Source organism: Niameybacter massiliensis, from assembly GCF_001282685.1.
In the GTDB taxonomy this organism is placed as follows: domain Bacteria; phylum Bacillota; class Clostridia; order Lachnospirales; family Cellulosilyticaceae; genus Holtiella; species Holtiella tumoricola.
Genome location: NZ_LN875035.1, coordinates 785,711 through 843,381 on the forward strand (window position 1 = coordinate 785,711; position 57,671 = coordinate 843,381).

Genomic DNA, 57,671 nt, shown 5'->3' on the forward strand with positions numbered 1-57,671 from the left:
TCTTTCATCATCTTTCTATTATCCTTTAAAAAGACATCTATATAAAAAACGTTACCATTTATGATTTTTATTAAATAACACTATTAGAAATTCAATATTTTTATTTTTAAATATTCTGCAAAATAATTTTTTTTATTTTTAAATTGCATTTTGTTTCTATTTATGTTAATTTATTATGTATCAAATCAACTTTCATTCATCACAATTTTTTTATAAGGAGAGGTTACATATGAAAAAATTATCATTAACTTCTAAAACTTTAATTGCTTTACTTTTAGGTACAGCATTTGGAATTATACTTTCAAATATGCCAACAAATTGGTTTACCGAAACCCTCTTGTTAAATGGCCTATTAAAATTATTTGGAACAGGCTTTTTAAATGCAATTAAGCTTATTGTTGTTCCTTTAGTGTTTGTTTCTATCGTCTATGCAACAGCTTCTTTAGATGACTTAAAAAAGATCGGACGTATTGGTAGTCGAACATTTATTTTTTATACATTAACAACTGCCCTTGCTATTATTTTAGCTTTATTTATAGGGGGAATCTTACAACCAGGGTCAGGTGTAGACCTTGCACTTTTACAGGCTAATGAAGTTACTGTCTCTACAACTTCTACACAAGTTAACTTCATTGATACATTATTAAATATGATTCCAACCAATATTTTCTCAGCCTTCACTGAAGGTAATATATTAGGTGTAATTTTCTTTGCTATTCTTCTTGGCCTTAGTATCACAATGGTTGGCGAAAAAGCAAAACCACTTCTTACACTTTTTGAAGCTGCTAATGAAGTCTTTTTGAAATTAGTACAAATCATTATGAAATTTGCACCTTATGGGGTCTTTGCATTACTTGCAACAACATTTGCAAACTTTGGTCTTTCTGCACTTATGCCACTTATTAAATACGTCTTAACTGTATTGTTAGGGTTAGCATTACAACTTTTCGTGGTTTATATGGGTATGCTATTCTTCATAGGAAAATTACGTCCAAGTGTTTTCCTAAAAAAATTCATGCCAATCTTCAACATCTGTTTATCAACAGCTTCTTCCAGTGCTGCACTTCCTATGTCACTAGAGCACTCAGAAAAGTCTTTTGGTGTTTCAAGAAAGATAAGCGCCTTTACACTTCCATTAGGTGCAACTATTAATATGGATGGTACAGCTATTATGCAAGGGATCTCCGTTATGTTTATTGCTCAAATCTATGGGATTCAACTAGGTTTTAGCGACTATATTATGGTTATCTTATCAGCTGTTCTTGCATCTATTGGTACTGCTGGTGTACCAGGTGTTGGTATGATTATGCTCACTATGGTTCTTGCATCTGTCAACCTACCAATCGAAGGCATTGCACTCATTATGGGTGTTGACCGTATTATCGATATGTTCCGTACAGCTATTAATGTAGCTGGTGACAATGTTTGTACACTTCTTATTGCTAAAGGCGAAAAAGAACTGGACGAAAATATTTACAACAACTAATAGCTTAAAGCTATATATGCTCTAAAATATCAAATCCCCTCTACAACTCATTACTTGATATGAGTTGTAGAGGGGATTTTGAATTTCTTCTTCATCTATGCCTATCCCGTTATCTTTAATACATAGTCTTATTTTTTGCTAATATCTATAAGCTTTAATATCTATTTTAACTACTTCTTTGTCATTATAATTAAAATTTTTTCATTTTCTTATTTTCTACTTTTAAGCTATTTCTTTATAAAGGTAATAGCACTCATCACCTGTCACTTGAATATAGTAAATAATACCAACTTATGAAAGGAGTTCACCAATGAGCTACTTTAAACAAAATTCATATCAAAATCCATATAGAACACGTCAGTATCCTTCTAATCCAACACAACAAATTCAAGATTATGGTCCTTATCCTTTTACAGTTAACATTGAACAACTTACAAAAGGTAATAATACATTCCGTACAGCACTCTGGACGGGCAATCATTTACAACTTACTTTAATGAGCCTTCTTCCTGGAGAAGATATTGGTTTAGAAATGCATCCTGATACCGACCAATTTATACGTATTGAAGATGGCAAAGGACTTGTCATGATGGGAGATACCAAAGATACACCTAGTTTCCAACAAACGGTATCTGCTGACTACGCCTTTGTTATCCCTGCCGGCAAATGGCATAATCTTATTAATATTGGTTCAAAACCGCTTAAACTCTACTCTATTTATGCTCCTATACAGCATCCTTTTGGTACTGTTCATGAGACAAAAGCGGATGCTGAAGCAGCTGAACAACAAAATAAATAAATAAATAAATAAATAAATAAATAAATAAAAGAACGATAGACTCTCAATTTCTAAGAGTTCTATCGCTCTTTTTGTATCCTCACACGACCTATTTATTTATGCAAATTATTTAATATCTATCTTCATATTTTTGTAGTAGTATTCTTTATCGTGCTCATTAATTTCTCTAAGTACACGACAGGGATTTCCTACTGCAACTACATTGGCTGGAATATCTTTTGTAACAACACTTCCTGCACCAATTACTGTATTGTCTCCAATAGTTACTCCAGGTAAAACAACAGCCCCTGCACCTATCCAAACATTATTTCCGATTCTAACAGGAATATTAAATTGAGCTACCTTCATTCTTAGCTCAGGATCAACAGGATGTCCTGCAGTTGCAATGGTCACATTAGGCCCGATCATTACATAATCCCCAATATAAATATCTGTATCATCTACTAAAGTTAAATTAAAATTTGCATAAACATTATCGCCTAGATGGGTATATCGTCCCCAGTTGGTATGAAGAGGTGGTTCAATGTAGCAGTTCTCACCTACCTCAGCTAAAAGTTCCTTTAATAAGCCCGTACGCTTCTCCCCTTCTGAAGGACGTGTATGGTTAAAATCATAAAGTTTTTCTAAACATTGTGTTTGTTCTGCTGCTAAGCTTTCATCATCACAAAAATATACTTTTTGACTTTGCATTCTTTCTTTAGTGGTCATAACTTTCTCCTTCTAAATAGTCAGTATAAGTAATTTATTTTTAAATTATATACAAAAATTTTACTCTAATTTTAGAATATCACACTCATTCTCTCTAAACAATAAGCCCACCTCATTGTTTATGAATGAGATAGGCATTTAAATTTAATCTATAGATGCTGTTACTTTATAAATAGCAGTTCCATGTGCTGGGATACTTATTGTCAATGTATCCTCTGCTTCTATATCGCAATGTTCCCAAAGATCTCTTATCTTCATAGAACCTTCTAGTCCTAATTCCCTCCAACGTACTGTCACTTCTCCTTCTGTTTCACCTCGGTTTAATAAAGCAATGGCTTTTTTGTTTGAGTGCTCACCTTCTAAGTCTTTTACCCAAATCTCTACATGACCTTGTACGCCTTCAACTCTTGCTTGTAAACATGCTGGGTCTTGATTAATGGCAATAAGCTCTGTATTTTTTATGATAGAGAGTGTTTCGTCTGATATGGTTGTTAAATCATTTCCAAGCATAAGGGTTGTAGACATCATACACCACATTGCAAAATGCGTCTTATCTTCTTCATAGCTTAACCCTCTACCTACTTGTAGCATATCTAGGTCATTAATATGCCCAGGTCCGTGGTACTTAGCAAGTGGTTTAACATCATCAATTTGTCTTAAGACGCTGGCGAAGTCTAATCCAATATCCCCTGATACTCTCCAAGAATCTGCCACATCAACTACCCATTCTCCTGGGAACTCCCATCTACATACATTATAAATAATGTTTCTTTGCTCTTCTTCTCTAATTTTCTCGATAATATTTCCAATTTCAGTGTAGCGTGTCTTTTCATCAAGCTTCATTCTTTGTCCACCACACCAGTCAACTTTTATAAAGTCATATCCCCAATCAATGAGGTACATTCTAAGATCTTGTTCATCATAACCATATAAGCCAACGCCTACCCCATCACTATTACCATCTGGATTATCCCAAACATGGGCACATGTATTGTCTCCACCATCAGAGTAAATCCCTGCCTTTAATCCTTTAGCATGCGCATAGTCTGCAATCACTTTCATACCATTTGGAAAACGTACAGGATGTGATTTAATCATTCCCTTTTCATCACGTCCTCCAAAGAAGCCATCATCGATATTAAAATAGGTATAACCTACATCTGCAAGTCCTGTCTCAACTAATGCATCAATTTGTCTTTTAAACAAATCTTCACAAATATCTACATGGTAATGATTCCATGAAGACCATCCCATAAGCGGTGTTAAGCGTTTAGTATATTTTTTTTCTTTTTTTAAGTCACACATAATCGTTTCCTTTCGTTGCGTTTTTATTTATAATTAAATTATAAAACTTAAAAATCACAATTTATATACATTATTAGCTACAAAATTTATAATATTAGCCAAAAAAGAGGTTCTTTTATGCATGCCTTTATTAATGATTTTTCCATTACTCAAATTCAATATTTTAATCACTACTTTTTTGATCACACTCATATTTTTCATGGTCATAGACATGACTGTTGGGAAATTAATGTGGTTTTAGAAGGTGAACTTGAAGTGACTTATGATGATACCATCTTCACCCTTCACCAAAATCAGGTCTTTATAGGTGAACCTAATGTATTTCATCGTAACCGTGTGACCAAAGACCCTACCGTAGAACTTATTGTCATTCACTTTAGTAGTGCAGATCTCCCTTTTTGGGGTACCCCGCAAATCTTTTATTTAAGTGATGAAAATTTAACACTTTTCCACTTATTAATTTCAGACTTTAAGCAATTTAAGGCGGTTCATAATATTTCTAGTGATACCGTTGATATAGCACCTTTTTCATTTAAAAAGTTACTTGAAGTTTTTACTTCTCGTATCATTAAAGAGCAGATTACACTACCTCATTCTACTCAAAAAGAAACGCTTATCTATAACAAAGCTGTTACTTATATGAAAAATAATCTACATAAGAACTGCTCCATTACAGAAATAGCTACTGCATGCTGTGTATGTAATACCACCTTAAAAAATATTTTTAAGAAGTATACAGATCAAGGCGTGAATACCTTTTTTATTAATATGAAGCTAGAGTCTAGCAAACAGTATTTACAACAAAATTATTCTATCGCGCAGATTAGTGAGCAACTTGGCTTTTCCTCTCAAGCTTATTTTTCACAGACTTTCAAAAAGTTCTATGGCTATTCACCTCTTCAATATAAGCAGCAACACTAAAGGGGCCCGTTGCCTTCATGCAACAGTCCCCTCCTTTTTAACATCTATTTTTTAATATCTCTTTTTCATACAAATGACATTCCAACTTGTTTTAGAAAGAATTGTTTCAAGCACTCCATTTTCTAATTTTGCATTTCCACTGGCTTGTGGTACGACATTGTTTGGATGTGCCTGGGTATTTTCTGCTTTAAGATCCTCATGGTAGAGTACTTGATGGTCAACTACTCTATAATCTTTAAACTGTCTCAGTTCACATTTAACTTCCATAGGCTCATCTAAAGACTTATTCACTGCAAATAAAGTTAAGGTTTCCTCTTCTTCATTTTCAATTAAAACAGCATCTAAATAAGGCGCATCTCCATGTTTACTTTCGTAAATTGGACTTTTTACTAAAGTATGTAGCACTTTTCCTCTTCCAAATACACTTGTATGCATATAAGGATAAAAAATGGTTTGTTTCCACGCCCCACTATCTGAAGTCATAATAGGTGCGATTACATTGACTAATTGTGCTAAGCAAGCTATTTTTACACGATCACAATGTTTGAGTAAAGTAATCAGCATGCTTCCTACTAATAAAGCATCTTCAAAATTATAAATATCTTCTAACTGGTGAGGTGCTTTTACCCACTTTTCTAATTGTTTATCCTGCTCATTAGAATGATACCATACATTCCATTCATCAAAGGAAAGATTAATTTGTTTACGACTTCTTTTCTTCACCTTAACGTAATCACAGATTGAGACAACTGAACGAATAAACTCATCCATTGCCACAGAAGATGCTAAGAAGTTTTTAGTATCATTGTCATGATTGCCATAATACTGATGAAGAGATATGTAATCCACTTGGTCATAGGCCTCATCTAGTACACTTTCCTCCCACTGTGCAAAAGTATCCATATACAAACTAGAGCTTCCACAAGCTACTAGCTCAATATTTGGATCGACCATTCTCATAATACGTCCTGTTTCTGCTGCAAGTCTACCATATTCCTTAGCAGTTTTGTGTCCCATTTGCCATGGTCCATCCATCTCATTGCCTAAGCACCAAAGCTTAATATTATGTGGGTCTTTATAACCATGTTTAACCCTTAAGTCACTGTAATAAGATCCCTCTTTGATATTGCAGTACTCTATAATATTTTTTGCATCTTCTACACCACGTGTGCCTAAATTAACCGCCATCATGGCTTCTGTACCCACTTCTTTGGTCCAATCCATAAACTCATTCAAACCAAACTGATTAGTCTCAACGATGCTCCATGCTAAATCTAACTTTTGTGGTCTTTCGGCTTTTGGTCCCACACCATCTTCCCAGTGATAGCCTGATACAAAGTTCCCCCCTGGATAACGTACGATCGGCACTCCTATTTCACGAATAAGCTTCGCAACATCTTGACGTAATCCTCTTTCATCTGCTAAAGGGTTTCCTGGTTGGTAAATACCCTCATAAACTGCTCTTCCCAAATGTTCAATAAAAGACCCATAGATTCTTTCATCCACATCACCCACAATAAATTCCCTATCAACATAAAGACTTGCCTTTTTCATTTTATACCTCCTCTATTCATCAACTACTATACCTTCAATCTATCACGCTCTGCCTGACAAACAAATATTTTTTCTTCCACACTATTTGATTTTTCTTCCGATATTTATATAATGAATAATAAGAGCTATTTCATTTTATAAAAGAGGAGATGACTTTTTGTTCGATCTAACTGTTACTGGCTATCATACTAAAAATTTAGATTGTGATACGATTTACCGTCCAAAGGGTAATGGGGAATTTCTATTCCTTCTCATCTTATCCCCTATGCATTTTTACTTTGAGCATCAAAACTGTCTAGCAAGTCCTGGTGCATGTATTCTCTATGCTCCAGATTATACCCAACACTATACTGCAGAAAAAGAATTTTTTAATAGCTTTATCCATTTTAAGTATCATCCTGACTTTTTATCTGAATACGCTATCCCTACTAACCAAATCTTTTATCCTGAAGAAATTGAAGAAATTAACTGGTTCTTGAAGAAAATTCATTATGAATTTTGTATGCAGTCCTTACATAGTCACCGTATGTGTGAATCTTATTGCCACCAACTTTTTATAACCCTTACAAGAAGCCTCTATAAGCAACACCATCCACTTACCCAAAACACAGACCTACTTGCCCTTTTTGATCAACTTAGACTCCACCTTATTTCTTCTTGTGAAGAAGATTGGAGTATACAACGCATGTGTGAATTTGTTAACTTAGAAAAAAGTCAACTTTATACCTATTATCATGCCTTATTTAAAACAACGCCTAAATCAGACCTTATTCATGCAAGAATAGATCGTGCTAAGTATCTTCTTACTAATGAAGCTATGCAAATTAAACAAGTCTCACAAGCTTCTGGCTTTAATAATATTTATCATTTTTCTAGGTACTTTAAACAAATATGTGGTTGTGCCCCCAGTGACTATACTAAAAATAAAAAAGTGCCATAAACCTAAGTCTATGGCACTTTTTATTTATAGATTTTTCTCACTTCATCTTGATCCATTTCTAGAACAATAGGACCTATAAGCATCATACTTTCCTCCTTGCCTAGGGGTGTTACACAAATAAAATTTTTACAGTACACTTGATTGCCTAATTTGAACATATTCATAGGATCATAGCCGCTTATAGCATATCTACCTTCAATGGCCTCTCTTGCTTTTTCCTTAAAGAAAGCCTCTATCTGATGGCTCTTTGCTAAGCGATTTTCTTTGACTGCTTCTTGAATCAGTATTTCATCATAGCCTACGGATACCCTTTCTTCAGACTGTACCTTGTCACCTATTATTTGAAATACAGGTCTTCCTTCATCTTTTAGTACATGCCAAAAAGAAAGATTACATGCCTTGGCAATGGTCAAAATCACTGGCCCGCAAAAGTAACTTATACACCTTATATCCTGTTGTAAGGCATTATACGTTTCAAGCTTTTTGCAATAGTCCTCTAATCGCTCTTCATATTGATCTTTATCCAGTTGCTTTAATGCCAGGAGACCAACATATTCTGCTATGCCTTCAACTGTTTCCAGTCTATATTCATAGGTTATTATATCTCCTAGTATACGCTCACGTTCTTTACGTATACTGTAGAACTGACTGAGGAGTTCTTGCTTTACTTGCTTACTTTCTTCTCGACATGCTCTCGCTAAAATTTGATTTTCTACATATTTTAAGCCATAATTTCGCTCATCATCTGGGTAATTCAGCCCTACTAAATCCATAGGAAATCTTTTTTCTTTGTTCTCCTGTTGAAAGGCATGAAACATTTCATGTACAATCCCCATGACAAGTTGATCCCTATTGGCAACATTCTCTTCTACGCCATCCATTTCTATATTCCATATAGCAAGATAGCTGCCTTCATAGCTTATAGCTGTACATCCCATAAAGCGTGTATCCCATGGAATCACCTTATCCTCTAAATAGACTTCTGTAGAAGTATAAAGTGCAAAGGGATAAGGCTTAAATCCCTCCCATAATATAGAAAAATCAATAGTTTCTAATCGTCTCATAACTTCTTTATATAGCGTTCTCATAGGTTCCCCTTCCTTTCCTACTTTCATTATATAGCCTGTTACTAGCTATACTCAATTTGAAAAGAAGCGAGTTTTTCATACCTATTCTTCCATGATACATTGGTTCATAAGCTTAGAAACGACACGGGCTTCACCTTGAAAGATCACTCTTCCTATTTTGCTCTTTTTATGATAAGCAAAAGAAAATCTTATGTTTCTGCCTTTTAAAACATTTATTTTACAGATAAACTTGTCACATAGCTCTTGTGCCTGACTTTCATTCTCACACCTATAATCATAAATCATACATGCACAGCCAGGATTGTTGCCTTCTACAAAATCATTGATTAAGGCTCTTTTTTTTATCTCTATACTTTCTTTAATATAAGGCTCCTCAAAAAAATGCTCTAGATCCGTTTCTGTAAATGACCATCCCGTTTGTCTTTTAGTTCCTTGCAATAACCCCTTCTTAATATACGTACGAAGGGTTCTTGTTGAAAGCATGGTCATTAAAGCTAAATCATTAAGGGTATACATGAGTCTATGCATTCCCTCCTGAGCATTTGGCTGCATCAATTGCAAGAACGATCATAAGACTCATAAGTGCATGTTCTTGCTTAGCCACCTCGATGGAATAGGTATCGGTAAAATTGAAAAACTGTTTGGATACCCATGCGATGGCACTCCCATTGCCTTCAGTAATTTCATAATCCCATTCTAGGAAATTTCCTGCTACTTTCCACCCATTACATTCTAAAACAAAAGAAGGTTTAAAAAAGGTAAACTCTTTTTTAATGTCCCCAACATGCACACCCCCTAGGTACATACGAAATCTTGGCATCCAAGTGAGTACTTCTTCCTTTAAGGTTGCTATATGTGCCCCACTTGCATCATAAACTTCTAGGCAATGGCCCCATGCCATTTTCCCTTTAACTGTATATAACGTTCTTCCATCTTCTCCATAAATATCATAACTATCTAACCATGAGAAAAAACGTTGTTTAAAAAGCATTTTCATAGTCTATCTCCCCTTTTAATAATATAAATTATAAGTTCTACTCTGAGTCTTTATTACCCTTTAAAGAAAAAGTCCTGTGGGTCTTCTATATTAAAGATTTGTGTGAGTAACATCATTTCTGGGTAAGTCCAATCTGTTGTTCCTTTAAATTTTCTAGTGAGTGTCTGTTTACTTACACCTAGTCTTATTGCTAATTCCTCAAATGTAACATAGTATTCTTTCATCAGTTCATTCATTTTATCGTGCATTCATTTTGCTCCTTATTTCTAGCCTATAAACTATTCATTTTCTATCCCTAGCATATCATTCTTTTTATAAGTCTACAACACCATAGAAAGAGAGCACCTTATTCCTTCTAAGAAAAGTGGTACTCTCTTTCTATTATGTCTTCTATGCTTTTAGTTTTATATTTTGCATACACAAAGGAAGTTCTAGTCCGTGTTGCTCCAGTAGCACCTGATCCATCAATACTTCCCTGGCTGCACCATCCTTTACTATTTTCCCATCTCCTAATAAAATAATACGCTCACACGTTTCTAATAACATATCTAAATCATGAGAAGTAATTAACTTGGTTTGCTCAAACCCATTTAATAATTCAATTAGATGCCTACGATTTCTAGGGTCTAATGCGATGGTTGGTTCATCCATTAAAATGATTTGTGGCTTCATAGCTAATATGGTGGCTATGGCAACCAATTTCTTTTCTCCACCTGAAAGGGTATAAATAGGCTTATCTTTTAAATGCATCATGCCAACTGCATTCAATGCTTCTTCTACCTTAGCTTTTACTTGTTCCTGGCTATATCCATAGTTACGTGGTCCAAAGGCAAGTTCTTCATACACATTGTTCATAAACAATTGGCTTTCTGAATCTTGAAAGATATAGCCAACCTTTTGTCTCATCTTCATTAAGTTGACCTTTTCCACTTTCATCCCTTCAATGATTATTTCTCCCTCTGTAGGTGTTTCAAGACCTACTAATAATCGAAGTAAGGTGGATTTACCAACTCCATTTGCGCCTACAATTCCTATTGACTCCCCTTTACGAGTAGAAAAACTAATACGTTTTAGTATCGGTTCACTTTGTTGATAATTAAAACTTACCTCTTTGAATGCCATTTGAAATGGGTTCATTGCTACGTCATCCTCCATAAGATAAAAAATTCACTTAAGCATACTACTAAATAAAGTACATCTCTTTTTAAATAATGTCTTTCCTCTATAGGATCATATTGGCCTTGATACCCTCTAAGGGTCATACTTTCATACACCTGCTCTGCTCGGTCAATCGTCTGTATTAAAAGTTGACCGCAAAATACACCCCAAACACGAAAATGTATGCCTTTTTGCCTTGGTGCGCGCATGGCATAAGACTCACTCATGCATTTCATCTCTTTAAGCAATACATTGATATAGCGATAGGTCATCAAGAACTGAGTCACTATAATAGAAGGTACTTTTAATCGGTACAACCCATAACCAATCGCCTCTATCGATGTGGTTGCAATTAAAAGATAAGATGCAACTATACAGAGTAAGCCTTTTAACATTAAGGTGAGCATGGATACCATCCCTAAAGTGATAACGATATGCCCTACTTGCCCTATTGGTTGACACTCAAAGAAGGGATTAAAAATCCCCATGATCAAGAGAAAAGGAAAGACCAACTTCATACGTTTTATTGCCTTCCATAAAGATAGCTGACTCAGTGCAAACATGACAACGGGATAGCTCATAAAATAGATGAGCCTTACTAAATCATATTTAGGGGTGGATACAACACTGATCATATAACCGATTGTCACAATAAGTTTAACCACTGGATGAAGCTGATTCATCCAGTGGTTTCTATGTGTTAATCTATCCATTCTATAGAGTTCTTGTAATGCAGACTCTAGTTTACTCATTGATTTTTCCTTTTCGTCTTGTAATGACATGACAGGTTCCACCACAAATAAGTAAGACCATAACCGCACCACTAATGCCTGCAAAAGAGGTCCCTGCTACACTTTCACTATTTTTAAATCCATAGTCTGGCAATATAGAACATTTCTCTTGTATACGACCACTTATTCCATGTAACCCTCCCTCTTGCTCTAAGAGTTCTGTTTCTCCTGTAAGTTGTTCAATGGACCATTCTAGTCCATCTGGATGTGAAGAAGCCGCATATGATAGGATACCACCTATAAAAAGTGCTGCAATACCAAAGATAATCAGGGTTTTCTTAAAAGAAAACAGGTTGCTTTTGCTCTCTAGTGAAGCACCTTTTATAAGTTCTGGTCTTACCTCATAAACGAAAGAAATAATAGCCCCTGTAATGCCCCCCTCAACTAAACCAATAGCAAGATGAATAGGTTGCATAGCTGTAACAAATGCAGTAAAAGGAAGAGACGTAATACCTGAAAGTGTGGTCATTACCGTTACACTAAAAGCCCCTAGCTGTAAGGCAATCACTGAGCCAAGCAAAGAACCTATCCATATTTTCTTACGGGTTACACCTCGTTTCATGATCGGTTTCCATATGCAATAATAGCCTAAGAAACAACCATAAAAAGCCATATTCCAGACATTTGCTCCTAATACTAAGAGGCCTCCATCTGCAAACAAAAGTGCTTGAATGAGCAATACACCTAATAGGGTTAAAAAGCCCGCCTGAGGTCCTAATAAGATGGTCAACATCATTGCTCCTGATAAATGTCCACTGGAACCTGTTCCTGGAATGGAAAAGTTAATCATCTGGGCTGCAAATACAAAAGCCCCCATTACACCCATTATAGGTATTTTTTTAGTGTCCTGTTCTCTATCAATGGTTCTAACAGAGTGTATTGCAACCCCTGCTGTACAAGCATACATCGTTCCTGCTACTGCTGTTGATACCAGTGCATCTGCCATATGCATCTTTTATCCCTCCCCTAGTCTTTCTTTTCTCTTATCTCACCTAACTTTTAGCCTTTAACAAGCGATTATCTCTTTAATCATAAATTCTTTTCCAGATAACAGTTCCCATTGTTGACTACCGCATTCTGGACAGATCCTTGCATGCTCAAGCAAATTAAATACTTTATGACATGTTCTACAAAGACCATTTCCTGGTATAACCTCTATCTTCAAAGTTGTATCCTGAAGTAACGTACCTTCAACTGCCATAGGATAGCATGCCTCAATATATCTAGGAATGGTAGAAGAAAGCTCTCCTATTTGTAATACTAGCGTATCGATTTGTTTTAAATGATTTTGATGTGCAAACTTTTCTACTGTCTTAACGATCTCAATCATAATGCCTATTTCATGCACATGGATTCACCTCTTTTAAGTAGGTTCATAGAACTATTTATCCTGATTATCTTTTTTCACAAAAACAGATTTAACCTTTTTACTTATAATTCTACCTTGGCGTTTAATCGCATGTTTGATCACTGCTGGTTTCATTTCATCTAGTGGTAAGCCCGAACTATCATATTTTCTTACCAATGAAATGGCATCAAACTTACATTTTGTAGTACATATACCGCATCCTACACATTGATAGTAGTCGGCAACAACTGCACCACAACCTAGGCAACGTTCTGTTTCCTTTTTCACTTGTTCTTCAGTGAAAGTTTTACGTAAATCTTTAAAGGTTTCTTTAGACTGGCTACTAGAAACATGACTTGCATGTTCTCTTGGTACACGATCATAGCTCTTAAAGTTTACATTTTCTTTATCAAGTTCATGATATTCACGTTCACGACCAATTGCAATATTATCCCCTTGCAAATAGCGCTGGATAGAAATAGCACCTTGTTTTCCAAGTGCAATGGCATCTATTGCAAATCTTGGTCCCGTTACAGCATCGCCACCTGCAAAGACGTCACCTTCACTTGTTTGGAAGGTACGTGGATCAGCTTTAAGGGTTTTGTTAGGATTTAATACCATCTTAGATCCTTTTAACAGTTCTCCCCATGCCATACTTTGACCTACTGATACAAGTATATGATTCGCTTTAACAACCTTGATTTCTTTTTCATCATACTTTGGATTAAATCTTTCTGTTGCATCAAGGATAGATAAGCATCGTTTCAACTCTATACCTACAACGCACCCCTCTTCTACTAAAATTCGTTTAGGTCCCCAAGCATTATGGATAACAATATCCTCAGCTAAGGCTTCATCTATTTCTTCATCAAGGGCTGGCATCTCTTCACGTTTTTCTAGACAATACATTTCAACTGTACTAGCACCCATACGCTGGGCTGTTCGAGCCACATCGATTGCAACGTTACCGCCACCTATTACTACGACTTCCCCTTCAAGCTTCACATCTTCTTCTAAGCTGACTGCTTTAAGGAAATCTACACCTGTTTGCACACCAGAAGCTTCTTCACCTTCAATACCTAATTTTCTGCCTGCACATGCGCCTGTTGCAATATAAAATGCCTTATAACCAACATTTCTAAGATGAGATAAAGTAATATCCTTACCTATTTCAATACCTGTTTTAAATTCAATACCTAATTCTCTTAGTACATCGATTTCTGCTTCTACAACATCTTTTTCTAATCTAAAGGATGGTATGCCTAGTGTGAGCATGCCACCTAATTTCTTTTCTTTTTCAAATACTGTTACTTGATAGCCCTGTACAGCTAAGAAGTATGCACAAGAAAGGCCAGCTGGACCACCACCAATCACCGCTACTTTTTCTGTTCTTATTTTCATCTTCTCTGGTACAAACCGATGCTCTGCCTTTAAGTCTTGCTCTGCAATAAACTTCTTGATTTCATCAACTGCAAGAGGTTCATCAATATCTCCTCTTGTACATGCTGATTCACATTTTCTTGGGCATATACGTCCACATATAGCTGGAAATGGATTTTCCTTCTTGATTAACTCAAGAGCTTCTTTATATCTGCCTTGTGAGGCCATCTTAATATAACCTTGAACAGCTATATGTGCTGGACAGTTTGACTTACAAGGACTGGTGCCTGCTTCATCTACCATTTGGCGATGGCGATAATCCGGATTCCACTTATCTTCTCCCCACTTAGTATCATAAGGTGTTTCTTTTTCTTTAGGAGGTGTCACTGGCTTCTTGGTACATAAATTTTCGCCTAATGTCAGTGCATTGGCAGGACAGTTCTCTACACATGCCCCACAAGCAACACATTTATCTCTATCTACTTGCACCACATAATTGGATCTAGAAAAATCAGGATTTCTAAAAAGATTGGTATTTCTAAGTCCAAAACATGAACATCCACAGCAGTTACAAATGGCTAGAGCTTCTCCTGGTCCTGATAAGTTAGGAATTTGATGCATTAACCCTTCTTTTTCTGCTTGCTGACAAATAGCAATAGCTTCCTCTCTTGTAATCTCCCTTCCTTTACCTGTGTGTACATAATATTCAGCTGCTGGCCCAAGCTGAATACACATTTCTTCAACGGTATGGCCACATCCTTCTCCTTTAACACGCATAGACGTACGACACGCACAATCTGCTACAGAGAATTTATCATGTTTATGAAGTAAGTAGCTAATCTCTTCGTAAGAAGCACGTCTTGTATCCCCTTCAATGGCACTTTCAATAGGGATAACACGCATAACACCCATACCTACTGGAAGATTACCTGCTACTAATGGCCCTAATTTCCTCGTGTACTCTTCAAAGCATTCTGCAATAACAGGGTACTTCTCAACATTTTTTCTATTTGCAACCATATATTCCATAACACCTGGAACAAAGAGTTCAAGAAAATAAGTATCTACACCCTCTTCTTTTTCAACTTTAATCACGCCATCTTCTGCGAGTTGTAATAAGATCTTCTCAACTTCTGCTGCTGGCCTTTTACATTTAGCTACAATTTCGTCTAATGTTTTAGGTTTACGAATTTCTAGATGAAGCGCTACTTCTGCCATTTCATCTGTTACTACAGGCTCTAAAATTTTATACTCTGGATCTGTTGCCTTAACCTTTATGATCCCTCCTGTAATCCCTGCCCCAATTTTATTGGCAAGTTCTAATACCTTTTTCTTTACCATCGCTACTCCTCCTTAATTAAAACCCTATGATTAACTATTTTTCATTCCATAGCTTCACTTCTGTACGTAGCCAGTTGGCCCACTCCTCAATCCCTTCACCTGTTCTTGCAGATATTGGAATCACCCGAATATTAGGATTTAATTTCTTTACATGTTCCTTTACTGTTTCAAGATCAAAATCAAAATAAGGAAGTACATCTATTTTGTTAATCAATAGTACATCTACAATAGAGAACATCAATGGATATTTCAAAGGTTTGTCATCCCCTTCAGGTACGCTCAAAATCATTGCATTTTTAGAAGCACCTGTGTCAAACTCTGCTGGGCATACTAAATTCCCTACATTTTCTAAGATTGCACAATCTACATCCTCTGTTCCAAGTCCTAAAAGTCCTTGTTTTGTCATATCTGCATCTAAGTGGCACATGCCTCCTGTATGTAATTGAATCACCTTTACGCCTGTTTTAGATATAGAATGTGCATCCACATCTGAATCAATATCTGCTTCTAAAATCCCTAAACGCATTTCATTTTTTAAAATTTCTAAGGTTTTAACAAGTGTTGTTGTCTTGCCTGCTCCCGGTGAAGACATTAAATTAAGTAGAAAAGTTTTTTCTGCTTTTAAACTTTCTCTAAGTTGGTTTGCTTGTTGGTCATTGTCCTCAAAAATACTTTGTTTAATTTCCATGATTTTAAATGGTTCCATCTTTATCTCCTCTTTCTCTTTTGACTTTTAATTTGAAAGTGATTTAACATCTTGATAACCTTTTAAATCTACATAAAGCTCATTACGATATGGGCTTCTCTTTCTCTTAATAGATTTGTTAATCATATAAATCAATACAAGCACATTGGCAACTAATGCAGCCAAACTAAATACAAAGAGTGGTGTTTCATTATAAGATGAGGCAACCGCAAACTTACCTTGATCAATAAATGCTGGGAAAGTCTGTGCAAACATACACCATAAGGCTAACGTATGTGCACGATGTTGAAGCCAAGCCCCTTTACCTACTGTAAATGCACATACTGTTGGTGCTAATAAAAGTGCAAAACCGCAGTACCAAGCATGACCTGGAAGACAGTTATACGTATAAGCAAAGTTCCATAGATCATAAGCGATAATCCAGAACCATAGCATATCTGGCCATAACATATCTTGGCTCTTATCCTTATCAGATGCTTTTCTAATACAAATACCAAACCAACCTGTAATGGTAATAATATTTAAAATGCCTGCAAGTGCATTCATATAGTTCCAAGGTCCACCTAACACATACATGGCTTCATCTGCTAAATAGCCGCCCCCTGCATATTGCATCCCTACTTGAAGGTCACGCACCACAGCCTCCATAATGTTAATTGATAAAATAAGTGGTGGAAAACATAATATCCACTTTTTATCTGCTAGACGACACTCAAGCCCTGATACTTTACTTTTCCATTTCACATGTCTAATACACCAAAACCCGATACACCCAGCTGTAGCAGAATAAACCTTTGCTAAATGAAACCAATCTGTATAGGTTGTATCACTTAATACAGTGAACCAAAGGATTGAAAGGATAATAGGTAGAACGACAAAACTACAAAAACCTATATATTTGTTCCGACGCGTCAGCTCATTTAGGCCAAATAGCATTAAAAAGACAATTAGCCAAACTCCCCAAACACCTAAACTTGTTGCACCCTGTTCATAGTTAAAAACGAACATCACTACACCTCCAATTGTTAAAAAAGCAACATATTTTATACTCTAATTTTACTTTTTATTCACACTAATATACAATAGACAGAAAAAGGAAAGTGTCGACTTTGAACACTTTCCTTTTCTTTTACTCTTCTATTTTTTTATAAATGCATCTACTGATCTTGGAATACTCCCTGTAATCATGATGAGTAGTCTTTCTAGCATCTTTTCTGGTTCTTCTTTCATCCCTTCGCTGACCCAATCAATCATGAGCCCATTAAAGACATGAATATAAAAATTGACAATAAAGCTTCGATCCGCCTCTTGTAATGTTACATTTAACTTTTTCTCACACTCGTCTACAACTTCTTCTAAAAGTGCTCTTGAAAGATTTCTAATATATGTACTTGCTTCTGGCCAATAAGAAGAATGATAAACATGTAAAATCATCTTAGAATTTCTCTTTAAATAATACATGGTTGTTAGAAAACCGGCACTCCAGGTTTCAAAAGTTCTATTTTGAGCAATTTCTACAGAAAGTTCTTCAAAGAAAATGAACTTAAAGATATTCATAATATCTGTAAAATGATTATAAAAGGTTTGCCTGTTCACACCACAGTATTCACAAAGTTCTTTTACCGTCAGCTTATCAATAGATTTTTTGTTTAATAACTCTTTATACGACTTAATGATTACATTCTTAGCACTTTGCTTCATTTTGTTTTCTCCCCTTACAAAAATGAATAGTTATTTTTAGCATAGCATTGTTTCTATCGGCTTACAACCTAGCCATCATTATATTCTGACATTATCTCTTCTAAAACTGCATACTCTCTTTTAAGTTCCTATAAAAAAAGATGCATGAATTACAAGATCGTCTGTAATTCATGCACCTTAGCATTACTTTATTTATTCTTTATTTTCATTTTCTCCGTAAAACTTATCATTTTCAAGTTCTCTATATAATTTCATCTTCTCTTTAAAGAGTTCGCTGTTAGTAGGTGGCGTATATGTAATACAGTTTGCACCTGCGCGAATAGTTTGCAAGATACTTTCTTTATTCGGACCACCTGTCGCAATAATAGGAATATCCGGATATTCTTTACGTATTTTTTCTACGATACGTACAGTAGCCGCACCTCCACTTACATTAATAATATCAGCGCCTGCTTCAAGTTTTTCTCCTATATCCGTAAGTTCACTTACTACGGTTATTATAACAGGAATGTCTATTTGCTCTTTTACATGTTGGATGGTTTCATTAGGGGCTGGTGCATTTAATACCACACCTATTGCACCTTGAAACTCCGCGTGTAGTGCAATATTAGCAGACCTGGTTCCATGTGTTAATCCACCACCTACACCACATATAACAGGTATATCTGAAACAGATAAAATAGCTTGCGTAATCGCTGGATGTGGTGTAAAAGGATACACGGCAATAACTGCATCTGCATTTGTATTTTTTATAATTGCAACATCTGTTGTAAAGATGAAGGACTTAATACGCTTACCAAATATACGAATACCGCTACAATCTGCTATTTCTTCAGGTACTTTTACAAAGTTTTTTCTAAGATTGCTTGTGACTTCAGGTACATATTTACTAGGTATTTTTTTGTTTTCCATGGCGCGTCTCCTTTTCAAGTAAAAATATTGTCATAGATTCTATCGCATCAAATTAAAGGCGGTCACTCCTTAAAATATATCCTATTATAACACATTTTTCCATTGTTTCTCACATATCTCTAATAGTATTTTATCTCTTATTCGTAAAATTAATATAAAAACTGAGTTAATTTTTTGTTTAAACATCTATTAGCAAAATAAAATGCCAACCTTAATTTTATTAGGGTTGGCATTTTCTCAAAAAATTATATCTCTTTACTTAACGACATCCGACATTTCTGTATTTACAGTGGTATTAAGACATGTTTGACAACTCATCTCCTTCTGGTTAGCATCATATCTGTCTGGTAAAAATACTTGAATGCTTGTCCCTTTTCCTAGATCACTGGTTACTTCTATCTTCCCATCATGTAAGGCAACCAATTCCTTTACAATACATAATCCTATGCCACTACCTTCATTAACCCGTGTCAAGGAATTATCCACTTGATAAAAGCGATGAAAAATTGTTTCTAGTCGTTCTTTTGGAATACCCATACCTGTGTCTTCTACCTCTATAACAACATATTTTTTCTCTTTTTTGACAGTTGCGCAAATTGTTCCACCTGAAGGTGTGAATTTGATTGCATTAGATAAAAGATTCAGCACAATACGTTGAATCAGCTCTCGATCCACTGTAATCATGATCTCTTCTTCATGGGTATCAAAAATCATTTTTATATCTTTCTTGCTGGCATAATCAATGGTCTCACTAAATATATCTTCTACAATATCTACAATATTATAATTTTGCATATTGACAGTGAGTTTACCTGACTCTATTTTTGAAATATCGATAATATTATTAGACAACTTTAAGAGACGGTAAGCATTTTGTGTAATGGTATGAAGTTTTTCTTCCAACTGCTTTTTGCTCCATTTTTTATCTATTTCATCTAACTGTAACTTCATTACACTAACAGCTGCTAGTATAATATTGATAGGCGTTCTTAACTCATGGCTAATATTCACCAAAAAGTCTGTTTGCATATTTTCTCTTTCTATACCTAACTGTGCTTCTCTTTTTTGTCTTCTAATTTCTTTAAAAGCATAAATTAAGTAAGCTATTAAAAAGAAAATAAAAAGCAATATAAAGCCTCCTATAACACAAAAAATTGACTTCATATAACGTGGCAAAAGGAATTGATAAGGCTTTTTATCTATAATCGTACATTTTCTAGGTATATTATTAAGATCAATATTATACTCATAGATTGCATTATATTTTAAAAGCCACTTTGGAGAGGGGGCAAATTTACTTTCTATAGCTACAATAGTTTCTCCTTCTATCACCCGTTTCATTGTATTAAATATTTCTTCTCCCTGTAGTTGCCCAATATCCATACATCCTCCTAAAATACCTGCTGTAAGATAAGTAGGATCATTACTATAAATAGGCCAAGGGGAATATTTTTTCATAATTTCCACAGATTCCTTAGGATCTAGAAAAACCCCAGTATCCTTATCTTGAAACTCTCCACCTAAAAGGATTATTTCATTAGCCTTTGTATCTTTTGTAGCCGTCTGCAATGCTTGTAGTTGGAAAACAACATCTTCAATATAATCACTTTGAATCACATTGAGTACAATCTCATTTTCTAAATGTTCCTCAATAATATTTGTTGCTTTTTCAATAAGGTTATCTCCAAATCCTGAACTTTCTGTAATGATATTAATCTGATCAATCGTATCATCTATTTGCAAAATTAAATTAAAGCATTCTAGTGTCACATCTCTTTGGTAAATACCTGTTATGTACTGTTCCTCTTCTTGTGTAAAAGTAATATTGGCATCTACACCACTAAAAAATAAAGGGACATGATACAATTCACTATTACTATTAGTTATTTCTGGTGAAATAACAGAAAAAGCTTCATCATCTATAGTATAAATCGCATCTACACTACCATGAGGATATTTTTTCTCAATTAGTTCTAGGAAGCTCGTAACATATTCTGCATCGTTCCTATTTCTAAAATCAAAATACTCTATTTTTATATTGATATTACTTTCCCCATATTCATTAGCGGCTTGCTTGAAACCTTCCATGACGTATTCTTCCCAATGATGACCAATCTGATAAGAATTAATAATTAAAATATTAAAGGCTGAAGTGTAGTTTATGCCCTTTGCCCAACTAACTGCCTGCGTTCCCATTAAAAGTATTAACATAATAAATAATATGTGTATTCGATTTTTACTTTTTTTCATAGTCCCTAAGCTCCCTTTTAGCCATTATTAATCGATACATTTTTAAACTAAAGTTTATTTTATACATTATACATAATAAATTATTTTTTCTTGAATAGCAAGAAATTAAACTTTATCAAAAACCTCTATCTTGGCATAAGAGAAATGGATTAAAACAACGTACACGTATAGGTCTCAGTCACTTACACCTTCAATTGTATTAGAACTATATAGTAGACTTGTGGATACAAATGCCTTTATTTACTAAGACAAGTACGACGTAAAACTTAGAGGCATAAATGGAAATAAGCAAAAGAGCAGTAGAACCTATGTTTTCAATAGGTCTACTGCTCTTTTATTTACTATTCAATGATAGCGTCTTTAGGTAATGCACCTCTAACAATTTTTTCCCATGGTGTACCTAGTACTTCATCTATAAAGATAATTTGTCCTTTATCTTCCTCTGTTCGGATAAGCCTTCCACAACCTTGTTTAAGTTGAAGCCCCATTTCAGGATAATCCACAGTAACAACAGGGTCTAATCCCTGTTCTTTTGCTGCTTTTCGTTGTGCTTCTATTAATGGGTCTAACTTTGGAAATGGTAGCTGCCAAATAACAACTAATGTTAAGGCATCCCCTGGCACATCAATACCTTCCCAAAAATCTGAACCAACTAATACAGAGGTCTCTTCTTCTTTAAATCTTCTTACTAGATGACCACGATCACCTTCATCTTCATATAAAACTTCAAAAGGTAATGCCTCTCCTTTAAGGTACTGACGTATTTTACCTACCTCACTTAATGAACGTGTGAGTATAAGTGCACGCCCTCCGTTATTTTTAAGTACAGTAATCAGTTGTTCAATACGATTTTCAAGCTCTGGTACAAAAGAAATACGTACTTGCTCTTCCATATTGAAAGGACTTCCAATGGTAGATTTTGATGGTGATTTTAATCCCATCATACGAACAAAGTAATCAAAGTCGCCTTCATTACTTAATGTTGCAGAACTAAAGATAGCTGGTAAAAGTTTTGAATATAATGCCTGATCAAGCATCTTTGTTAAATCTCTTGGCACTACACAAAAACTATCGTCTCTTTGCTCAATCCAAGCGATTGCATCTTGACCTTTATTTTTACCTAATTGAGCCAGTCCACGAATGGCATTTTCCATTTGTCCTTCGTAGCCTTCCAATAAACTTGTAGGTATAGACTCTAAATAAAGCTCTTGCTCAATTTGTAGCTCCATAAGCACCTGATCAAGTCCTGCACGTAAAACACTGGCTGCTCTTAATAATGCATCATTGATTTCAACTGTCAGTCTTCCTTTATTTTCTCCAGTAACAACTGACTCCTGTGCAATTTCAAAGAAATCATCTAATGCTTCCTCAAGGGCCGCTGTTGTTGTATGCAATGCATCTCTAGCACCTTGTATATCTTCTAAAGAAGCAATCATTGCTTCTATTTCTTCTTTAATTAATTGTTGACCTGCTTGCATAGCCGCTGGCAACATGATTTTGTGACCTTCATCAAAAATAACAGCTGAATACTCTGGTAAAATCGGCATATGTCCATTTGCTATTTTTTCTTCTCTTGTCCATAAATCATGGAAAAAGGTTTCATGGTCTACAATAATTAAGTCTTGTGTTGCTCTATAGTACTCTCTTGCACGTACTAACTTACAGTAGCCACGATTTTGGCAACTCTCACAAGACATGCTTTCATTCCAAGAGATTTTCTTCCATACCTTATCTGTAACAGTTGGTATTTCTGAACGTTCCCCTCTTGTTGTTTCTTTTACCCATTCTTCCACTTCTTCTGGTACTTCGCCAAAGTCTTCTATACTTTCATTTGCACGTACATCACATACATACTGTCTTGGGTCTTTTGCCATTCTAGCATCTACTTCCAAACCAAGTAGCTTAGATAATTTATGGATATCACCACTCTGGGCAGCAAGCTGCTCTTGCAAAGCAGGTGATGCACAAGAAATCACAACAGGCTTACCTGTAAACCTAGCATAAGGAATAGCTGATAATAAATAAGCAAAGGTCTTACCTGTTCCAAGCCCAGCTTCAGCTAAATGTACTTTTTGCTCACAAAAAGCATCTCCTATTTGAAATGCTGTAAAGATTTGTTCATCCCTTACTTCATACCCATGCTCAGGTAATATATCGTATAAAACATCGCCAATCCATTCGATTAACTTCTCATGAAACTCATTTTTATTTGAATACTCAAAAGGTACTTTTAATTTTGCATGCATCTATTTTTCTCCTATTTGATGGCGTAAATTTCTAATATCTCTCACTAACACCAACCGACATTATAACAAGAGCCATAACTTTCTTCAAGCATTAAACTTATTGAGATAAAAAGAGATAGTCCAAAATGAATACTTTTGGACTATCTCTTTTGCATACTTTTACTATTTATCCAAATAGCACATTGGGCAATAGATTTCTCCTGCTTCTGCATTGCTGGCTAAAACTTTTAATTCTTTACCACATTTTACGCATTTTGAAATACTAAATGCTTCTTCTTCACAATCTTCTATATAATGCTCGCAAGTTAATTCACAATGATCCTCATCACACTCTGAACAACTTTCTGATGGAAAACCAAACTCACAACCTTCTGTGATATCGTTGTTATCGTCATCTATTTCATCGATTATACTTTTTAAATTTTTACAAGTGCTACAAATGCATGTACCCATGACGTCGCCTCCTCAAATTTTTTCTATCGTTATAGATTATAACAAATTCCAAGCTACATTGTAATATCCTTTTCTATAAAAGGCTTTCATTCATCACTTCCAAAGACTTGCCTTGTAGATTTTCAATGGCTTTAAGCCATTCCCTCTCATCATTACTACAGAAGGAAATAGCCGTGCCACTTTGCCCCGCTCTTCCCGTCCTACCGATACGGTGAATATAAGTTTCAGGTACATTGGGGATATCCATATTGATTACGTGGGATAATTTATCAATATCAATCCCCCTTGCAGCTATATCCGTAGCAACTAATATTTTGATTTCCTTTTGTTTAAATAATTCCAGTACCTTCTGACGTTCTGACTGATTTTTGTCCCCATGAATCGCCTTATTCCGGATATTCGCTACATTGATTGCCTTACTCACTTTATCTGCTTTCTTCTTTGTTCTTGTAAAGATCAATACAGACTCAAAAGCTTCTGTCTTCAAAAGTTGTAACAAACGTGCTACTTTGTCTGGTTCCTCTACGAAATACACCTGTTGCTTGACCTGGATTTCACCATCGTGGGATTTCTTCGCCTCTACCTGCACAGGATTTTTGAGTATGGTGTGGGCCAGTTTGGTCACTTCCTTTGGCATAGTTGCTGAAAATAATATGTTCTGGCGCTTTTTGGGTAATTGATCGATGATGGTTTTCACTTGCTTAATCATCCCCACATCAAGCATTTGGTCTGCCTCATCAAGTACAAAGATTCCAACGCTCTCCAACTTCACAAAACCTTGTTGTACCAAGTCAACTAATCTCCCTGGTGTTGCAACCAAAATCTCTGGCTCTCTTTTCAAAACCTTAATATGTCGTTTGGGTGTAACACCACCAAAGATGACACCAACTTTCATGTCTAGATGAGCCCCATAATGCTCAAACTGCTCACCAATTTGAATGGCTAATTCCCTTGTAGGTGCCAATACCAGTGCACGAACCTGCTTCCTGTCCTCTTGGTCACCTTCTCTATCTCCTTTTAAGAGATTCTGCAATATAGGAATGGCAAATGCAGCTGTTTTCCCCGTTCCTGTTTGAGCACATCCCACTAAATCTCTTCCTTTTAGTAACACGGGAATAGCTTGTTTTTGTATAGGGGTTGGCTCTTGATAATCTTGCGCCTCAACCCCTTTAATAATTGCTTGATCTAACCCAAAATCCTCAAATACCATTTATATCTCCTCATCTGTTTGATGTTTCATTAAAATACTATACCTCTTATCCTAACTGAATCACTCTAAACATTCAACCCACTTCTCCTTGTTCCCACCCTACTCCCCTCACTCAAAAATAAAAAGCTTAAAGGTTTTACACTTTTAAGCTTTGATGACACACCATTCTCACTGGTGCAGGTAAATCAGTATTGTTATGCTCTTTTTCAACGATTTCAAAACCACTTTTTAGATAGGCATTGATCGCTTGAGCATTGTCTTTTACAACATCAAGTCCAATGGGTTTGTCTTTATGGGTTTCCTTAAAATAGTTAAGAAGCATTTTCCCAATTCCTAAGTTCTGATACGCTTCATCAACTGCTACATTGGATATATAGTATGCGTTTGTAAAATCTTCTCTAATTACTTTTTGCCAATAAACATCAAAAACCCCATCAAAGTATTTTGGCACTTCTATTGCTAGTTTTGAAAAAGCTTGCTTGTAAGCCTCCCTATCATTCATATAATCCTCTTCAATAAAGCAAAGCATACCTACAACAGCTTTTTCATACTCTGCCACAATTAAGTTTTTAATGCTAATATTGATTGTTTCTGTTGATATAAGTTCCTGTAGAATCCGAGCTGCACAATTTACATCACCAAACATGGCCCCATAAATATTCAGGTCTGACGAATAGATAAGCTTTGCAATTTGTTTTACATCATCCGTTCTTACTGCTTTTCTAATTATAATTTTATTTTTATCAATCATCATATTCTCCTTCTATATAATAAGTTTCATAGGTATATTCTACTAAATTCTTCAATTATTGATTGGATACAGCCTTTGTTATTGCTCTAAAAAAGGCAACCGTTTTCTTTTCCTTATCATCCTCTTCAAACTTTGAATCTGCACCTGTTTTTACAATGATTACCTCTTTGTCAGGATTGATATATATCCATTGACCAAAAACACCAATTGCCATAAACTCATTTTCATCCCCTTCAGGTATCCACCATTGATAGCCATACCCCAACTCACTATATGGTTTACCATCCTTTGGCGCTTTTAATTGAGGAGCATTTGTTTCTACAGAATCCTTAATCCAGTTTTTAGGTATAATTTGCTTACCTTCAAAAACTCCATCATTCATATATAACCTACCAAATCTAGCATAATCCCTTAACGAAATGTGAAGCCCACCATTTGCCAGCTCTTTATTATTACTAAGTGTCCAGTATGCGTCATTCTCAACACCTATCTGGGACCATATTTTCTCCTCCATATACTTACTTAAGCTCTTACCTGTTGCATTTGAAACAATCTCTCCTAAAATATCTGTATTGATACTTGAATACGTTCTATTTGTACCAGGCTCATGTGCAAGTCCAAATTTAACAATAGACTTCATTTTAGAGACTCCAAACATACTTGTCATAGAAATCTTACTCATATCAGACACTTCATCAAAATCAATCCCTGATGACATTTGCAGGCAGTCTTTAATCGTTATCTTCTCCATTTCAGTATCTTTAAATGCTTCTATATACTTGCCTATAGAATCCTCCACACTGTCTATATAGCCTTCTTCTATTGCAATACCAACTAAAGCCGAAGTGAAGGATTTACATACAGAGTTTGAGGAAAAACGCGTATTCTCACCTGCACCTAAATAGTAATTTTCATATGCAATTTTATTATTGGCAACTACAAGTAACCCAGACGTTTTGGTTTCTTCTAGAAATTTATCCGTTACTAACTTTTCCCCACGAAATTCAAAGGTATCTATCATAGGAACTAGATCATACTCAAATTTTGATACACTTTCACTCTTTGATATTTTGGTTGAAGGTTGTATTTCATACATTGTTTGAAAGCTATGTGCCAGATTCTTCTCTTCAAAAGCATTGATGGAACGATACACTAAAAGCAGAGTATCTCCATAAATCACACCTACTGTTATAACGGCTACAACAACCATTAAAAGTCCAATCATAAAAATTTTTTTCATTATTTTCTCCTTTATCTCTTCAGATTTATTATGTTATGTCTTCATTTGCTTCCACCATAGTAATCTGTGTTGTAACCACACGGTCAAGCATAACTTTTATAAATGCATAAGGAGAATCTTATATTCTATTTTTCCTAATTTCCAATCTATGACTATAGGTTATTTTTGTTCATAAGCGCATCTCTTTTTTAGAATAATTGAAAGGACTACTACAGCACAATCTGCAATAGGTGTTGCAATAAATAACCCTATTATTGGTAATAGACCAAAATTAGAAAAAATGGTTGGAAGCAAAAAGAGTAATGGAATCACCAAAAACACCTGTCGCGTTAAAGCAAGTAATACAGAGGCAATCTCTTTACCAGTCACTTGCAGTAGTGTGATATTAATATAAAATATTCCTACTAAAGGGAAACCACTAAAAATGATTAACAAAATAGTTTGTGATAGAGCTAGTATTTCGCTGTTACCACCAAAAACATAAAGTAACTGTTCCCCCCATAGAACTACTATTACTAATGCTATGACACCGTAGATGGCACAATATTTTTGAGTCATTGAAGATATACGCTTTACTTTTTCTTTTTCCCCTTCTCCACTAAAATATGCAATGATTGTTTGTACACCCTGGCTTAACCCTACAATTGGCATAAGTAAAATCATATAAATACGTTGAGCAATGCTCCATGCTGCCACAGATAGGGTAGTGCCAGTATGAAGCAATTGACCATTTACAAAAAAGCCAGTACATCCCCCTAGCATTTGAATTACAGTTTGTGCAAATCCGATTTTAAACATTTCTTTTCCAAGAGCACATACCCTAACTAAATTTATCTTCTGAGTTATTTGAAGCATGCTTTTTTTCTGTAGAAACAAAATAGATAATATCACACAAATCAATTCACTTATAAATGTCCCCCATGCCAACCCCTGTATTCCCATGTGAAAACCGAAGCTTAGTAAAGCATTGAAAAAGATATTTACCACAACTGCAACAGTAATAATCACCATTTCTGCCTTTGGGAATCCAAGTGCACGTATAGTACAAGTCATCGTATATCCTACACTACTAATGATATTACTCACTAACTGAATCTTCATGTAGACAGTTGCAAGCTGTAGTATCTCTCCTTCTGCACCTATGATTTGTAGGATAGAAGTTAACCCAATGCCACAAAGCAAAGAAGCAATGCTAGATACAAGAATAGACATTAAAAGTCCTACAATCATAGAACTCTTTCTATTTTCTTCATCATTAAAATATTTTGCTATCAATACACCACTTGACATTGCAAAAAGAGTCTGTAGTGCTGTAAAGACACTAAGTAATGGGCTAATCAAAGCCATAGCTGAAAGAGCACTTTCTCCTATTCTAGGAAGATTTCCTGCAAAGGCAGTATCAGTAATCCCTGTTAGCATCTCTATAACAAGTGCCAAAATAGATGGAATGCCAAATAGTAAAATTAATTGATTGAGTGTTTTGTTTTCATATACATTATCTTTCATATCGTTATATCCCTCCTCAAATTAGAATAGCAGATAAACACGACACCTTATGTCGTGTTTATCTGCTATTTTTTCTAAACTGACTATAACTAAGAAAGGAACGATCAAATTCTACTTCTGTCGGCTCAATGGTAGTAATTTCAGTAACCTTCAATAATATATAATCCTGTGCATGAGCAAATAAGTATAACCCGTCACGCTTTAAGACATATTCCAAGCATGCTACATTTGAAATCCCATCCACCTGGGCAAGCACCTGTTCATCCAAACAGTAATTTATAACTTTACATATTTCTGTATCTGTATCTATTGGAGCATCCACTAAGTCAATGGAAAGATAATCTTGCATATCTCTTTCCACTAAGGTAGTAAGACTTGAGTCTAACAAACATAGCTTTTGTATAATGGCATCTTTCCGCTGTGTAACTGTAAAGCTGTCTGCAACGCTAAGTGCTAAAATGATATGATGAATCTCTTCTGGAGTAAAAAACGAACTTGCAAACTGATATTTTTCATCCAGATATACACCGCCACCAATCCCTTGTGTACAATATATAGGAATGCCTATTCCTGATAAACGGTCAATATCCCTCTCAATAGTCTTTTTACTTACTGCTAATAGCTCTGCCAGTTCTCCATAGGTTGATTTTCTGTATTTCAGCAAATAAATTAATAGTTCAAATTGTCTACTTTTCAGTACCTTCTCTCCTCCCAAAACTTATTAACCTAAATATATTATCACAATAACGAATATGGCTCAATTAACAAACTGCCAATCCATAAAAAAGCAACTTTCTGGCTTTTATACCACTCAAGAACTTTTCTCTATCCACTTCTAAGATTCTTACTTGTTCACTCATTAGATTTTTCATTAAATACCCCCCTAGACGCAAAACAAAAGGCTTACAGGTTTTTTAACACCTATAAGCCTTGATTTTATTTTCATTATTTAACTAATTTTACAACTGTTTCAACGTGAGTCGTATGTGGGAACATATCAACTGGTTGTACTTTTTCAACTTTATAGCCTTGTTGATCAAGATATCCTAAATCTCTTCCTAGTGTAGCTGGATCACAAGATACATAAACGATTTTCTTAGGATTCATTTTCACAAGGGTTTCAAGTAATGCTTGGTCGCACCCTTTTCTTGGTGGGTCTACAACGATTGTATCTGCTGTCAGACCATTTGCATATTGTTCTGGGATCACTTCTTCAGCTTTTCCTACGAAGAACTCTACGTTATGAATGTCATTAAGTGCTGCATTTTCACATGCATTTTCAATGGCTGGTGCTACAATCTCTACACCATACACTTTCTTTGCTTTTTGTGCTAAGAAGAGAGAAATAGTCCCAATACCGCAGTAAGCATCCCATACTGTCTCATTGCCTTCAAGCTCAGCGTATTCTAATGCTTTGTCGTAAAGCACTTTGGTTTGCTCTGGATTGACTTGGAAGAAGGAAAGAGCAGAGATTTTGAATTTTAAATCTCCAATAGTATCAATGATATAGTCTCTTCCTTCAAGGACTTTAATCTCATGTCCTAAAATCACATTAGTTTTTGCTTTATTGATATTGAGTAACACACTTGTTAAGCCTTCTACTGCATGTAAAGCTTCTAGTAATTTGTCGCTGTGTGGAAGCTCATTGCCATTAACCACTAAGCATACCATCACTTCTCCAGTATAGAAACCTGTCTTAATCATGAGGTGTCTAACTAAGCCTTTATGTGTTTCTTCATCATAGATAGATATATTGTTTACTTCTAAGAAGTTTCTTACGATTTCAATGATTTGCTCGCAACGTTTGTCTTGAATCCCACAAGTTGACCAATCTACAACTTTGTGTGTACGGCTCATATAGAAACCAATTTGTACTTTCCCATTTTCCTTGCGAATAGGGTATTGGGCTTTGTTACGATAATGTGCTGGTGCTTCCATCCCTAGGGTTGGAAGCACTTCTATATCTTTAAGTCCACCAATACGTGTAAGGGCATTATATACCTTGCTTTGTTTCCACTCAAGTTGTGCTTCATAGCTCATATGTTGAAGTTGACAACCACCGCATTTAGTTGCTACTTCACAAGTCACTTCACTTCTTCTTGGTGACGGACTAAAAATCTTTTCAATCTTTCCATAGGCTAAGTTCTTTTTCACTTTAAGTATTTTAACTTCTAACTGATCACCTGTTATCGCTTCAGGCACAAAAACAACGAAGTCATTGATTTTCCCAACGCCTTCTCCATTTGTACCTATATCTGTAATCGTCATCTCATAAAATTTATTTTTCTCTACTGACATCTTTCTTCTCCTGGTCTTTAATGAAAACTTGGTGTTTCGCCTTCTTCATCTTTAAGTAGTGTACGAATAGCCTTGGCTATTGCTTTTTCTTCTACTTCTTGCATCTTTGTTGTAAGATTACGTTGGATGAAATGATCAAGTAAATTTGAACGTTGTGGTTGTACTTTTTTATTAGTGTTATCTTTTTCTCCCATTTCTAATCCTCTTCCTCGCATTCACATACCGTATACTGGCAAATACAATTTCTGCATTTAATATAGCTTTTTTTCTCATTTGTCTTATACTTTCCCTCTAGCATGAGGTGCATATCACGTAATGTATTTTTCACCATAAGGCGATGCTTATAGGTATTACGTATTTTAAAAGTTTTGTTACTATAAACTAACTTACCATAAGGTGGTTTCTTGCCATACACAGCTTCTACAAGTAAAAAATACGCCAAAAGCTGCATCATATCCCCCTCATGTGGTAAGTCTTCTTTGGCAACACCACTTTTGATTTCAAAAGGTATATAACGTCCTGTTAAAAATGTCTTAAATATATAATCCGGCTTGCCTTGTAAGTCATATTCCTCTGATACCAGCATCTTGCCACCATTCTCATCTGTATAAATCATCCGTGCAAAAGGTAAACCGACTTGCATTTTCTGCTTACAAGATATACTTGGTCTAAATAAATAGTAGCAAAGGAAAAGACCACAAGCTCCTAATAATAGTGCTTCTCCTATTTCCATATGCCTACTCCTTTAAATATAAGGATTAATAGGCCGATAAGGATAATAATCCTTATAACTTTCATAATTCGATATCTGAAGTGATAAGACGTATGGTGCTTCATCCCTTTTGTAAAGTATTCCGTATGCTCACTATGCTCTATGTCTAGTGCCTCATACATCTGGGTTAAACTTTTTGCACCATATACTCTTTTGTAATACCATTGGTTAGGGCAATACATAAAACGATTCAGCTCGTTGGCTGAAATACGGGTACTACTTTTTTTCATAGCATTGAACGTCTCATATTTCTTGTTAAAATTTTGTTGTATCCTAGACTTGGCTCATTTGGATCTGAGTTTCTAAGCATTTCTTCAAACATTTTCAGCTTAGAATCACTATAGTCTGCAAGGTGTACAATCATGGCTTCAATACATTTAGGACGTTTTGGTGAACCATATTCATATTCACCATGGTGAGAAAGAATAATATGTTTAAGAAGGAGTAACGCTTCTTGTGATAATTCTTCTATATTTGCTTTGGCTTCATTTACTTTTTCAACCCCAAGCATAATATGGCCTAGTAATTGGCCTTCGTCTGTATAATCATTCTTTGGAAAAGCTGAAAGTTCATAGATTTTACCTATGTCATGTAATAAGCACCCTGCTACTACTAAATCTACATTCACAGGTTCATAACGGCCGGCTAAAAATACACCGATTTCAGCAACGCTTACTGTATGTTCTAATAAACCACCTAAGTAAGCATGGTGTACGGATTTGGCTGCTGCTCCAGACATAAAGTATTTATAAATGATGTCATCATAAAAGATTGCTTCTAATAGCTTTTTGATACCTGGGTCTTTGACCTCATCAATTCTACTAAATAATTTTTCTTCTAGGACTTTGATATCTTTAGGTGTATGAGGAAGTAAATTTTTAAGTTCATAACTGCCTTCTTCTGCACGTTTAATCTTTCCAATATTGGCTTGTAGATTGTCTTGATATAATACAACCTCTGCTTCTACTGAAACCACATCATCTACATTAAATTCTTCAATCCCTGGATGAATTGCCCAGATCTTGCCTTCTATTATCCCTGTTGCATCTTGAAGCTTAACAGTAAGATAGTCTTTTCCATTTTTATTTTTAAGCATTTGCTTATATTTACATAGATAGCATCCTTGCATCTTCTCTTCTGATTTTAAGTCAACTATAAGGCTCATTTCATCCACTCCTTTATGCCCCATTGTAACATAAATGGAAAAATTATAAAAGACGATGAATGTCATTCATCGCCTTTTATGGTTTTATTGATTTTGACTTTGAAGCTGCGCTTGACTCTTGCCTCGAAGTTTAACATCTAAATTCACTTTTTCTGAACCACGTACTATCTTAAGAGAAACTTGATCACCTACTTGTTTCTCTAAAAGAAGTGCTTTAAGCTCTTCCATTGTAGCGATTCTTGTGCCATCAAATTCAATAATAATATCGCCTTGTTGCATACCTGCTATAGCTGCACTACTTCCTGGTTGTACTTGAACAACCATAATCCCTACTGGAATATCGTAGTAATTACCTAATTCCTCAGTTAAGTTTTCACCGACAATACCAAGTACTGGACGGTCAATACTACCATTTTGCATCAGTTCATCTACAATAGGTTTAACATCATTGATTGGAATAGCAAAGCCCATTCCTTCAATTTGGCTATCTACTAATTTGATGGTATTAATCCCAATAACTTCTCCTGTTGGTCCCACAAGGGCCCCACCACTATTACCTGGGTTAATCGCAGCATCTGTTTGAATCAGATTAAGTTTTTGATCTGTTAAGTTAATCTCACGGTCAAGGGCACTAATAACCCCTACAGTTACTGTATTTTCATAGGCTTCATCAATAGGTGTACCAATAGCCACTGCTAAGTCCCCTACACGTAGTGTATCATTATCACCCAGTGCAGCTGGTTGAATTTGATCTACAATATCTGTTGGTACGTCTGCTTTATTAACGGATACAACAGCAATATCTGTAACTGTATCGTAACCTACAATCTCTGCTGGTACCTTTGTATTGCCAAGGAAGGTCACTGTTAATGAGCTTGCCCCTTCTACAACGTGTGCATTAGAAATAATGAAGATTTTATCACCATCTGTTTTAAAGATAACCCCTGAACCAAGTCCTTCTTGATTGAATTCACCAGCCCATGTTGTCACAACCTTATTATTTTTAATAGATACAACAGATGGTCCTACATTGGCTGCAATATCTGCTATAGAATTATTCACATAGACAGGTGCTACATAACCTGTAGATTGGGCGAAAGAACTATTGTTATTGCCTCCATTTGTTGAAGAATCACTAAATTCCATACCGTATTTATCTGTATACAGTTGTTTGGCTAAAGGTGCTGTAAATGCATAGCCTGCTCCAAGAGAAGCACCACCTACAAGACTTACAATGGTAAGACCTGCTACAAATTTACCAAATCCTCCTGAAGATTTTTTCTTACGAGGTGCCTTTTTCTCTTTAATGGTCTCATGGTAGTAGGTATTATTCTCATCCATAATAGGAGGAAGAGGATTGGTACTACTTGCCACTTTTGGCTCTTCTGTATAGCTGCCAGCTTGCCCATTTTGTGTATAATCTGTCTGACTTTGATTATTTGCTGAATTGCTAGATGTATAAGATCCTCGTTGTGATGTATGTGCAGGGTTAACTTGTGTATAGTTTGCCTGTTGTGTTACATTCCCTTGCTCCATAGTTGAAGGTACTGTTTGTTTGTCTGTATTGTTGCTATTTACATTTATAGATTCTGCTGGCTGAACTTGATCAGCTGGTATCCCTTGTGCATCTGGTATCGGTGTATAAGGAACATCTATTATTTTGTTATTTTTATTTGATTCATTTCTATTATTATTATCTTGCATCAAGATCGCCTCCATTTACAATTCGTTTTTGATAACTGTAGTATAGGTTCGGATTTTGAATAGTGTATGAATACAATGTAAAAAGAAGGTAGTATTATTTTGAACTAAACTTTAGAAAGTGTGAAGTAAAATGTAACAGGTTCACCTTCATTTGAAATAATACCTAGTTCTTCATTATGCTGACGGATTGTTTCCTTTACAATCACAAGGCCGATGCCCATTCCTGTCTTATCCTTACCCCTTGATAGATCAGACTTGTAGAATCTCTCCCAAATATTCTTTTGATCTTCTTTCGAAATACTTGGACCGCTATTTCTAATATAAACCCAAACTTTATTTTGTTTTGCTACAGTTTCTACTTCAATTGTTCCCTGATTATTAACAAATTTAAACGCATTATCTAACAAATTTTGAACAACTCTTGCAATTTTTTCTGGATCTGCAAATACCATCTGCTCTTTTTTATCAAATAATACGTCTACCTTCACTTCTTTATCCTTTGTAATTTGTTCAAAGTTATCAAGAAGGTCTCGGATCATCTCATGTAGATTAAATTCCATTTTCTTAAGCGGTAAGTTGCCTTCTTCCATACGACTCAGTTCTAAAATGTCATTGGTCATCTTAATCATACGTTGAGATTCGTTTAAAACAATACGTAGATACTTGTCATGCTTCTCTGGTGGAATGGTGCCATCTAATATGGCTGTCACAAAACCTTGAATAGATGTAAGAGGTGAACGCATATCGTGAGAGACATTGGCTATAAAGGCTTTACGATTGGCGTCAATTTTATCTAGCTCTTCCGCCATATAGTTAAGGGATTCACCAAGTTGAGCGATTTCATCTTCTCCCTCAACGTCTATACGCTTAGCAAAATCACCATTTGCAATCTTCTTAGCTACTTGGTTCATTTCTTTAAGGGGTTTACTCATACGCTTTGAAGTATAGTAAATTAAAATAAAGATAATACCTGCTGTTACAAGGACAGCCTTTGCCAAGATACTTCTTACTTCATCAATCAGTGTCAGAATCTGTGGCATTGGTGTATGAATAAATAGGGCAAGCTCTACTTGGCCACCTATTTCAATAGGATAGCCCACAGTGAGTACAGGTGTAGAAAAATACTGTTCAAAGCCTGTTTCGCGAGAAATGATATTCCCTTCAAAGACTTTCTCAATGATTTCAGGATTGGCTAACTTTCGATCTAAAATCATAGAATCTTCTTTGCCTGAGACCATTTGCATTTTATGGTCTTTACCTACTATCCAAGTTGTTGCATCTAAATAACTATCTAATACTTTAATTCTAAGTGTGACGCGGTCTAATACTGAACTAATAGATTGATGCATTTCACCAACCTTTTGATATTCTTCAGCAATCAGCTCTGCTTGCTTAATCATAATGTTTTCTGTGTAGTCCACATAGTAACGTTGAAAAGCATTAGAAAAAATAGTGAAGAAGAAAACAAACGTAACAATTAAAATACCGATATAAAGGGTTAAAAGTTTATTAAATAAAGAAGAGAATAGGACTCTCTTCTTTACTTTTCGAACTTGTACCCTACTCCCCATACTGTTTTTATGCTCCATGGATGATCACCTTCAAATTTGTCTCTTAACCTTTTAATGTGTACGTCAACTGTACGTGTATCGCCTACAAAATCATAGCCCCAGATTTTGTCTAAAAGCTGTTCTCTTGTAAATACTTGCTTTGGATGGCTTGCTAAAAAGTATAGAACTTCTAACTCTTTTGGTGGTAACTCTAAGATATTACCTTGATAGGTTACAGAATAGTTATCTTTATCTACGATTAAGTCTTCAAGGACAATACGATTTTTTGTTTCAGTAGGTTCTGCTTCTTCTTTTACTGTACGACGGAGTACAGCTTTGACACGGGCAATTAATTCTTTTGGATCAAATGGTTTGGCAATATAGTCATCTGCGCCTAACTCAAGCCCTAATACTTTATCAAACACATCACATTTTGCTGTAAGCATAATGATAGGGGTTTTACTTGTACGTCTAATGTATTTACATACGTCATAACCATCCATCTCTGGTAGCATGACATCAAGTAAGATTAAATCTGGTTTATAAGATTCAAATGCATCTACAGCTTGTTTCCCACTGTAAACTTCTTGTGTGTCATAGCCTTCCTTTTGAAGATAGAGCGAAATGAGCTCTGCAATATTGGTATCGTCATCTACAACGAGAATTTTACTTTTGTTCATTAAGACTTCCTCCTTTGTCTCGTTTAATCTATTTCTACAATTATTTAATTTCTACAACAGTTACACCCATCTCACCTTCGCCATATACACCTGGGCGATGAGAAGCAATATGTGGGTGACGACGTAACATCTGTGTGATGGCCTGTCTTAAGGCACCTGTACCTTTACCATGGATAATAGTCGCTTGTTTTAAACCTGCTAAATACGCATCATCTAAATATTTATCTACAATAGGTAAGGCTTCATCTACCATTAGACCACGTACATCTATTTCTGTTTTAATATTCATTGTTTTACTTACTGCATGAGAATTACCTGTTGCTCTTGTTCTATTTTTCTTAACTGGTGCTTTTGGTGCCTCATCTTCATCTACACGCTGTAAATTAGAAATATGCACTTTCATTGGTAAAATACCAATTTGAACTTTTGCATTGCCTGCACTGTCTGGTACTTCAAGAATCACCCCTTGTTGCATTAAGTTGGTGACAAGTACTTTTTCACCCACTTCAATGTTTTTAATTGGTTTCTTGTAAGTATGTTTTGGCCCAATAGCTCTTTGTATTTTATTTTGTCTTTGTTCAACACCTTCTGATACTTTTTTCTTCGCATCATGTAAACCTTTTTCATCAATAACAATACGTGCTTCTCTGGCTGCTTGACGTACTTCTTTTAACATCTCATCTGTTTCTTTTTGAACGTCACGAAGCAGCTGGGCTGCCTTTTCATTAGCACGTTCCATAATACGTTGTTTGGATTTTTCAAGTTTCTTACGTTCTTTTGTAATCTCTTCTTTAAAGTGTTCAGCTTCTTTTCTAAAGGTTTCTGCTTTTTCTTTTTCAATTTCAGCCATACGTTTGCTATATTCTAGCTCAACTAAAATGTCTTCCATTTTCACATTTTCTTTGTGCAAGAACTGCTTTGCATCTTCAATGAGATGTTCTGCTAAACCAAGCTTCATAGAAATAGCAAAGGCATTACTTTTTCCTGGTACACCTATGAGTAATTTGTAAGTTGGTCTTAAAGATTCTACGTCAAATTCACAGCTTGCATTTTCTACACCTTCTGTAGAAAGGGCATAAAGCTTCAGTTCACTATAGTGCGTGGTTGCTACTGTACGAATTTGTTGCTTACGTAAGTGTTCTAGAATAGACATAGCAAGTGCCGCCCCTTCAACAGGGTCAGTTCCTGAACCTACCTCATCTAAAAGAATCAATGAGTTTAATGTCATTTGATCTAAAATACGTACTAAGTTAGTCATATGTGCAGAGAATGTACTTAAACTTTGTTCAATACTTTGTTCATCCCCTAAGTCTGCAAAGACATCATCAAAGACATTGACAATACTACCTTCAGCAGCCGGAATTTGCATCCCTGATTGTGCCATTAAAGTAAATAAACCTAAAGTCTTTAACGTAACTGTTTTACCACCTGTATTCGGACCTGTTATAAGAAGGGTTGTAAATTGGTCACCCACATAAACATCAATGGGTACAACTTCTTTTTGATCTAAGAGTGGATGTCTCGCTTTCTTTAAGTGGATAAAACCTTTGTGATTAAGTCCTGGCTCACGTGCATCCATTTTAAGCGCACATTCTGCTTTCGCAAAAATCACATCGAGGCATGTAATTTGCTCAAAGTTTACAAGGACATAAGGTGCAATATCTGCAACTAAGTTTGTAAGCTCTGTTAAAAGTTTCTCAATTTCTTCTTCTTCCTTCATATGAAGGCTCTTTAAGCTATTATTCAGTTCTACAACTGCCATTGGCTCCATAAATACGGTTGCACCTGTAGAAGATTGATCATGGACAATCCCTTTAAAAGCATTTTTGTATTCTACCTTAATCGGTACACAAGAACGCCCTTGTCGCATGGTTACAACAGTTTCTTGAAGCATGTCTTGATATCTTGAAGAATAAAGGATACCATGAATGGTTTCTTTGATCTTACCTTCTGCAGATTTAATTTGTCTACGGATTTGGTAAAGCTCTGGCGTTGCATCATCTGCATATTCATTTGGTGCTACAATACAACGACTGATTTCACGCTCAACATCATTATAAACACCAATGGCTTCAAAGTATTTTTCAAGATGTGGTGATTTAACTTCTTCACAATCTTCTTTATAATAATTTTTCACTCTTCTACTTGTTTTAAGTAAACTTGCTATATTTAAAAGTTCATCTCCGCTTAAAATCGCTCCAATTTCTACACGTTTAATAGCTGTAAAAATTTCCTTTGCATTACTTAATGGGAGTTTGCCCTTTTTCACGCTCATGCTTAAAGCTTCTGAAGTTTCTTTTTGTAGTTTAGTAACCTCTTCAAATGAAGAGCTTGGTAAAAGTTGTTCAATACGTGCTTTACCTGCTTCGGTTACTGCATGTCCAGCAAGTATCGCTCTAATTTTATGAAATTCTAATTTTATTAACGCTCTCTCGTTCATAACTTCCTCTTTTATTAATTTGACATCATTATTTTGATTATTTTTATCCTTATTATTGCACATTTTTAACTTTTTGAAAACTATAAAGGAGACGTTACACTAAATTTAGTATGGTGTCTTCCATTTTTTTAATACCTATAATAAATAAAAGGAGGCTGTTCAATTGAACAACCTCCTTTTTCTATAATACACGTATTGCTTTGACGAAGTTACGGTCATAGTATGGACTCTTAAGATTACTAATGGTTACACCACGATCACTTTCAGAATGGATAAACTTACCGTTTCCAACATAAATTCCTACATGTGAAATATTTCCTCTATTGATGCCATTGGTATCAAAGAAAAGCAAATCTCCTGTACGAAGCTGATTCACACCTACTTCAGGACCATCTGTAGCCTGCATATAAGATACACGACTAATATCTACATCAAATGCTTTAAATACTTGTTGAGTAAAACCTGAGCAGTCTACCCCTGCCCTTAAGTTGTTGCCACCCCATACATAAGGTGTACCTATAAACTTCATACCATATTCTACAACTTCCTCACCCTTTACTTTTGTATAAGGGATAAGATCTTTACGGGCTACTTCAACATACTGGTTATAAACCCAACCTTCTTTATCATCTATAATTACTTTGTACCATTCGTCATTCTTACCAACAACCTTGATGGCTTGATTACTTACCTTGCCGATTACTTCTGCTTGAATATCTGGATGGTTACGTATATTGACTTCCTTACTGGTTACCTTACCTGTCATTCCTACAGTTTGAGGAAACAAGGCTCCCTGTTTAGTCTCAGCAGCATATACTGTGGTACACATGCAAAGTAACATGCTCATGACAAATATATGCAGTTTTGTTCTTTTCATAATTTCCTCCTGTATCTTTTCAAATCTTGCTATAGTATGCTCGACTATCAAAATCTTTATACATAGAGGAATTATTTTTTTATAAAATACCTTTTACCACTGTAAACGATGGAGTTCGCCTGTCTTTTGTAAAAGTTTATAATCTGTTTGACGAAGTGCTTCATAAAGGACAACAGCAACTGAGTTTGAAAGATTTAAAGAACGTGCACTTTCAATCATTGGAATACGTACACAAGTGTCCTCATAGTTGATAAGAATTTCTTCTGGTATACCTGCTGATTCCTTACCAAACATGATATAAGCATCTTCTTCATATTCTACTTCAACATGTGTATGATGCGCTTTTGTTGTTGCCATAAAGATTTTAGGGTTATTATTTTTCTCTAAAAATTCTTCGAAGTTCTTATATGTTCTAACATCTAATAAATGCCAGTAGTCAAGTCCTGCACGCTTTAAAGCTTTCTCATCAATTGAAAAACCTAATGGTTCAATAAGATGAAGTGTTGCCCCTGTTGCAGCACATGTACGTGCAATGTTTCCTGTATTTTGTGGAATTTCTGGTTCGTGTAATACAATATGCATAGTGTCATGCCTCCTTATTCTCTATGCCCATTATAGTACACTTTATTTTCTTTTATCAAGTTCACTTTGTATATCTCCCCAACAAACCCCTTCTTCTACCATCAATACAGTCAAATGATACATTAAATCTGCGATTTCTCCTGTCAATTCTTCTGTATTTTTATCTTTTGCAGCAATGATGACTTCTGAAGCCTCTTCCCCTACTTTTTTAAGGATTTTATTGACACCTTTTTCAAATAGATAATTGGTATAGGAGCCTTCTTGTGGGACTAACTTACGTTCTAAGATGGTCTCTTGTAATTCGGTTAGCATATTATGCCCACTTGCTTTGCGTGCTAGTGATGCCACTTGTACATTTCCTGTACTGTCTAAGGTTGTGAAGAAGCAGGTTGCATGACCTGTATGACAAGAGATACCCCCTTCTTGCTCAATTTGAATCAGTAATGTATCCCCATCACAGTCTACACTCATACTCTTTAAATATTGAAAATGTCCAGAAGTTTCTCCTTTAAGCCATAAACTCTTTCTTGAGCGGCTATAGTAATATACTTTTCCGGTCTCTAATGTTTTTTCTAGTGCTTCTCTATTCATATAAGCCAACATTCTTACCTTTTTTGCATGTGCATCTTGTGCAATCACAGGTACTAGACCTTTTTCATCAAATCTAATCTGATTTAAAAATTCTTGTTGTGTCATTTCTTTCCCCCTTTTATAAACGTATAGGTAAATTACGCCCTGCTAAATAAGTCTTTAACTCTTTAATGGGTAATTCTTTAAAGTGGAATAAAGAGGCTGCTAGTGCTGCATCCGCTTTCCCTGTAGTAAAGGCGTCATAGAAATGTTCTTTATTCCCCGCGCCTCCAGAAGCAATAACAGGTATACCTACACTTTCACTAATACGTCTTGTAAGTTCTAAGTCATATCCTGCCTTTGTACCATCACAGTCCATACTTGTAAGTAGAATTTCTCCTGCCCCGTAGTCTTCCATCTGTTTTGCCCACACAATGGCATCTAGACCTGTATTGGTTCTTCCACCATGTATATAGACTTCAAAGCCTGTTCCATCTGCTTTACGTTTGGCATCAATAGCTACAACAATACACTGGCTTCCAAAGCGCTCAGCCCCTTTTGATACAAGGATAGGGTCTTTCACTGCCTGTGAATTAATTGAAATCTTGTCTGCACCTGCATTTAAAAGATTACGAATATCTCCTAAATTTCTAATCCCCCCTCCAACTGTAAGAGGAATAAAGACTTCGCTTGCTGTTTTTTCCACCACATCTAGCATAATATTTCTCTCATCTGAAGACGCTGTAATATCCAAAAAGACAATTTCATCTGCGCCTTCTTCGCTATAAGCTTTGGCTACTTGTACGGGATCACCTGCATCAATTAAGTTGACAAAATTAACCCCTTTTACAACACGACCACCTGTTACGTCTAGGCAAGGTATAATACGCTTACTGAGCATTGTACTTTCCTCCTTCTAGCTGTTGCTTTTCAAATAAGCCAACAGCTTCCTTAAGGTCGATTGCCCCAAGATAAAGTGCTTTACCTATAATAGCACCTTCTACACCAGCTTCTTCTACTGCCTGTAAATCTGCCAATGTAGCAACCCCACCAGAAGCTACAATCCTAAGTCCAGTTGCTTCAACCAGTCGTTTGGTCTCCTCTACGTTTGGGCCTTGCATCATACCATCTTTTGCAATATCTGTATAGATAATCGTCTTTACCCCTAACTTTTTAAGCTCTAAGCAAAAATCTACTGCACTAATATCCGTCACTTCAAGCCAACCTTCTATGGCGACACGGCCCTCTTTGGCATCTACACCTACAACAATTTTGTCACTTCCAAAACGGTTAATGGCTTCTTTGACCAAAGCCTTATCCCTTACTGCTACACTTCCTAATATAATACGATTTACACCTAAGGCTAACTTTTCTTCTATTTGAGAAAGGGTACGAATTCCGCCCCCTAGTTCTACTGGAATACCTACTGCTTCAATAATACTTTTGATGGCCGCTTCATTGATACTTCTACCTTCTTTTGCCCCATCTAAATCTACTAAATGTATGTAACTTCCACCTTCTTTTTCCCACCTTTTTGCCATTTCACTAGGTGTATCTCCAAATACTGTCACTGCATTGTAATCACCTTGTACAAGCCTTACACACTTGCCATCCTTTAAATCAATCGCTGGATAGAGTCTCATTTTTTCCCTCCCTTACTTGGTTTCATGCTTGATCATCTCATACTCAAACTATAAGCTTGCAAAATTCTTCAACATCTGTAAGCCTACCGTACTACTCTTTTCTGGGTGAAATTGTGCCCCATAAATATTATCTTTTTGTACAGCCACCCCAAACCGCTTACCATAGGTGGTGTAGGCACTAATCATTCCCTCTGCGCCCTCCATATGATAGGAATGTACAAAATAGGCATAACTGTTATTGGGCACGCCTTCAAATATAGGTTCGTGCTTCACAATCTCCAATGTATTCCACCCCATATGGGGTACTTTTAAAGGGACTTCTAACTTCACAATATCTCCTGGTATGTAGCCTAATCCTTTATAGCTTCCATTTTCATAGCTGTTTTCAAATAAAAGTTGCATACCTAAGCAAATCCCTAAGAAGGGTTTCTCTGAATAGGCACTTTCATCAATCACTTCTCTTAACCCTGAAGCATTAATAGTATGAATAGCATCTTTAAAAGCACCCACACCTGGCAAAATCACCTTCTCACTTTGACCAATGACTTTAGGATCCGCTGTAATGATAGACTCAACCTCTATACTTTGAAGTGCTTTATGGACATTTTTTAAATTTCCCATTCCATAATCAATAATTGCGATCATCTTACACCTCCAACATGCCTTTTGTAGAAAGTACACCTTGAATACGAGGATTATAGCCAACAGCCTGCGCCAATGCTTTTGCAAATGCCTTACACATACCCTCTATGATATGATGGTCATTCTTGCCTCTTAAGATCTGGATGTGCAAATTCATTCCTGCCTGCACAGCTACTGCACGGAAGAATTCTTCCACCATTTGGGTTTCAAAGCTTCCTACACGCTCACTTGTAAACGGTGTATCTATATCTAAATAAGGTCTTCCTGATAAGTCTAGAGCACATAAGATCAAGGCTTCATCCATAGGTACAATACGGTCCCCATAGCGTTCAATCCCAGTCTTGTCACCTAATGCAGCTTTTATGGCTTGCCCCAGTACGATCCCTGTATCTTCAATAGTATGATGCCCATCTATATAAAGGTCACCCTTTACTTTAACTTCTAAGTTCATAAAGCTATGTTTACCTATATGTGTCAGCATGTGGTCAAAGAAACCTATACCTGTTTCAATGTCTACTTTTCCCTCTCCATCTAGATCGAGAGCAATATAAACTTGGGTCTCTGCTGTTTTTCGTTCTATTGTACTTTTGCGCATTTACATCTCCCCTTTAACTTTTGACTTTAAATCTCGCTTCACCTGCTCCATTTGTTGTTTAGTACCTATTGAAATACGGTAATAACGTTTTTCGTTATATTGAAAACGCTTCACATAGATAGAGGCGTCACGTAAATAGTCATCCAGTGGCCATTTAGAATCTATCCATAAGAAATTGGTAGCAGAAGGATAAACTGTACATCCTAAGCTTTCTAAATAACGTTTAAAGTCCTCCCGACTTTCTACAATACTTTTTATTAACGGCATAAAATGTCCATGGTGGTTTGCTACCCAAGTTGCAATCTCTTCAGAAAAGCAATTTAAGTTATAAGGTGGCTTTACCTTACCAATCATCTGAATCACTTCTGGTGCTGCAAGGGCATAACCTACACGGCTCCCTGCTAAGCCATAAGCTTTTGAAAAGGTGCGTAATACAATCACTTGAGGGTAGTCTTTTAACAACTGAATGCCACTCTCTTCTGTAAATTCCATATAGGCTTCATCAATCACAAGGAAGCCTATTTTAAGCTTTGCTAACCTTTTAATAGCCTCTAATGCCATCTTAGAACCTGTTGGATTGTTGGGATTACAAATAAAGGTAAGCTTCGGTTTATGTGCAAGGATTGCTTCTTCCAATGTCTCCACATTATAAGAAAAATCCTCATTTAAGGGCACTTCTATCACTTCTCCATGATTAACGGTTGCACTCAACTTATACATGCTAAAAGAAGGCTTAGGTACTACAATACATTCCCCAACTTCTAAAGTACTACGCATTAAACAATCAATGACTTGGTCTGACCCTACTCCACATAAGACCCAATCGGCTTCTACGTCATAGAGCTTGCCTATTGCTTCACGTAACTTGGTACTATCTGTATCTGGATAATAATTAATAGGCATGGTTTGTGCCCACTCACTCATATGCGCTCTTAACGCTTCTAAAACAGGATAGGTATTTTCATTAGCATCTAGCTTAATGCCTTCTATAATATACGGTGCATGGTAAGGCACCATCTCTCTCACACTTTTTCTAAATAGCTGCTCCATCTCATCTCCCCCTTATTGATTCTCTTTACGTACTTTAACAGATAGGGCATGGGCATATAAGCTTTCACTTTCTGCAAAATCAATGACTTGATCTGCCAAAGCATAAAATGATTCTGGTGTAAAAGATAATACACTGCTTCTTTTTACGTAGTCTTCTACACCTAATGGTGAGAAGAATCTTGCCGTACCACTTGTTGGTAACACATGATTAGGGCCTGCCATATAATCGCCTAAAGGCTCAGGTGTATAGTGTCCTAAAAAGACTGCACCAGCATTTTTAATTTTGCCTAGCCATTCAAAAGGTGTAGCGACTGCTAACTCTAAATGCTCTGGCGCTATTTCATTGGCCGTTTCACAGGCTTTCTCTAAGTTTTCTTCTATTAAAATAGCACTATAATTTTTAAGGGATTTCTTTAAAATCTCTTGGCGTGGTAATTGATTATAAAGGCGCCCTACTTCTTCTTGTACTTTTAACGCTAAAGCACGAGATGGTGTAATCAATACACTAGAAGCTAGTTCATCATGTTCTGCTTGAGATAATAAATCCGCTGCCACATAGGTTGGATTGGCACTTTCATCAGCAATGACTAATATTTCACTCGGCCCTGCTATAGAGTCAATACTTACATACCCATACACTTCTCTTTTTGCAAGTGCTACATAGATATTGCCTGGTCCTACAATCTTATCCACTTTAGGTATGGTCTCTGTTCCAAAGGCTAAGGCTGCCACTGCCTGTGCCCCACCTATTGTATAAAGTTCATCCACACCTGCTAAGTATGCTGCTGCCAGTACATTTTGTGGCACTTTTCCATCTTTACAAACAGCTTTAGAAATAGGTGTTACCATGACTATTTTTTCTACACCAGCTACCTTTGCAGGTACAATATTCATCAGTACAGAAGAAGGATAAGCTGCTTTACCTCCTGGCACATATACTCCAACACTAGAAAGCGGAATGACACGTTGCCCTAAGATTTCTCCATTAGGTTTCACATCCATCCAAGTATTTTGTTTTTGTTTTTCATGGAAGGCATAAATACGTTCATAAGAAAGTACCATGGCTTTTTTTAGATTATCAGGAAGTGCTTCATAGGCCTTTTTCATCTCTTCTTTGCTAGTTTGTACGTTCTCTGCGGTTACATTGGGATTATCCCATTGATGGGTATAATTAAAAAGCGCTGCGTCTCCTCTATGCCTTACATTTTCTACGATTTCTTTAACACCTAAAGCAAACTTACTTGTATCAAGATTGCCTCGTTCTTCTAATATATTAAAAAACATTTTCTTTTCCGCTGGTTGTTCAATAATACGAATCACTTGATTCCCCCCTCTTCCTATCTATTTATCAATCATTTGATTGCTCTAAAACCTTTCTAAGCTGTTTTAAAAGATGGTCCACTTCTGCATGCTTCACTTTCATACTGGCGGTATTGACAATTACCCTCGCAGATAGTGGCATAATCTCTTGTAAGACGACCAGACCATTTTCTTTTAAAGTGGCACCACTTTCTACAATATCAACAATCACATCAGATAAGCCTACAATAGGCCCTAATTCTACTGAGCCATTCAGTTTAATAATCTCTACACTTCTGTTTTGGCTTTCAAAATATTCCTTAGCTATACGCGGATACTTGGTTGCAACACGTATCGTCTGACCAGACTCTAATAAAGCTTTTTTATGTGGTTCGCCAGCAACGGTCATTTTGCAACAACCAAACTGAAGGTCTAATACCTCATAAACATTTCGATTTTCTTCTACAATAGTATCTTTTCCTACAATCCCAATATCTGCAGCACCATAGTCTACATAGGTTGGTACATCTTGTGCCTTAGAAAGGAAAAATTGATACTTGGCATCATCACTGGTAAATAGTAATTTGCGGCTTTTATCTTCCATCTCTTTACAGGTAATGCCTAATTCTTTCAATATCTCCATGGTCGTCTTAGCTAATCGTCCTTTAGCTAATGCAAAAGTAATGGTATGCATACTACTCCCCCTCTTCTTGAAGTGATGTAAGTGCCACTGTTTGCACCGTTCTGTCTGCCAAGTCATATACATCTACTTCTTCCTCATTTTTAAAATGAAGTACGCCTCCTATTTCAGCTGCAATGGCATAGTCTAAGGCCTCTTCTAACCCCTTGACCACACTTTGTTCTACAACTAGCCCCTCTTGCCTAAACTGAGTTGCTATTTGCTTCATAATCTTTCTTGTCTCAGGCTCACAAATCATCAATGTCTTTGCAGGCAATGTAGGTTGCTTATTGCTTTTTACTTGCTGCAAGACTGCATAAATATTAAGTCCAAATCCTACTGCTGGTACATCTACCCCAAAATAAGCCAGGAGTTTATCATAACGCCCGCCTTCTATGACAGCTTCACCAATGCCTTCTGTATAACCTTGAAACATCATTCCTGTGTAGTAACTTGCATAGGACAATATACTAAAGTCAAACAAAATATATTCAGCTTTATTATCTTCTACTAAGGCTTTATAAATGTTTTCAAGTTCTTCTAATGTATGTAAGGTTGCTTGAGAGAACGGCTGAGCTTTCACTTTTTCTAAAAGTTCTATACCACCTACTTGTTGCATCAGCTTACTAATGACATCAATTAAAGCTTCTGTGGCTTGTGTATCTCTTAAAATATTTTGTACTTTTACAGCATCTTTTTTATCAATGGCTTCATAGATATTGGCTTGTTGTGCTTTCGTTGCACCTATATCCTTTAGGAGACATTCTAAAAACTTTGCACTGCCTAAATGAATGGTGAAATCCTCTATGCCTACTGCTTCCATGGCTTCTATGGCAAGATTAATTACTTCTACATCTGCTTCTATACTAGATGCACCAATAAGTTCAATCCCTGCTTGCGTAAATTCATGTACCTTACCTTGATATCGCTCTGGATATCTAAAACTATTGCTTACATATTGATAACGTTGTGGCATAGGTCTATTACTATTTTGAGTGGCTACAACACGGGCAATAGAACGTGTCATATCACTTCTCAGGGCAACAATTTCTCCTTGTTTATTCATCCATTTGTAGAGTTTTGGATTTTGGTAAGACTCATCTCCTAAGGTAAATACATCTAAGTATTCAAAAGTAGGTGTCTCAATCAAGTTATAGCTATAACTTGTAAATAACTTTCTCGTCTTATCTTCTATTTGTTGCTTCAAATAAGACTCTTCCCATAAATAATCTCTCACACCTTCTGGTATATGTAATACATAATTTTTCATTTACGCCCCCTACTTCACTACTCTAAAGTGATAATGTAATAAATAAATTATAATAACTATTTGCTCAAAAATCAATAATTGTTTGTTTTTTTCTAAATAATATCCATTGTAACTTATATTTTCTACTTTACACAATAGCGCTAAATCTATTTTCTACGCATATTCTATAGCTTATCCACATATTATTTGATAAAATAGAACTATCTAGAAGGAGGGACTTATATGGCGATTATTAGACCTGAGAAGAAAGCTGAATATGAAATGGTTCATACCATTCATCAATCTGCTTTTAAAAGAGACATCGAGGCACAACTGGTAGATAGACTCCGTAAAACGAACTATTATCACTCTGAGCTTTCATTAGTTATCGAAGAAGATAATGACCTCTTAGGCCATCTACTCTTTACACGTGTTGTAATTAAAGACGGCAATAAAACATTTCCTGCTTTAGCATTAGCCCCTGTAGGTATTAAAGCAGATTACCAAGGAAAAAAATTAGGTACTCAACTTGTAGAAGAAGGCCTAAAAAAAGCGAAATATTTAGGTCACAAACTTGTTATTGTCTTAGGTGACCCTAAATTCTATACACGTTTTGGATTTGAAAGTGCAGCAAACTTCGAGATTACACCACCTGCTGGTTTTCCAGAAGAGGCTTTTCTTGTTGCTAAACTATGCCCTGAAGAAATTGATATTAAGGGACAAGTTCTATATCCTGTACAATTTAATATGACACTTAAATAATAAAAGGTGCTCACATAGATGAGCACCTTTTATTTTTATATTATTTGCCTGTTCCTGTTCCACCACTAGCTTCGGCACCTGTACTGCCTTCTGCATTTCCACTGTTTTCTGCATTATTTGGGCTACCATCTCCACCATTATCATAGGTAGGCGCATTTTCACCTGTTGTTTCGGTACCATTATTGTCACTTTTTTGATTAGTGTTGGCTTCTCCTGTAGTACCTTGATCATCTGTAGTTGTTGTTGGATCACCATTGCCATAGTTATTAGCACTTACTTCACCATTAAAGTATTGTTTGAAGCCTTGATCTGCCATCGCAATAAATTCTTCTGATGTTTGAGTTGCACCTGTTACAACATCTACAGCCATTGGATTTTGAACCGCGATTAAATTTTGACGAAGAGCTTCCATTGCTTCTTTGCCACTTACCCCAGTTTTTTCTTTCATACCAGAGTTATACTCATCATCATCAGACTTTTTAGCACCACTATCATCTACATAGTCAAAATAGATTTCTGTTAATGTATCACCAGAGAAAGTGAGACGCATATGTGGGAACCAACCATATTGGTCTTGTTGCCCTTCAATCTCTACAACTTGTCCATTTTGAGCTGCCTCTTGTTTTGCCTCATCTTTATTACAACCTGTAAGCATAACAGTTATGCTCATTCCAACTAACATGAGCATAGTCATAAACTTCTTCATTTTTGTAACCTCCTAAAATAATTTGAATAAATAGTTTTTCTATAACCGTTAGTGTGCCACCATCTAAACTATTTATGCATATTTTGGCAACTAATTTGTTTACATTTTTTTATTTTCAACTCACTTCTTCTATATAAATTATCCAATAATTATTTTTTTAACAATTTTAATTTGACAATGATACACAAGAGGATTAACATAATAGTGTAGAATTTTTCTCAAAATACTTACAGCGAGGTGTATTACGGTGTACATTATTTATTTTCTTATCTGTTTAGGTGCATCTGTCTTAGGTGCAATTAGTGGTATTGGAGGAGGCGTAATCATTAAGCCTGTTATGGATGCTATTGGAACATTAAATGTTTCAACAATTAGCTTCTTATCTGGCTGTACTGTCCTAGCAATGACAACGATGACGCTTTATCGTAATCGAAATTCAGAAGTTAAAATTGATAAAAAGAAAGGAACCTATTTAGCCGTTGGAGCTGCTCTAGGTGGATTACTTGGAAAACAAATTTTCGATACAGTCAAAACCTTAAGTGGTAATCCTAATATGGCTGGTTCTGTTCAATCTTTTGTTTTAGCCTTAGTAACTATAGGTGTATTAATCTTTACACTTAAAAAGGCTAAGATTCGTCCTATTAAAGTAGAAAGTTCTGTTGTATCTCTTATTATTGGATTTGCACTTGGTACACTTTCTGCATTCTTAGGTATCGGTGGTGGGCCAATTAACTTAGCTGTTCTTTACCTATTCTTCGGTATGGACTCTAAGACAGCCGCTCTTAACTCTATTTATATTATATTCTTCTCACAAGGTATGAGCGTCATCCAAACCTTATTTAAAGGTGTTCCTGAATTTGAATGGCCAGTATTCTTTATGATGATTCTTGGTGGTATTCTTGGTGGAACAGTTGGTCCTATTATTTCAAAAAAACTCTCACTTAAAGGTGTAGACAAAATTTACATATGCATGGTTATTGGAATTATCCTAATCAGCATTTATAATGGTATTCACTACTTAGGTATTATCTAAATAAATTTCATATATTTTACTTGACAATAGAAGGGAACTGATCTTATGAGTATTTGCGCAAAATGTCCTACAAGAGGATGCTTAGAAAAAAATACAGAAAAAATGCCTAAAAAATTATGCCCAAGCCGTAATGAAGATCTTCAAGAAAAAGCAAAATCTTTACATACTGGAGATGATTTAACTATTGCATTACAATCTGCATTAGTTGAATCAGAAGGTAATACAAATTGGACTCGCGTTGAAGAAACAATCCAATTTGCTAAAAAATGTGGTTTTAAACGTATTGGTCTTGCATTCTGTACAGGTTTACACGAAGAAGCAAAAACCTTTGTTAAAATTTTAGAACACCATGATTTAGAAGTTGTATCTGTAGTATGTAAAAACGGTGCCATTCTTAAAGGTTTCTTAGGTATTGAACAACCTGAAAAAGAAACTTACGTAAAAAATGATATTATGTGTAATCCTATTGGGCAAGCACTTCTCTTAAATGAAGCTGAAACAGACCTTAATATTTTATTTGGTCTTTGCGTAGGTCATGATACACTTTTCATCAAACACTCAGAAGCACCATGCACAGTATTTGCTGTAAAAGACCGTGTCCTTTGTCATAATCCACTTGGTGCTATTTATCAAGCAGATGGATACTACAAGAAAAAACTTTTTAAATAATTAACTTTATAACATAAATGAAAAAGAGCAGATTTTACTTTACCTAAGTAAATCTGCTCTTTTCATTTATTCCTCTACTACTTTGTTAAATCATTAAACATCTTAATGCCGTCATCTTTAACTTCACCATTTAAGATGAGTAAACCTACATAAGGTCCATTAACAATGACTTCTGCTTGTTGTGCTGCTTCAACCTCATCTGGGTAGAAAGCATTACCAACTTTGTCTTCTAATAACTTTTCCATGTTAGCAACTACATTTTGAACTTGGTCAGGTTTTGCTTTTGCAACAACAATAAGGCCTGGTCCTGGGCTAATACCTGTTTCTGCAATGGCATAATCTTCTACAAGACCTAAATCAATACGATATCTTTCTTGTGCACCTACTTCATCTATTTCCATAGGCATACGTACAAAACCTTGTTCAACCATTTGTGAAACAATCTCACCTGAGGTTATAGTTGGTACTACTTCTGGTGCTGTGCCACCACCGCAGCCAGCTAGCATACTCATACATAGTATAAGAGTTACAATTAACATGATAGATTTTTTCATCTTTGTGACCTCCTCATATTTCTTCTTATGATTCTTGCCACTTTCAATTTAATTATACGTTTTAGTCACCTTCAATTTGCAATACATTCCAACGTACAAGTAAGGTTACACCAAATACTAATACTGCTGCACCATAAATAATCCAATCAATGTGTACTGCAAAGTTTTCAATAAGCCCACCAAATAGAATTTGTCCTAAAGGAATACAAAGGGTTGCAAAGGCCGAACCAAAGGCTAAAACCTTACCTAGTAATGTGCTTTCTGCCTCTTGATAAAGGTAAGCAGCACTCAGTACATTGGCAATACCTAATACGCCCATAATGACCATACCAAAGAGTGTAAATAGCATCACACTAGTTACATTAGATCCTCTACCTGATTGGAATAGACTTATAGATATCCCCATCACAAACATAGAAATTGACGTTAAATACAGTAATCTATGTACACGTTTAATATGGAAATATAGTGGTTTCCATGTAATGATTACCCCACCCAGAATCATCCCTAAAGCAATCATTCCTTCTGCCATACCATATACTTCTGAAGATAGACCAAAAGTTACTTTGATGAGATAAGGTGCTGCTACACTAAATACAGGAACTAAAAAGAGATTATAAAATCCTGAAAAAAGTAACATACGAAAAATAATAGGATTTTTATCTTTTAAATAGATATAACTTTCTTTCATATCTCCTACAAACACTTGTAAGAAGGAATCTTGCTTTGCTCTTTTTGTATGAGGAAGGTCTAAGAATACTTCCATAAGTGCAGAGCATAGGAAACTTAACATATTGATTACAATTACACCCTTTATGCCTAACCACCCATAAAGCATACCCGCTAAAATAGGTCCTAAGAAATTACTAAGGGATGCTACTTGCTGAATAATTGCATTGGCCTTTACTAAATGGCTTTCTGCAACAAGAATGGGAATACACGTATTGACAACAGGCTGATAAATGGTGGAAATAGTGGATAAAAGCACCATAACAACAGCTACAATACCTACTTGGTCATTGCCTTGTAAAACAATGATCAAATACCCCAGTAACAAGATACTACTAGCTACATCTAAAAAGACCATGAGCTTTTTCTTATTCCCTCTATCTGCTAAAATCCCTGCAATAGGCGAAATAAGAACAATAGGGATCATAGAAACAGCAAGGATCGATGCAAATAAGCTTGCTGAGCCTGTTAAATCAAGTAAGTATAAAGATAGGGCAAATCGCTGAATGGAACTTCCAAACAAAGAGATAATTTGTCCTAGTACAAGGATATTAAAATTTTTATGATACAATTTATTGGTCATATGCGCCTCCCTTCTTTTAATGTGTTTTACCAATATTAAAATCTACACATATTGGATACTGTTTCGTTTCGTCTAGCTGTAATTTTGCTTGAATGCCATAAAGTGTAAAGAGGTTCTCTTCTGTAATGACATCTAAGGGTTTGCCACGAAAGACAACCTCTCCTTTTTTCATTCCAATCAGATAATCTGCAAATTTAGTGGCATTGTTTAGCTCATGTAAGACCATTACAATGGTACGGTTTTGCTCTTTATTTAATTTCTGTAATAGCAAGAGTATTTCTAACTGATGTGCCATATCAAGATAAGTTGTTGGTTCATCTAACACGAGAATTTCTGTTTCTTGTGCTAATGCCATAGCAATCCAAGCACGTTGTCTTTGACCACCTGATAAACTATCTACAGGACGTTCGGCAAACTCACTCATTCCAGTCACCTCCATGGCCCAGTTCACTTTCTCTATATCTTCTTGTTTTAGCCCACCTAAAGCACTTTGATAAGGAAATCTTCCATAAGAAACAAGTTCTTTCACTAAAAGACCTGAAGGGACAACGGGGCTTTGAGGTAATACAGCCATTTTTTGTGCAATTTCTTTAGGTGCTTGTGCTTTAATACTGGCACCATCTAAGTAGATTTCTCCTTTTTTAGGTGTAATAATACGTGCAATAGTCTTGAGTAATGTAGACTTACCACATCCATTAGAGCCAATAATCATGGTTATTTTACCTTTAGGAATCTCTATATTCATATTTTTTATAATATACTTTTGTTCATAGGCTACATCTAGGTCTGTTACTTTTATTGCTTCCATCTGTCCCTCCAACTTTTTATTCTTTCATCATTAAATAAATGAAATAAGGTACACCTATAATAGAGATGGTAATACCAACGGGTATCTCTATTGGTGAAAATACATTTCTTGAAATTGAATCTGCTAAAATAATAATGCTACAACTTACTAGAGCTGCTAGTGGTATTTGTCTTCTATGCACCGGACCACCTAATCGTCTTGCAATATGTGGTCCAAGTAATCCTAAAAAAGCAATGTTTCCTGCAACAGATGTTGCAAGTGCAGCCAGTGCAATGGCATAGAAAAATAATGTTTTTCTTTCCTTCTCTACTTTTACCCCCAGGCCAATGGCAATTTCATCTCCTAAGTCAAGTACATCTAAAATCTTTGCCTTCCAGATCACTAACCCTAAGAATACTAGTACAAGTGGTGTAATGAGGAAGAAGAACTTCCAACTACTCCCCCATAAGCTCCCACTAATCCAAGTGAGTACTTGGTTGTAATCTCCTTTAGACATATTCAGTTGATATAAAGAAATCACTGCATTGATTCCAACATTCACACCTATCCCTGTTAGAATAAGCCTTGTTGGTGATACGCCTTTTTTATAGCTTAAGCGGTAAATCAAACCACCACTAAGTAAGGCACCTATAATGGCTACAATAGGCATCATAAATAATGCCATGTCTCCCATTTTGTCATAGTAACTTGTCTGCCCATAAGAAATGAGAAAGACTACAGCTAAGGCTGCCCCTGCATTAATTCCTATCATCCCAGGTTCTGCAAGCTCATTTCGCGTCACACTTTGCAAAATACATCCTGCCGTTGAAAGACAACAGGCAACGACCATGGCAACCATAATACGTGGTAAGCGAATATCAAAAATGGTTACTTCTTGAAGGGGCGTTCCGCCTCCTATTAATGTTTTTATAATATCTGGGAACGCTATCGTATTGCTTCCCCAGCTCACTGCTAAGAAAAAGACAGCTACCAAAAGAAGACTTGTGATGATACTTGCGATTATTAAACGTTTTTTCATGGTTAACTCTCCTTTCTCACCATCCATATAAAGATTGGCACACCCACTAATGAAGTAAATAATCCGATTGGTGTTTCATAAGGTTGATTGACAAGCCTTGCTAATACGTCTGCCCAAATCACCAATGTTGCACCACATAAAAAGGAAACAGGCATAATGACACGGTAATCTTGTCCTGTAATTTTTCTTACAATATGTGGCACGATTAAACCTACAAAAGCAATATTTCCTGCTACTGCTACACTAACAGCACACATTGGAATAATGAGTAGTAAGGTATACATACGAATCTTAACTGGATTTTCTCCAAGTCCTATACATACATCTTCGCCTAAATTGACAATGTTGATCTTAGGCGCTAAGAATAAGGCAATCAAAGTTGTAATCCCACCAACACCTACTACTAACTTTACACTCTCCCAAGTTGCTGCACGAAATCCACCTGAAATCCAAAAAGCTAGATTTTGTGATTTATTTGTAAGTAATGCAATCACCGTTGCCATTGAAATAAAGAAAGTACTAAGAGCAGTACCTGCTAATAATAGTCTTGAGATATTCATATTCCTAGCATTTTTCATACTAAAGCCAAGGACTAAAAGTCCACTAACTAATGCGCCAAGAAAAGCCGCTACTGTATTCCCAAGTAAACCATATAGTGATGAACTCGCGCCTACTAAAGCAATAGCAAAAGTAGCACCTTGAGTAATACCCATAAGTGAAGGCTCAGCTACTGGGTTTCTTGTCACCCCTTGCATCATTGCTCCCGTAATCCCAAGAATACCGCCTACAAAGGCGGTACAAATGACTCTTGGTATACGAACATCCCGGACTAATTGCATATCTAAAATATCTTCATAGTGAAAGATACTATCCCATACAGTTTGTAAAGGAATACTCTTTGCACCTGCACAAATTGCAATAACTAGCCCCATTACTGCAACGATGCTACATCCACTAACAAGAAACGCTGTTTTCTTATTCATGCATGCCTTGAAGTAATGCTTCTACTTCTTCTACAAACGCTAATCTTCCAATTGGGCTATAACCTTGATTGAAGTATGGGCTTGCTGGTAATGTTACAACATTGCCATTTTTCACTGCCTCTGTTCCATTCCAGATACTACTTGCAGTTAAAGCTGCTAAATCTTCATCTGTTGCAATAGCAAAGATATAATCTGAATCGATTTGTGCTAATCCTTCAAAAGTTACAACTGGTAAACTAATATTTTCTTGTTCTGGCATACCTACTGGTTTTGCTAATCCCATATCTTCATAGAAGATTGTTCCGAGCCCTGCACCATCAAAGATAAATAAACTTCCACCACTTGCTAAGAAAGATAAGTAACTGCTTTCTTCACCATATGTTTCTTTAATGCTTTGACCTACTTTTTGTGCTTTTGCTAAGTAATCGTTGATCCATGCAGTTGCCTTTTCTTCTTCTCCAAATACTTGAGCAACATGCATAAAGTCTTCTTTCCAGTCCATTTGTTTCATTTCTACCATAACAACTGGCGCAACCTTTGCTAATTGGTCATACATTTTTTCTTGTACGGTTGAAATCACAATAAGGTCTGGATTAAGTGCAATAATAGCTTCTACATCCATTTCAGCTAACATACTGTATCCTAAGATGTCAGCATGTCCAAGAACATTTTCTAAGTAGCTTGGGAATTTTGTGTAATCATAGCCATCACTATTTGCTGTACCAATGACTTCATAACCTAAAAGAGATAAAATATCACTGGCACCACTAATATCTACAATACGTTCTGGTTGTACTGGAATTTCTACTTTACCCTTTATATCTGTTACAACGCGTGTTGCTTTTTCTTCTGGTGCTTGATTGGTATCTTGTTCATTACTTGTATTACCACTTGCACATCCTACAAGAGCAAGGGCTAATATAAATAAACTCATTAATAATAAAATAGATTTTTTCATTTTCTTCTCCTTATCTTTCTCATAAGTTCTATACAACTTCCTTTAGTTAGTCTTCACTAACCACTGAAATGAATTATACATAGCCTTCCACTTTTTACACAAGCTTTTCACCTTTTTTCATTATTTTGTCATCTTATAAGTTTATTTTATAGCTTGTTTTCTTATAAAAAATCTTTTATACTTCTTTTATATTTTTAAACACGGAGAAAATACTATGCATCCAATTGTTCAGTCATCAAAAGTCTTTCGTGAGACTCTATTAAAGAAACTTTCTTTTGTTCC

At 35.8% G+C, this 57,671-nt stretch carries 59 protein-coding genes (1 of these 59 cut by a window edge); 8 read left to right on the forward strand and 51 right to left on the reverse strand.

All coding sequences use genetic code 11. The features are described from left to right. The first annotated feature begins 229 nt into the window (after positions 1-229). Both BN2390_RS09435 and BN2390_RS09440 read left to right on the forward strand, forming a co-directional pair. Positions 230-1,486 (forward strand): dicarboxylate/amino acid:cation symporter, encoded by a 1,257-nt coding sequence (locus BN2390_RS09435; protein WP_082238715.1) that lies wholly within the window; start codon positions 230-232, stop codon positions 1,484-1,486. Positions 1,487-1,796: 310 nt separating this feature from the next. Then, complete coding sequence (locus tag BN2390_RS09440) at positions 1,797-2,285, forward strand: cupin domain-containing protein (protein ID WP_053984104.1); 489 nt, start codon at positions 1,797-1,799, stop codon at positions 2,283-2,285. Between the two features lie 105 nt (positions 2,286-2,390). On the opposite strand, the gene BN2390_RS09445 is transcribed toward BN2390_RS09440, so the two are convergent. Beyond that, a complete protein-coding gene (locus BN2390_RS09445) occupies positions 2,391-2,993 on the reverse strand; it encodes a sugar O-acetyltransferase (RefSeq protein WP_053984105.1) in 603 nt (200 codons plus the stop codon). A 144-nt stretch (positions 2,994-3,137) separates the two neighbouring features. Next, positions 3,138-4,298: a glycoside hydrolase family 27 protein gene (locus BN2390_RS09450; protein WP_053984106.1), complete on the reverse strand. Its 1,161-nt coding sequence runs from the start codon at positions 4,296-4,298 to the stop codon at positions 3,138-3,140. Between the two features lie 117 nt (positions 4,299-4,415). Between BN2390_RS09450 and BN2390_RS09455 the strand changes: the two genes are divergently transcribed. Next, complete coding sequence (locus BN2390_RS09455) at positions 4,416-5,219, forward strand: helix-turn-helix domain-containing protein (RefSeq protein WP_053984107.1); 804 nt, start codon at positions 4,416-4,418, stop codon at positions 5,217-5,219. 51 nt (positions 5,220-5,270) lie between these two features. Here the strand turns inward: BN2390_RS09455 and arfA are convergent, their stop codons facing one another. Then, positions 5,271-6,773 (reverse strand): arabinosylfuranosidase ArfA, encoded by a 1,503-nt coding sequence (gene arfA, locus BN2390_RS09460; RefSeq protein WP_053984108.1) that lies wholly within the window; start codon positions 6,771-6,773, stop codon positions 5,271-5,273. A 157-nt stretch (positions 6,774-6,930) separates the two neighbouring features. Here arfA and BN2390_RS09465 point away from each other — a divergent pair, with 157 nt between their 5' ends. Beyond that, on the forward strand, positions 6,931-7,713 hold the full coding sequence (locus tag BN2390_RS09465; protein WP_053984109.1) for a helix-turn-helix domain-containing protein: 783 nt from the start codon (positions 6,931-6,933) through the stop codon (positions 7,711-7,713). A gap of 20 nt (positions 7,714-7,733) precedes the next feature. Here BN2390_RS09465 and BN2390_RS09470 read toward each other — a convergent pair whose 3' ends face one another. The 41 genes from BN2390_RS09470 to hisZ form a co-directional block, all read right to left on the reverse strand. After that, positions 7,734-8,801, reverse strand: a complete 1,068-nt coding sequence (locus tag BN2390_RS09470) for a hypothetical protein (protein ID WP_154668815.1) — start codon at positions 8,799-8,801, stop codon at positions 7,734-7,736. An 81-nt stretch (positions 8,802-8,882) separates the two neighbouring features. Further along, positions 8,883-9,329, reverse strand: a complete 447-nt coding sequence (locus tag BN2390_RS09475; RefSeq protein WP_053984111.1) for a helix-turn-helix domain-containing protein — start codon at positions 9,327-9,329, stop codon at positions 8,883-8,885. Then, on the reverse strand, positions 9,322-9,798 hold the full coding sequence (locus tag BN2390_RS09480) for an LURP-one-related/scramblase family protein (RefSeq protein ID WP_053984112.1): 477 nt from the start codon (positions 9,796-9,798) through the stop codon (positions 9,322-9,324). Before BN2390_RS09480 ends, BN2390_RS09475 begins: the two co-directional genes overlap by 8 nt. Positions 9,799-9,851: 53 nt before the next feature. After that, the gene (locus BN2390_RS09485) at positions 9,852-10,046 is read right to left on the reverse strand and encodes a helix-turn-helix domain-containing protein (protein WP_053984113.1); all 195 of its coding nucleotides are present in this window, start codon (positions 10,044-10,046) and stop codon (positions 9,852-9,854) included. A gap of 142 nt (positions 10,047-10,188) precedes the next feature. After that, positions 10,189-10,935 carry an energy-coupling factor ABC transporter ATP-binding protein gene (locus tag BN2390_RS09490; protein ID WP_053984114.1) on the reverse strand — a complete coding sequence of 249 codons (747 nt, stop codon included), beginning with the start codon at positions 10,933-10,935 and terminating at the stop codon, positions 10,189-10,191. A 2-nt stretch (positions 10,936-10,937) separates the two neighbouring features. After that, positions 10,938-11,738: a cobalt ECF transporter T component CbiQ gene (gene cbiQ / locus BN2390_RS09495; RefSeq protein ID WP_053984115.1), complete on the reverse strand. Its 801-nt coding sequence runs from the start codon at positions 11,736-11,738 to the stop codon at positions 10,938-10,940. Further along, complete coding sequence (locus BN2390_RS09500) at positions 11,701-12,699, reverse strand: energy-coupling factor ABC transporter permease (protein ID WP_053984116.1); 999 nt, start codon at positions 12,697-12,699, stop codon at positions 11,701-11,703. Before BN2390_RS09500 ends, cbiQ begins: the two co-directional genes overlap by 38 nt. A gap of 54 nt (positions 12,700-12,753) precedes the next feature. Continuing rightward, positions 12,754-13,095: a hydrogenase maturation nickel metallochaperone HypA/HybF gene (locus BN2390_RS09505; RefSeq protein WP_053984117.1), complete on the reverse strand. Its 342-nt coding sequence runs from the start codon at positions 13,093-13,095 to the stop codon at positions 12,754-12,756. 33 nt (positions 13,096-13,128) lie between these two features. Then, positions 13,129-15,816, reverse strand: a complete 2,688-nt coding sequence (locus tag BN2390_RS09510; protein WP_053984118.1) for an FAD-dependent oxidoreductase — start codon at positions 15,814-15,816, stop codon at positions 13,129-13,131. Positions 15,817-15,850: 34 nt separating this feature from the next. Then, positions 15,851-16,522, reverse strand: a complete 672-nt coding sequence (gene hypB / locus BN2390_RS09515) for a hydrogenase nickel incorporation protein HypB (RefSeq protein WP_053984119.1) — start codon at positions 16,520-16,522, stop codon at positions 15,851-15,853. A 27-nt stretch (positions 16,523-16,549) separates the two neighbouring features. Beyond that, a complete protein-coding gene (locus BN2390_RS09520; RefSeq protein WP_053984120.1) occupies positions 16,550-17,530 on the reverse strand; it encodes a DUF5692 family protein in 981 nt (326 codons plus the stop codon). 129 nt (positions 17,531-17,659) lie between these two features. After that, a complete protein-coding gene (locus BN2390_RS09525; RefSeq protein WP_053984121.1) occupies positions 17,660-18,223 on the reverse strand; it encodes a TetR/AcrR family transcriptional regulator in 564 nt (187 codons plus the stop codon). A gap of 192 nt (positions 18,224-18,415) precedes the next feature. Then, the gene (locus tag BN2390_RS09530; protein ID WP_053984122.1) at positions 18,416-19,135 is read right to left on the reverse strand and encodes a beta/alpha barrel domain-containing protein; all 720 of its coding nucleotides are present in this window, start codon (positions 19,133-19,135) and stop codon (positions 18,416-18,418) included. 255 nt (positions 19,136-19,390) lie between these two features. Beyond that, positions 19,391-21,385: a sensor histidine kinase gene (locus tag BN2390_RS09535; RefSeq protein ID WP_053984123.1), complete on the reverse strand. Its 1,995-nt coding sequence runs from the start codon at positions 21,383-21,385 to the stop codon at positions 19,391-19,393. A gap of 341 nt (positions 21,386-21,726) precedes the next feature. After that, a complete protein-coding gene (locus BN2390_RS09540) occupies positions 21,727-23,631 on the reverse strand; it encodes an ATP-dependent DNA helicase (RefSeq protein ID WP_053984124.1) in 1,905 nt (634 codons plus the stop codon). A gap of 162 nt (positions 23,632-23,793) precedes the next feature. After that, positions 23,794-24,084: a hypothetical protein gene (locus BN2390_RS09545; RefSeq protein WP_053984125.1), complete on the reverse strand. Its 291-nt coding sequence runs from the start codon at positions 24,082-24,084 to the stop codon at positions 23,794-23,796. Positions 24,085-24,157: 73 nt separating this feature from the next. Beyond that, the gene (locus tag BN2390_RS09550; RefSeq protein ID WP_053984126.1) at positions 24,158-25,294 is read right to left on the reverse strand and encodes a DEAD/DEAH box helicase; all 1,137 of its coding nucleotides are present in this window, start codon (positions 25,292-25,294) and stop codon (positions 24,158-24,160) included. Between the two features lie 136 nt (positions 25,295-25,430). Further along, complete coding sequence (locus BN2390_RS09555) at positions 25,431-26,045, reverse strand: GNAT family N-acetyltransferase (RefSeq protein ID WP_053984127.1); 615 nt, start codon at positions 26,043-26,045, stop codon at positions 25,431-25,433. Between the two features lie 55 nt (positions 26,046-26,100). Then, positions 26,101-27,285, reverse strand: a complete 1,185-nt coding sequence (locus BN2390_RS09560) for a serine hydrolase domain-containing protein (RefSeq protein ID WP_053984128.1) — start codon at positions 27,283-27,285, stop codon at positions 26,101-26,103. Positions 27,286-27,444: 159 nt separating this feature from the next. After that, on the reverse strand, positions 27,445-28,791 hold the full coding sequence (locus tag BN2390_RS09565; RefSeq protein WP_053984129.1) for an MATE family efflux transporter: 1,347 nt from the start codon (positions 28,789-28,791) through the stop codon (positions 27,445-27,447). A 58-nt stretch (positions 28,792-28,849) separates the two neighbouring features. Further along, positions 28,850-29,506, reverse strand: coding sequence for a helix-turn-helix transcriptional regulator (locus BN2390_RS09570; protein WP_053984130.1), 657 nt, complete (start codon positions 29,504-29,506; stop codon positions 28,850-28,852). Between the two features lie 230 nt (positions 29,507-29,736). Beyond that, complete coding sequence (gene rlmD / locus BN2390_RS09575) at positions 29,737-31,089, reverse strand: 23S rRNA (uracil(1939)-C(5))-methyltransferase RlmD (protein ID WP_053984131.1); 1,353 nt, start codon at positions 31,087-31,089, stop codon at positions 29,737-29,739. Between the two features lie 17 nt (positions 31,090-31,106). Further along, a complete protein-coding gene (locus BN2390_RS21700) occupies positions 31,107-31,283 on the reverse strand; it encodes a hypothetical protein (protein WP_154668817.1) in 177 nt (58 codons plus the stop codon). Positions 31,284-31,285: 2 nt separating this feature from the next. Continuing rightward, positions 31,286-31,822 (reverse strand): CRISPR-associated protein Cas4, encoded by a 537-nt coding sequence (locus tag BN2390_RS09580; protein WP_053984132.1) that lies wholly within the window; start codon positions 31,820-31,822, stop codon positions 31,286-31,288. Beyond that, entirely contained in the window at positions 31,813-32,091 is a 279-nt protein-coding gene (locus tag BN2390_RS09585) for a hypothetical protein (protein ID WP_053984133.1), read from the reverse strand. The genes BN2390_RS09580 and BN2390_RS09585 overlap by 10 nt, the downstream gene beginning before the upstream one ends. After that, positions 32,088-33,026, reverse strand: coding sequence for a 3'-5' exoribonuclease YhaM family protein (locus BN2390_RS09590; protein ID WP_053984134.1), 939 nt, complete (start codon positions 33,024-33,026; stop codon positions 32,088-32,090). Before BN2390_RS09590 ends, BN2390_RS09585 begins: the two co-directional genes overlap by 4 nt. An 84-nt stretch (positions 33,027-33,110) precedes the next feature. Next, positions 33,111-34,730, reverse strand: a complete 1,620-nt coding sequence (locus BN2390_RS09595; protein WP_053984135.1) for a S1C family serine protease — start codon at positions 34,728-34,730, stop codon at positions 33,111-33,113. Positions 34,731-34,834: 104 nt separating this feature from the next. Beyond that, the gene (locus BN2390_RS09600; RefSeq protein WP_053984136.1) at positions 34,835-36,319 is read right to left on the reverse strand and encodes a sensor histidine kinase; all 1,485 of its coding nucleotides are present in this window, start codon (positions 36,317-36,319) and stop codon (positions 34,835-34,837) included. Further along, the gene (locus tag BN2390_RS09605) at positions 36,271-36,960 is read right to left on the reverse strand and encodes a response regulator transcription factor (RefSeq protein ID WP_053984137.1); all 690 of its coding nucleotides are present in this window, start codon (positions 36,958-36,960) and stop codon (positions 36,271-36,273) included. The genes BN2390_RS09600 and BN2390_RS09605 overlap by 49 nt, the downstream gene beginning before the upstream one ends. Before the next feature lie 40 nt (positions 36,961-37,000). Next, positions 37,001-39,400 carry an endonuclease MutS2 gene (locus BN2390_RS09610; protein ID WP_053984138.1) on the reverse strand — a complete coding sequence of 800 codons (2,400 nt, stop codon included), beginning with the start codon at positions 39,398-39,400 and terminating at the stop codon, positions 37,001-37,003. 181 nt (positions 39,401-39,581) lie between these two features. After that, positions 39,582-40,277: a C40 family peptidase gene (locus BN2390_RS09615; RefSeq protein ID WP_053984139.1), complete on the reverse strand. Its 696-nt coding sequence runs from the start codon at positions 40,275-40,277 to the stop codon at positions 39,582-39,584. A 93-nt stretch (positions 40,278-40,370) separates the two neighbouring features. Continuing rightward, positions 40,371-40,859: a tRNA (uridine(34)/cytosine(34)/5-carboxymethylaminomethyluridine(34)-2'-O)-methyltransferase TrmL gene (trmL, locus tag BN2390_RS09620; RefSeq protein WP_053984140.1), complete on the reverse strand. Its 489-nt coding sequence runs from the start codon at positions 40,857-40,859 to the stop codon at positions 40,371-40,373. A 42-nt stretch (positions 40,860-40,901) separates the two neighbouring features. After that, the gene (gene hisIE / locus BN2390_RS09625; RefSeq protein ID WP_053984141.1) at positions 40,902-41,555 is read right to left on the reverse strand and encodes a bifunctional phosphoribosyl-AMP cyclohydrolase/phosphoribosyl-ATP diphosphatase HisIE; all 654 of its coding nucleotides are present in this window, start codon (positions 41,553-41,555) and stop codon (positions 40,902-40,904) included. A gap of 13 nt (positions 41,556-41,568) precedes the next feature. After that, positions 41,569-42,330, reverse strand: a complete 762-nt coding sequence (hisF, locus tag BN2390_RS09630) for an imidazole glycerol phosphate synthase subunit HisF (RefSeq protein ID WP_053984142.1) — start codon at positions 42,328-42,330, stop codon at positions 41,569-41,571. Next, positions 42,320-43,072, reverse strand: coding sequence for a 1-(5-phosphoribosyl)-5-[(5-phosphoribosylamino)methylideneamino]imidazole-4-carboxamide isomerase (hisA, locus tag BN2390_RS09635; RefSeq protein WP_053984143.1), 753 nt, complete (start codon positions 43,070-43,072; stop codon positions 42,320-42,322). Before hisA ends, hisF begins: the two co-directional genes overlap by 11 nt. A gap of 48 nt (positions 43,073-43,120) precedes the next feature. Further along, positions 43,121-43,717 carry an imidazole glycerol phosphate synthase subunit HisH gene (hisH, locus tag BN2390_RS09640; protein ID WP_053984144.1) on the reverse strand — a complete coding sequence of 199 codons (597 nt, stop codon included), beginning with the start codon at positions 43,715-43,717 and terminating at the stop codon, positions 43,121-43,123. Position 43,718: 1 nt separating this feature from the next. Further along, complete coding sequence (hisB, locus tag BN2390_RS09645; RefSeq protein WP_053984145.1) at positions 43,719-44,309, reverse strand: imidazoleglycerol-phosphate dehydratase HisB; 591 nt, start codon at positions 44,307-44,309, stop codon at positions 43,719-43,721. After that, on the reverse strand, positions 44,310-45,359 hold the full coding sequence (hisC, locus tag BN2390_RS09650; protein ID WP_053984146.1) for a histidinol-phosphate transaminase: 1,050 nt from the start codon (positions 45,357-45,359) through the stop codon (positions 44,310-44,312). 12 nt (positions 45,360-45,371) lie between these two features. Further along, the gene (gene hisD, locus BN2390_RS09655; RefSeq protein WP_408633741.1) at positions 45,372-46,676 is read right to left on the reverse strand and encodes a histidinol dehydrogenase; all 1,305 of its coding nucleotides are present in this window, start codon (positions 46,674-46,676) and stop codon (positions 45,372-45,374) included. 31 nt (positions 46,677-46,707) lie between these two features. Beyond that, positions 46,708-47,352, reverse strand: coding sequence for an ATP phosphoribosyltransferase (gene hisG / locus BN2390_RS09660; RefSeq protein ID WP_053984148.1), 645 nt, complete (start codon positions 47,350-47,352; stop codon positions 46,708-46,710). Between the two features lies 1 nt (position 47,353). After that, complete coding sequence (gene hisZ, locus BN2390_RS09665) at positions 47,354-48,607, reverse strand: ATP phosphoribosyltransferase regulatory subunit (protein ID WP_053984149.1); 1,254 nt, start codon at positions 48,605-48,607, stop codon at positions 47,354-47,356. Positions 48,608-48,829: 222 nt separating this feature from the next. Between hisZ and BN2390_RS09670 the strand changes: the two genes are divergently transcribed. After that, positions 48,830-49,348, forward strand: coding sequence for a GNAT family N-acetyltransferase (locus BN2390_RS09670; protein WP_053984150.1), 519 nt, complete (start codon positions 48,830-48,832; stop codon positions 49,346-49,348). A 40-nt stretch (positions 49,349-49,388) separates the two neighbouring features. On the opposite strand, the gene BN2390_RS09675 is transcribed toward BN2390_RS09670, so the two are convergent. After that, entirely contained in the window at positions 49,389-50,054 is a 666-nt protein-coding gene (locus BN2390_RS09675) for an FMN-binding protein (RefSeq protein WP_053984151.1), read from the reverse strand. A 247-nt stretch (positions 50,055-50,301) separates the two neighbouring features. Between BN2390_RS09675 and BN2390_RS09680 the strand changes: the two genes are divergently transcribed. Next, positions 50,302-51,087, forward strand: coding sequence for a sulfite exporter TauE/SafE family protein (locus BN2390_RS09680; RefSeq protein WP_053984152.1), 786 nt, complete (start codon positions 50,302-50,304; stop codon positions 51,085-51,087). Positions 51,088-51,132: 45 nt separating this feature from the next. Further along, entirely contained in the window at positions 51,133-51,756 is a 624-nt protein-coding gene (locus tag BN2390_RS09685; protein WP_053984153.1) for a DUF1847 domain-containing protein, read from the forward strand. A 77-nt stretch (positions 51,757-51,833) separates the two neighbouring features. On the opposite strand, the gene BN2390_RS09690 is transcribed toward BN2390_RS09685, so the two are convergent. The 6 genes from BN2390_RS09690 to BN2390_RS09715 all read right to left on the reverse strand — a co-directional run bounded on the left by BN2390_RS09690 (position 51,834) and on the right by BN2390_RS09715 (position 57,389). Next, positions 51,834-52,310: a DUF4358 domain-containing protein gene (locus BN2390_RS09690; RefSeq protein WP_053984154.1), complete on the reverse strand. Its 477-nt coding sequence runs from the start codon at positions 52,308-52,310 to the stop codon at positions 51,834-51,836. A gap of 61 nt (positions 52,311-52,371) precedes the next feature. After that, positions 52,372-53,622 carry an MFS transporter gene (locus BN2390_RS09695; RefSeq protein WP_053984155.1) on the reverse strand — a complete coding sequence of 417 codons (1,251 nt, stop codon included), beginning with the start codon at positions 53,620-53,622 and terminating at the stop codon, positions 52,372-52,374. Between the two features lie 16 nt (positions 53,623-53,638). Further along, the gene (locus tag BN2390_RS09700; RefSeq protein WP_053984156.1) at positions 53,639-54,430 is read right to left on the reverse strand and encodes an ABC transporter ATP-binding protein; all 792 of its coding nucleotides are present in this window, start codon (positions 54,428-54,430) and stop codon (positions 53,639-53,641) included. A 16-nt stretch (positions 54,431-54,446) separates the two neighbouring features. Beyond that, positions 54,447-55,448, reverse strand: coding sequence for a FecCD family ABC transporter permease (locus BN2390_RS09705; RefSeq protein WP_053984157.1), 1,002 nt, complete (start codon positions 55,446-55,448; stop codon positions 54,447-54,449). A 2-nt stretch (positions 55,449-55,450) separates the two neighbouring features. Then, a complete protein-coding gene (locus tag BN2390_RS09710) occupies positions 55,451-56,431 on the reverse strand; it encodes a FecCD family ABC transporter permease (protein ID WP_053984158.1) in 981 nt (326 codons plus the stop codon). Beyond that, positions 56,424-57,389: an ABC transporter substrate-binding protein gene (locus BN2390_RS09715; RefSeq protein ID WP_053984159.1), complete on the reverse strand. Its 966-nt coding sequence runs from the start codon at positions 57,387-57,389 to the stop codon at positions 56,424-56,426. The genes BN2390_RS09710 and BN2390_RS09715 overlap by 8 nt, the downstream gene beginning before the upstream one ends. 214 nt (positions 57,390-57,603) lie before the next feature. Between BN2390_RS09715 and BN2390_RS09720 the strand changes: the two genes are divergently transcribed. Further along, positions 57,604-57,671 carry the beginning of a helix-turn-helix transcriptional regulator gene (locus BN2390_RS09720; protein ID WP_053984160.1) on the forward strand. The gene runs 946 nt beyond the window's last position, so only the first 68 of its 1,014 coding nucleotides appear in the window; the start codon lies at positions 57,604-57,606; the stop codon falls past the right edge of the window.

What these genes read in the sequence shown, in the direction of transcription:
- BN2390_RS09435 (WP_082238715.1), top strand. Translation starts at nt 230, where the DNA reads ATGAAAAAATTATCATTAACTTCTAAAACTTTAATTGCTTTACTTTTA.
- BN2390_RS09440 (WP_053984104.1), top strand. Translation starts at nt 1,797, where the DNA reads ATGAGCTACTTTAAACAAAATTCATATCAAAATCCATATAGAACACGT.
- BN2390_RS09445 (WP_053984105.1), bottom strand. Translation starts at nt 2,993, where the DNA reads ATGACCACTAAAGAAAGAATGCAAAGTCAAAAAGTATATTTTTGTGAT.
- BN2390_RS09450 (WP_053984106.1), bottom strand. Translation starts at nt 4,298, where the DNA reads ATGTGTGACTTAAAAAAAGAAAAAAAATATACTAAACGCTTAACACCG.
- BN2390_RS09455 (WP_053984107.1), top strand. Translation starts at nt 4,416, where the DNA reads ATGCATGCCTTTATTAATGATTTTTCCATTACTCAAATTCAATATTTT.
- arfA (WP_053984108.1), bottom strand. Translation starts at nt 6,773, where the DNA reads ATGAAAAAGGCAAGTCTTTATGTTGATAGGGAATTTATTGTGGGTGAT.
- BN2390_RS09470 (WP_154668815.1), bottom strand. Translation starts at nt 8,801, where the DNA reads ATGAGAACGCTATATAAAGAAGTTATGAGACGATTAGAAACTATTGAT.
- BN2390_RS09475 (WP_053984111.1), bottom strand. Translation starts at nt 9,329, where the DNA reads ATGCATAGACTCATGTATACCCTTAATGATTTAGCTTTAATGACCATG.
- BN2390_RS09480 (WP_053984112.1), bottom strand. Translation starts at nt 9,798, where the DNA reads ATGAAAATGCTTTTTAAACAACGTTTTTTCTCATGGTTAGATAGTTAT.
- BN2390_RS09485 (WP_053984113.1), bottom strand. Translation starts at nt 10,046, where the DNA reads ATGCACGATAAAATGAATGAACTGATGAAAGAATACTATGTTACATTT.
- BN2390_RS09490 (WP_053984114.1), bottom strand. Translation starts at nt 10,935, where the DNA reads ATGAACCCATTTCAAATGGCATTCAAAGAGGTAAGTTTTAATTATCAA.
- cbiQ (WP_053984115.1), bottom strand. Translation starts at nt 11,738, where the DNA reads ATGTCATTACAAGACGAAAAGGAAAAATCAATGAGTAAACTAGAGTCT.
- BN2390_RS09500 (WP_053984116.1), bottom strand. Translation starts at nt 12,699, where the DNA reads ATGCATATGGCAGATGCACTGGTATCAACAGCAGTAGCAGGAACGATG.
- BN2390_RS09510 (WP_053984118.1), bottom strand. Translation starts at nt 15,816, where the DNA reads ATGGTAAAGAAAAAGGTATTAGAACTTGCCAATAAAATTGGGGCAGGG.
- hypB (WP_053984119.1), bottom strand. Translation starts at nt 16,522, where the DNA reads ATGGAACCATTTAAAATCATGGAAATTAAACAAAGTATTTTTGAGGAC.
- BN2390_RS09520 (WP_053984120.1), bottom strand. Translation starts at nt 17,530, where the DNA reads ATGTTCGTTTTTAACTATGAACAGGGTGCAACAAGTTTAGGTGTTTGG.
- BN2390_RS09525 (WP_053984121.1), bottom strand. Translation starts at nt 18,223, where the DNA reads ATGAAGCAAAGTGCTAAGAATGTAATCATTAAGTCGTATAAAGAGTTA.
- BN2390_RS09530 (WP_053984122.1), bottom strand. Translation starts at nt 19,135, where the DNA reads ATGGAAAACAAAAAAATACCTAGTAAATATGTACCTGAAGTCACAAGC.
- BN2390_RS09535 (WP_053984123.1), bottom strand. Translation starts at nt 21,385, where the DNA reads ATGAAAAAAAGTAAAAATCGAATACACATATTATTTATTATGTTAATA.
- BN2390_RS09540 (WP_053984124.1), bottom strand. Translation starts at nt 23,631, where the DNA reads ATGCATGCAAAATTAAAAGTACCTTTTGAGTATTCAAATAAAAATGAG.
- BN2390_RS09545 (WP_053984125.1), bottom strand. Translation starts at nt 24,084, where the DNA reads ATGGGTACATGCATTTGTAGCACTTGTAAAAATTTAAAAAGTATAATC.
- BN2390_RS09550 (WP_053984126.1), bottom strand. Translation starts at nt 25,294, where the DNA reads ATGGTATTTGAGGATTTTGGGTTAGATCAAGCAATTATTAAAGGGGTT.
- BN2390_RS09555 (WP_053984127.1), bottom strand. Translation starts at nt 26,045, where the DNA reads ATGATTGATAAAAATAAAATTATAATTAGAAAAGCAGTAAGAACGGAT.
- BN2390_RS09560 (WP_053984128.1), bottom strand. Translation starts at nt 27,285, where the DNA reads ATGAAAAAAATTTTTATGATTGGACTTTTAATGGTTGTTGTAGCCGTT.
- BN2390_RS09565 (WP_053984129.1), bottom strand. Translation starts at nt 28,791, where the DNA reads ATGAAAGATAATGTATATGAAAACAAAACACTCAATCAATTAATTTTA.
- rlmD (WP_053984131.1), bottom strand. Translation starts at nt 31,089, where the DNA reads ATGTCAGTAGAGAAAAATAAATTTTATGAGATGACGATTACAGATATA.
- BN2390_RS21700 (WP_154668817.1), bottom strand. Translation starts at nt 31,283, where the DNA reads ATGGGAGAAAAAGATAACACTAATAAAAAAGTACAACCACAACGTTCA.
- BN2390_RS09580 (WP_053984132.1), bottom strand. Translation starts at nt 31,822, where the DNA reads ATGGAAATAGGAGAAGCACTATTATTAGGAGCTTGTGGTCTTTTCCTT.
- BN2390_RS09585 (WP_053984133.1), bottom strand. Translation starts at nt 32,091, where the DNA reads ATGAAAAAAAGTAGTACCCGTATTTCAGCCAACGAGCTGAATCGTTTT.
- BN2390_RS09590 (WP_053984134.1), bottom strand. Translation starts at nt 33,026, where the DNA reads ATGAGCCTTATAGTTGACTTAAAATCAGAAGAGAAGATGCAAGGATGC.
- BN2390_RS09595 (WP_053984135.1), bottom strand. Translation starts at nt 34,730, where the DNA reads ATGCAAGATAATAATAATAGAAATGAATCAAATAAAAATAACAAAATA.
- BN2390_RS09600 (WP_053984136.1), bottom strand. Translation starts at nt 36,319, where the DNA reads ATGGAGCATAAAAACAGTATGGGGAGTAGGGTACAAGTTCGAAAAGTA.
- BN2390_RS09605 (WP_053984137.1), bottom strand. Translation starts at nt 36,960, where the DNA reads ATGAACAAAAGTAAAATTCTCGTTGTAGATGACGATACCAATATTGCA.
- BN2390_RS09610 (WP_053984138.1), bottom strand. Translation starts at nt 39,400, where the DNA reads ATGAACGAGAGAGCGTTAATAAAATTAGAATTTCATAAAATTAGAGCG.
- BN2390_RS09615 (WP_053984139.1), bottom strand. Translation starts at nt 40,277, where the DNA reads ATGAAAAGAACAAAACTGCATATATTTGTCATGAGCATGTTACTTTGC.
- trmL (WP_053984140.1), bottom strand. Translation starts at nt 40,859, where the DNA reads ATGCATATTGTATTACACGAACCAGAAATTCCACAAAATACAGGAAAC.
- hisIE (WP_053984141.1), bottom strand. Translation starts at nt 41,555, where the DNA reads ATGACACAACAAGAATTTTTAAATCAGATTAGATTTGATGAAAAAGGT.
- hisF (WP_053984142.1), bottom strand. Translation starts at nt 42,330, where the DNA reads ATGCTCAGTAAGCGTATTATACCTTGCCTAGACGTAACAGGTGGTCGT.
- hisA (WP_053984143.1), bottom strand. Translation starts at nt 43,072, where the DNA reads ATGAGACTCTATCCAGCGATTGATTTAAAGGATGGCAAGTGTGTAAGG.
- hisH (WP_053984144.1), bottom strand. Translation starts at nt 43,717, where the DNA reads ATGATCGCAATTATTGATTATGGAATGGGAAATTTAAAAAATGTCCAT.
- hisB (WP_053984145.1), bottom strand. Translation starts at nt 44,309, where the DNA reads ATGCGCAAAAGTACAATAGAACGAAAAACAGCAGAGACCCAAGTTTAT.
- hisC (WP_053984146.1), bottom strand. Translation starts at nt 45,359, where the DNA reads ATGGAGCAGCTATTTAGAAAAAGTGTGAGAGAGATGGTGCCTTACCAT.
- hisG (WP_053984148.1), bottom strand. Translation starts at nt 47,352, where the DNA reads ATGCATACCATTACTTTTGCATTAGCTAAAGGACGATTAGCTAAGACG.
- hisZ (WP_053984149.1), bottom strand. Translation starts at nt 48,607, where the DNA reads ATGAAAAATTATGTATTACATATACCAGAAGGTGTGAGAGATTATTTA.
- BN2390_RS09670 (WP_053984150.1), top strand. Translation starts at nt 48,830, where the DNA reads ATGGCGATTATTAGACCTGAGAAGAAAGCTGAATATGAAATGGTTCAT.
- BN2390_RS09675 (WP_053984151.1), bottom strand. Translation starts at nt 50,054, where the DNA reads ATGAAGAAGTTTATGACTATGCTCATGTTAGTTGGAATGAGCATAACT.
- BN2390_RS09685 (WP_053984153.1), top strand. Translation starts at nt 51,133, where the DNA reads ATGAGTATTTGCGCAAAATGTCCTACAAGAGGATGCTTAGAAAAAAAT.
- BN2390_RS09690 (WP_053984154.1), bottom strand. Translation starts at nt 52,310, where the DNA reads ATGAAAAAATCTATCATGTTAATTGTAACTCTTATACTATGTATGAGT.
- BN2390_RS09695 (WP_053984155.1), bottom strand. Translation starts at nt 53,622, where the DNA reads ATGACCAATAAATTGTATCATAAAAATTTTAATATCCTTGTACTAGGA.
- BN2390_RS09700 (WP_053984156.1), bottom strand. Translation starts at nt 54,430, where the DNA reads ATGGAAGCAATAAAAGTAACAGACCTAGATGTAGCCTATGAACAAAAG.
- BN2390_RS09705 (WP_053984157.1), bottom strand. Translation starts at nt 55,448, where the DNA reads ATGAAAAAACGTTTAATAATCGCAAGTATCATCACAAGTCTTCTTTTG.
- BN2390_RS09710 (WP_053984158.1), bottom strand. Translation starts at nt 56,431, where the DNA reads ATGAATAAGAAAACAGCGTTTCTTGTTAGTGGATGTAGCATCGTTGCA.
- BN2390_RS09715 (WP_053984159.1), bottom strand. Translation starts at nt 57,389, where the DNA reads ATGAAAAAATCTATTTTATTATTAATGAGTTTATTTATATTAGCCCTT.